Source organism: Microbacterium sp. IO18 (assembly GCF_049099505.1).
GTDB lineage: Bacteria > Actinomycetota > Actinomycetes > Actinomycetales > Microbacteriaceae > Microbacterium > Microbacterium aurugineum.
This window is the reverse complement of record NZ_JBMJAF010000001.1, coordinates 2,267,971-2,323,542: the sequence shown is the minus strand read 5'-3', so window position 1 is coordinate 2,323,542 and position 55,572 is coordinate 2,267,971. Positions and strand designations below refer to the sequence as shown.

General features: G+C 66.5%; 56 protein-coding genes and 3 tRNA genes (1 of these 59 only partly in view). 30 read left to right on the top strand and 29 right to left on the bottom strand.

Annotated features, from left to right (window positions below; translation table 11 throughout):
• The 4 genes from ACLF6J_RS11075 to trxA form a co-directional block, all read left to right on the top strand.
• Window positions 1-1,334 carry the 3' portion of a DUF6049 family protein gene (locus tag ACLF6J_RS11075; protein WP_134352576.1) on the top strand. Its footprint begins 799 nt before the window's first position, so the window shows 1,334 of its 2,133 coding nt (coding positions 800-2,133); its start codon lies beyond the left edge, outside the window; the stop codon is at window positions 1,332-1,334.
• Window positions 1,327-2,943, top strand: coding sequence for a murein biosynthesis integral membrane protein MurJ (murJ, locus tag ACLF6J_RS11070; protein ID WP_134352577.1), 1,617 nt, complete (start codon window positions 1,327-1,329; stop codon window positions 2,941-2,943). The genes ACLF6J_RS11075 and murJ overlap by 8 nt, the downstream gene beginning before the upstream one ends.
• A 92-nt stretch (window positions 2,944-3,035) precedes the next feature.
• Window positions 3,036-4,016: a thioredoxin-disulfide reductase gene (gene trxB, locus ACLF6J_RS11065; protein ID WP_134352578.1), complete on the top strand. Its 981-nt coding sequence runs from the start codon at window positions 3,036-3,038 to the stop codon at window positions 4,014-4,016.
• A gap of 64 nt (window positions 4,017-4,080) precedes the next feature.
• Window positions 4,081-4,404 (top strand): thioredoxin, encoded by a 324-nt coding sequence (gene trxA, locus ACLF6J_RS11060; RefSeq protein WP_047522319.1) that lies wholly within the window; start codon window positions 4,081-4,083, stop codon window positions 4,402-4,404.
• A 73-nt stretch (window positions 4,405-4,477) separates the two neighbouring features.
• Here trxA and ACLF6J_RS11055 read toward each other — a convergent pair whose 3' ends face one another.
• The gene (locus ACLF6J_RS11055) at window positions 4,478-5,344 is read right to left on the bottom strand and encodes a MurR/RpiR family transcriptional regulator (RefSeq protein WP_047522321.1); all 867 of its coding nucleotides are present in this window, start codon (window positions 5,342-5,344) and stop codon (window positions 4,478-4,480) included.
• Window positions 5,345-5,574: 230 nt separating this feature from the next.
• Between ACLF6J_RS11055 and ACLF6J_RS11050 the strand changes: the two genes are divergently transcribed.
• The 4 genes from ACLF6J_RS11050 to ACLF6J_RS11035 are packed head-to-tail and all read left to right on the top strand — an operon-like array spanning window position 5,575 to window position 9,820.
• Entirely contained in the window at window positions 5,575-6,861 is a 1,287-nt protein-coding gene (locus ACLF6J_RS11050; RefSeq protein WP_131491659.1) for an ABC transporter substrate-binding protein, read from the top strand.
• Between the two features lie 58 nt (window positions 6,862-6,919).
• Window positions 6,920-7,879 carry a carbohydrate ABC transporter permease gene (locus tag ACLF6J_RS11045; protein WP_134352579.1) on the top strand — a complete coding sequence of 320 codons (960 nt, stop codon included), beginning with the start codon at window positions 6,920-6,922 and terminating at the stop codon, window positions 7,877-7,879.
• Complete coding sequence (locus tag ACLF6J_RS11040; protein ID WP_047522327.1) at window positions 7,879-8,796, top strand: carbohydrate ABC transporter permease; 918 nt, start codon at window positions 7,879-7,881, stop codon at window positions 8,794-8,796. Before ACLF6J_RS11045 ends, ACLF6J_RS11040 begins: the two co-directional genes overlap by 1 nt.
• A 7-nt stretch (window positions 8,797-8,803) precedes the next feature.
• A complete protein-coding gene (locus tag ACLF6J_RS11035; protein ID WP_421076879.1) occupies window positions 8,804-9,820 on the top strand; it encodes a serine hydrolase domain-containing protein in 1,017 nt (338 codons plus the stop codon).
• On the opposite strand, the gene ACLF6J_RS11030 is transcribed toward ACLF6J_RS11035, so the two are convergent.
• The 11 genes from ACLF6J_RS11030 to rpmH all read right to left on the bottom strand — a co-directional run bounded on the left by ACLF6J_RS11030 (window position 9,808) and on the right by rpmH (window position 19,265).
• Window positions 9,808-10,995, bottom strand: coding sequence for an exo-beta-N-acetylmuramidase NamZ family protein (locus tag ACLF6J_RS11030; RefSeq protein WP_134352581.1), 1,188 nt, complete (start codon window positions 10,993-10,995; stop codon window positions 9,808-9,810). The two genes, ACLF6J_RS11035 and ACLF6J_RS11030, sit on opposite strands and share 13 nt — an antisense overlap.
• Window positions 10,996-11,107: 112 nt before the next feature.
• Window positions 11,108-11,443 (bottom strand): tryptophan synthase subunit alpha, encoded by a 336-nt coding sequence (locus ACLF6J_RS11025; RefSeq protein WP_131491656.1) that lies wholly within the window; start codon window positions 11,441-11,443, stop codon window positions 11,108-11,110.
• Between the two features lie 9 nt (window positions 11,444-11,452).
• Window positions 11,453-12,901: a sugar porter family MFS transporter gene (locus tag ACLF6J_RS11020; protein ID WP_081996971.1), complete on the bottom strand. Its 1,449-nt coding sequence runs from the start codon at window positions 12,899-12,901 to the stop codon at window positions 11,453-11,455.
• Between the two features lie 62 nt (window positions 12,902-12,963).
• A complete protein-coding gene (locus tag ACLF6J_RS11015) occupies window positions 12,964-13,935 on the bottom strand; it encodes a ParB/RepB/Spo0J family partition protein (protein ID WP_131491655.1) in 972 nt (323 codons plus the stop codon).
• The gene (locus ACLF6J_RS11010) at window positions 13,935-14,861 is read right to left on the bottom strand and encodes a ParA family protein (protein WP_134352582.1); all 927 of its coding nucleotides are present in this window, start codon (window positions 14,859-14,861) and stop codon (window positions 13,935-13,937) included. The genes ACLF6J_RS11015 and ACLF6J_RS11010 overlap by 1 nt, the downstream gene beginning before the upstream one ends.
• 1,343 nt (window positions 14,862-16,204) lie before the next feature.
• On the bottom strand, window positions 16,205-16,828 hold the full coding sequence (gene rsmG / locus ACLF6J_RS11005; RefSeq protein WP_134352583.1) for a 16S rRNA (guanine(527)-N(7))-methyltransferase RsmG: 624 nt from the start codon (window positions 16,826-16,828) through the stop codon (window positions 16,205-16,207).
• A gap of 33 nt (window positions 16,829-16,861) precedes the next feature.
• The gene (locus ACLF6J_RS11000) at window positions 16,862-17,353 is read right to left on the bottom strand and encodes a protein jag (protein ID WP_131491652.1); all 492 of its coding nucleotides are present in this window, start codon (window positions 17,351-17,353) and stop codon (window positions 16,862-16,864) included.
• The gene (gene yidC / locus ACLF6J_RS10995; protein ID WP_047519766.1) at window positions 17,350-18,420 is read right to left on the bottom strand and encodes a membrane protein insertase YidC; all 1,071 of its coding nucleotides are present in this window, start codon (window positions 18,418-18,420) and stop codon (window positions 17,350-17,352) included. Before yidC ends, ACLF6J_RS11000 begins: the two co-directional genes overlap by 4 nt.
• A 3-nt stretch (window positions 18,421-18,423) precedes the next feature.
• A complete protein-coding gene (yidD, locus tag ACLF6J_RS10990) occupies window positions 18,424-18,774 on the bottom strand; it encodes a membrane protein insertion efficiency factor YidD (RefSeq protein ID WP_081996891.1) in 351 nt (116 codons plus the stop codon).
• Window positions 18,771-19,121, bottom strand: a complete 351-nt coding sequence (gene rnpA / locus ACLF6J_RS10985) for a ribonuclease P protein component (RefSeq protein ID WP_131491651.1) — start codon at window positions 19,119-19,121, stop codon at window positions 18,771-18,773. The genes yidD and rnpA overlap by 4 nt, the downstream gene beginning before the upstream one ends.
• A gap of 6 nt (window positions 19,122-19,127) precedes the next feature.
• The gene (gene rpmH / locus ACLF6J_RS10980) at window positions 19,128-19,265 is read right to left on the bottom strand and encodes a 50S ribosomal protein L34 (protein WP_013584598.1); all 138 of its coding nucleotides are present in this window, start codon (window positions 19,263-19,265) and stop codon (window positions 19,128-19,130) included.
• A 316-nt stretch (window positions 19,266-19,581) separates the two neighbouring features.
• Here rpmH and dnaA point away from each other — a divergent pair, with 316 nt between their 5' ends.
• The 7 genes from dnaA to ACLF6J_RS10945 all read left to right on the top strand — a co-directional run bounded on the left by dnaA (window position 19,582) and on the right by ACLF6J_RS10945 (window position 29,533).
• Window positions 19,582-20,973 (top strand): chromosomal replication initiator protein DnaA, encoded by a 1,392-nt coding sequence (gene dnaA, locus ACLF6J_RS10975; RefSeq protein ID WP_131491650.1) that lies wholly within the window; start codon window positions 19,582-19,584, stop codon window positions 20,971-20,973.
• Between the two features lie 496 nt (window positions 20,974-21,469).
• The gene (gene dnaN / locus ACLF6J_RS10970; RefSeq protein WP_047519758.1) at window positions 21,470-22,612 is read left to right on the top strand and encodes a DNA polymerase III subunit beta; all 1,143 of its coding nucleotides are present in this window, start codon (window positions 21,470-21,472) and stop codon (window positions 22,610-22,612) included.
• A gap of 52 nt (window positions 22,613-22,664) precedes the next feature.
• Window positions 22,665-23,849, top strand: coding sequence for a DNA replication/repair protein RecF (gene recF, locus ACLF6J_RS10965; protein WP_047519756.1), 1,185 nt, complete (start codon window positions 22,665-22,667; stop codon window positions 23,847-23,849).
• Entirely contained in the window at window positions 23,842-24,345 is a 504-nt protein-coding gene (locus ACLF6J_RS10960) for a DUF721 domain-containing protein (protein WP_131491648.1), read from the top strand. The genes recF and ACLF6J_RS10960 overlap by 8 nt, the downstream gene beginning before the upstream one ends.
• Before the next feature lie 118 nt (window positions 24,346-24,463).
• Window positions 24,464-26,533, top strand: a complete 2,070-nt coding sequence (gyrB, locus tag ACLF6J_RS10955) for a DNA topoisomerase (ATP-hydrolyzing) subunit B (protein WP_052193261.1) — start codon at window positions 24,464-24,466, stop codon at window positions 26,531-26,533.
• 43 nt (window positions 26,534-26,576) lie between these two features.
• Window positions 26,577-29,132: a DNA gyrase subunit A gene (gene gyrA / locus ACLF6J_RS10950; protein ID WP_131491647.1), complete on the top strand. Its 2,556-nt coding sequence runs from the start codon at window positions 26,577-26,579 to the stop codon at window positions 29,130-29,132.
• Window positions 29,129-29,533: a DUF3566 domain-containing protein gene (locus ACLF6J_RS10945; protein ID WP_047519752.1), complete on the top strand. Its 405-nt coding sequence runs from the start codon at window positions 29,129-29,131 to the stop codon at window positions 29,531-29,533. The genes gyrA and ACLF6J_RS10945 overlap by 4 nt, the downstream gene beginning before the upstream one ends.
• 68 nt (window positions 29,534-29,601) lie before the next feature.
• Here the strand turns inward: ACLF6J_RS10945 and ACLF6J_RS10940 are convergent, their stop codons facing one another.
• A complete protein-coding gene (locus tag ACLF6J_RS10940; RefSeq protein ID WP_134352584.1) occupies window positions 29,602-30,312 on the bottom strand; it encodes a VIT1/CCC1 transporter family protein in 711 nt (236 codons plus the stop codon).
• Between the two features lie 127 nt (window positions 30,313-30,439).
• Between ACLF6J_RS10940 and ACLF6J_RS10935 the strand changes: the two genes are divergently transcribed.
• The 5 genes from ACLF6J_RS10935 to ACLF6J_RS10915 all read left to right on the top strand — a co-directional run bounded on the left by ACLF6J_RS10935 (window position 30,440) and on the right by ACLF6J_RS10915 (window position 33,580).
• A complete protein-coding gene (locus tag ACLF6J_RS10935) occupies window positions 30,440-31,708 on the top strand; it encodes a sensor histidine kinase (protein ID WP_134352585.1) in 1,269 nt (422 codons plus the stop codon).
• Window positions 31,696-32,385 carry a LuxR C-terminal-related transcriptional regulator gene (locus ACLF6J_RS10930; protein WP_134352586.1) on the top strand — a complete coding sequence of 230 codons (690 nt, stop codon included), beginning with the start codon at window positions 31,696-31,698 and terminating at the stop codon, window positions 32,383-32,385. Before ACLF6J_RS10935 ends, ACLF6J_RS10930 begins: the two co-directional genes overlap by 13 nt.
• Entirely contained in the window at window positions 32,382-33,323 is a 942-nt protein-coding gene (locus ACLF6J_RS10925) for a DUF4097 family beta strand repeat-containing protein (RefSeq protein WP_134352587.1), read from the top strand. The genes ACLF6J_RS10930 and ACLF6J_RS10925 overlap by 4 nt, the downstream gene beginning before the upstream one ends.
• 85 nt (window positions 33,324-33,408) lie before the next feature.
• Window positions 33,409-33,482, top strand: a tRNA-Ile gene (locus ACLF6J_RS10920).
• A 25-nt stretch (window positions 33,483-33,507) separates the two neighbouring features.
• Window positions 33,508-33,580, top strand: a tRNA-Ala gene (locus ACLF6J_RS10915).
• 50 nt (window positions 33,581-33,630) lie between these two features.
• Here the strand turns inward: ACLF6J_RS10915 and ACLF6J_RS10910 are convergent.
• Genes ACLF6J_RS10910 through ACLF6J_RS10890 form a run of 5 tightly spaced genes read right to left on the bottom strand, consistent with a single transcriptional unit; the run spans window position 33,631 to window position 36,517 of the window.
• Window positions 33,631-33,984, bottom strand: coding sequence for a VOC family protein (locus ACLF6J_RS10910; RefSeq protein ID WP_047519744.1), 354 nt, complete (start codon window positions 33,982-33,984; stop codon window positions 33,631-33,633).
• A gap of 18 nt (window positions 33,985-34,002) precedes the next feature.
• Window positions 34,003-34,449, bottom strand: a complete 447-nt coding sequence (locus ACLF6J_RS10905; RefSeq protein ID WP_134352588.1) for a GNAT family N-acetyltransferase — start codon at window positions 34,447-34,449, stop codon at window positions 34,003-34,005.
• Window positions 34,450-34,465: 16 nt separating this feature from the next.
• Window positions 34,466-34,858: an HNH endonuclease gene (locus tag ACLF6J_RS10900; protein ID WP_134352589.1), complete on the bottom strand. Its 393-nt coding sequence runs from the start codon at window positions 34,856-34,858 to the stop codon at window positions 34,466-34,468.
• 48 nt (window positions 34,859-34,906) lie between these two features.
• Window positions 34,907-36,031 (bottom strand): M24 family metallopeptidase, encoded by a 1,125-nt coding sequence (locus ACLF6J_RS10895; RefSeq protein ID WP_134352590.1) that lies wholly within the window; start codon window positions 36,029-36,031, stop codon window positions 34,907-34,909.
• A gap of 39 nt (window positions 36,032-36,070) precedes the next feature.
• Window positions 36,071-36,517: an iron chaperone gene (locus tag ACLF6J_RS10890; protein WP_047519736.1), complete on the bottom strand. Its 447-nt coding sequence runs from the start codon at window positions 36,515-36,517 to the stop codon at window positions 36,071-36,073.
• A 119-nt stretch (window positions 36,518-36,636) separates the two neighbouring features.
• Here ACLF6J_RS10890 and ACLF6J_RS10885 point away from each other — a divergent pair, with 119 nt between their 5' ends.
• Window positions 36,637-38,232, top strand: coding sequence for an amidohydrolase (locus ACLF6J_RS10885; protein ID WP_134352591.1), 1,596 nt, complete (start codon window positions 36,637-36,639; stop codon window positions 38,230-38,232).
• Window positions 38,233-38,276: 44 nt separating this feature from the next.
• Complete coding sequence (locus tag ACLF6J_RS10880; protein ID WP_047519735.1) at window positions 38,277-38,699, top strand: NUDIX hydrolase; 423 nt, start codon at window positions 38,277-38,279, stop codon at window positions 38,697-38,699.
• 27 nt (window positions 38,700-38,726) lie between these two features.
• On the opposite strand, the gene ACLF6J_RS10875 is transcribed toward ACLF6J_RS10880, so the two are convergent.
• Window positions 38,727-39,182 carry an aminoacyl-tRNA deacylase gene (locus tag ACLF6J_RS10875; RefSeq protein WP_194239360.1) on the bottom strand — a complete coding sequence of 152 codons (456 nt, stop codon included), beginning with the start codon at window positions 39,180-39,182 and terminating at the stop codon, window positions 38,727-38,729.
• Window positions 39,183-39,238: 56 nt separating this feature from the next.
• Window positions 39,239-39,745 (bottom strand): hypothetical protein, encoded by a 507-nt coding sequence (locus ACLF6J_RS10870; protein ID WP_047519770.1) that lies wholly within the window; start codon window positions 39,743-39,745, stop codon window positions 39,239-39,241.
• Window positions 39,746-39,889: 144 nt separating this feature from the next.
• Between ACLF6J_RS10870 and ACLF6J_RS10865 the strand changes: the two genes are divergently transcribed.
• Window positions 39,890-40,447 (top strand): peptidylprolyl isomerase, encoded by a 558-nt coding sequence (locus ACLF6J_RS10865; protein ID WP_047519733.1) that lies wholly within the window; start codon window positions 39,890-39,892, stop codon window positions 40,445-40,447.
• A gap of 21 nt (window positions 40,448-40,468) precedes the next feature.
• Window positions 40,469-41,362 (top strand): rhomboid family intramembrane serine protease, encoded by an 894-nt coding sequence (locus ACLF6J_RS10860; protein WP_131491636.1) that lies wholly within the window; start codon window positions 40,469-40,471, stop codon window positions 41,360-41,362.
• A 922-nt stretch (window positions 41,363-42,284) separates the two neighbouring features.
• Here ACLF6J_RS10860 and ACLF6J_RS10855 read toward each other — a convergent pair.
• Window positions 42,285-42,524: a cell division protein CrgA gene (locus ACLF6J_RS10855; protein ID WP_047522075.1), complete on the bottom strand. Its 240-nt coding sequence runs from the start codon at window positions 42,522-42,524 to the stop codon at window positions 42,285-42,287.
• Window positions 42,525-42,615: 91 nt separating this feature from the next.
• Here ACLF6J_RS10855 and ACLF6J_RS10850 point away from each other — a divergent pair, with 91 nt between their 5' ends.
• Genes ACLF6J_RS10850 through ACLF6J_RS10840 form a run of 3 tightly spaced genes read left to right on the top strand, consistent with a single transcriptional unit; the run spans window position 42,616 to window position 44,223 of the window.
• Window positions 42,616-43,410, top strand: a complete 795-nt coding sequence (locus ACLF6J_RS10850) for a class E sortase (protein WP_134352592.1) — start codon at window positions 42,616-42,618, stop codon at window positions 43,408-43,410.
• 28 nt (window positions 43,411-43,438) lie between these two features.
• Complete coding sequence (locus tag ACLF6J_RS10845; protein WP_166804676.1) at window positions 43,439-43,594, top strand: hypothetical protein; 156 nt, start codon at window positions 43,439-43,441, stop codon at window positions 43,592-43,594.
• Entirely contained in the window at window positions 43,591-44,223 is a 633-nt protein-coding gene (locus tag ACLF6J_RS10840) for an anthranilate synthase component II (RefSeq protein ID WP_134352593.1), read from the top strand. The genes ACLF6J_RS10845 and ACLF6J_RS10840 overlap by 4 nt, the downstream gene beginning before the upstream one ends.
• A 29-nt stretch (window positions 44,224-44,252) precedes the next feature.
• Here ACLF6J_RS10840 and pknB read toward each other — a convergent pair whose 3' ends face one another.
• From pknB to ACLF6J_RS10805, 7 genes are read right to left on the bottom strand one after another with little or no spacing between them, the layout of a single operon-like run.
• Window positions 44,253-45,944 (bottom strand): Stk1 family PASTA domain-containing Ser/Thr kinase, encoded by a 1,692-nt coding sequence (gene pknB, locus ACLF6J_RS10835; RefSeq protein ID WP_134352594.1) that lies wholly within the window; start codon window positions 45,942-45,944, stop codon window positions 44,253-44,255.
• 44 nt (window positions 45,945-45,988) lie between these two features.
• The gene (locus tag ACLF6J_RS10830) at window positions 45,989-47,725 is read right to left on the bottom strand and encodes a protein kinase domain-containing protein (RefSeq protein ID WP_134352595.1); all 1,737 of its coding nucleotides are present in this window, start codon (window positions 47,723-47,725) and stop codon (window positions 45,989-45,991) included.
• On the bottom strand, window positions 47,722-49,176 hold the full coding sequence (locus ACLF6J_RS10825) for a penicillin-binding transpeptidase domain-containing protein (protein WP_134352596.1): 1,455 nt from the start codon (window positions 49,174-49,176) through the stop codon (window positions 47,722-47,724). Before ACLF6J_RS10825 ends, ACLF6J_RS10830 begins: the two co-directional genes overlap by 4 nt.
• Window positions 49,173-50,558, bottom strand: coding sequence for an FtsW/RodA/SpoVE family cell cycle protein (locus ACLF6J_RS10820; RefSeq protein WP_047522058.1), 1,386 nt, complete (start codon window positions 50,556-50,558; stop codon window positions 49,173-49,175). Before ACLF6J_RS10820 ends, ACLF6J_RS10825 begins: the two co-directional genes overlap by 4 nt.
• On the bottom strand, window positions 50,555-51,859 hold the full coding sequence (locus ACLF6J_RS10815; protein ID WP_134352597.1) for a PP2C family protein-serine/threonine phosphatase: 1,305 nt from the start codon (window positions 51,857-51,859) through the stop codon (window positions 50,555-50,557). The genes ACLF6J_RS10820 and ACLF6J_RS10815 overlap by 4 nt, the downstream gene beginning before the upstream one ends.
• Window positions 51,860-51,866: 7 nt before the next feature.
• Complete coding sequence (locus tag ACLF6J_RS10810; RefSeq protein ID WP_134352598.1) at window positions 51,867-52,382, bottom strand: FHA domain-containing protein FhaB/FipA; 516 nt, start codon at window positions 52,380-52,382, stop codon at window positions 51,867-51,869.
• Window positions 52,379-53,104, bottom strand: coding sequence for an FhaA domain-containing protein (locus ACLF6J_RS10805; RefSeq protein ID WP_131491629.1), 726 nt, complete (start codon window positions 53,102-53,104; stop codon window positions 52,379-52,381). The genes ACLF6J_RS10810 and ACLF6J_RS10805 overlap by 4 nt, the downstream gene beginning before the upstream one ends.
• Window positions 53,105-53,249: 145 nt before the next feature.
• Between ACLF6J_RS10805 and ACLF6J_RS10800 the strand changes: the two genes are divergently transcribed.
• A tRNA-Leu gene (locus ACLF6J_RS10800) sits at window positions 53,250-53,332 on the top strand.
• A gap of 173 nt (window positions 53,333-53,505) precedes the next feature.
• On the opposite strand, the gene ACLF6J_RS10795 is transcribed toward ACLF6J_RS10800, so the two are convergent.
• On the bottom strand, window positions 53,506-54,036 hold the full coding sequence (locus ACLF6J_RS10795; protein ID WP_134352599.1) for a DUF2087 domain-containing protein: 531 nt from the start codon (window positions 54,034-54,036) through the stop codon (window positions 53,506-53,508).
• A gap of 425 nt (window positions 54,037-54,461) precedes the next feature.
• On the opposite strand from ACLF6J_RS10795, the gene ACLF6J_RS10790 reads away from it, so the two are divergent.
• Both ACLF6J_RS10790 and ACLF6J_RS10785 read left to right on the top strand, forming a co-directional pair.
• Window positions 54,462-55,010: a hypothetical protein gene (locus ACLF6J_RS10790; protein ID WP_134352600.1), complete on the top strand. Its 549-nt coding sequence runs from the start codon at window positions 54,462-54,464 to the stop codon at window positions 55,008-55,010.
• Between the two features lie 37 nt (window positions 55,011-55,047).
• The gene (locus ACLF6J_RS10785) at window positions 55,048-55,539 is read left to right on the top strand and encodes a hypothetical protein (RefSeq protein WP_134352601.1); all 492 of its coding nucleotides are present in this window, start codon (window positions 55,048-55,050) and stop codon (window positions 55,537-55,539) included.
• Window positions 55,540-55,572: the final 33 nt, after the last annotated feature.

The window sequence follows — 55,572 nt, the reverse complement described above, 5'->3', positions numbered from 1 at the left end:
TTCCGAACGCGCGGTTCGCCGTGCAGTTCGGGGATGCGGATGCCACGGCGCAGGCACAGGCGGGGTTGCCCGAGCTGCTCCAGCCGACGACGTTCGCCCCCTTCTTGAACGCCGCGGACTTCCCGCAGACGCCGGAGACGGTCGCCCCCACGGACGGCACGGGCGCAACACCCGGCCCGACTCCCGGTCCCACGGACTCCACCGCGCTCCCGACGGATGAGGAGCTCACCGCGGTCGAGGGTGCGCTGCCGCGAATCCTCTGGCCGCACGATGCGCTGACCGAGACCGACCTGGCCGCGTTCACCGGGTACCTCGGAGAGGGGACGACCACGATCGTTCCCTCGTCGGCGGTCGGTGGACAGAGCGCTGCCCACGCGACCGCGTCGGGCCATGATCTCCTCGTCACCGATGCCACCACCTCCGAGGTGCTGTCAGAAGTGGCCGCCGAGGGTGACAGTGTCGACCGCCAGCGTCTGCTCGCCGAAGCGACGGCCCGGCTCCAGTTCGCTCAAGCTCGTTCCGCCGGCGCTCCCCTGCTCATCGGCTTGGACCGCGATGAGAATCGCCGCGCGGACGCTCTCCGCGACGCGATCTCCGCTGCGGACTCCCTCGGATTCGAGTTCTCCGCGCTCCGGGCGACGACACCCGTCGCGGCGACTCTGACCGCAGAACCCGACACCGCTCGCTCGGCCGCCGTAACGACGCTCCTGGCCGACGAGAGCAAGCTCACCGCCTTCTCGTCCATCCTCGAGGACCCGCAGGTGCTGCTGAGTCCGGAGCGCATCAGGATCCTCCGCACACTCGCCGTCGGGACCTCGGCGAACTCGTTCACGGAGGACCTCGCCGATCATCAGGCACAGACGCGCGCGACGCTGAACGCCGTGAACATCCCGCCGTCCAGCACCATCCAGCTGCTCGCGGCCAACGCCGACCTCCCGATCGCGGTCCGTAACGACCTGCCGTGGCCGGTGACCGTGCAGCTCTTCGTCTCGCCCACTGACCCCCGTCTCGACGTCAAACCCATGACCGAGACGGTCGTGCAGCCCAACTCGACGACGCGGGTGAAGGTTCCGGTGTCGGCACGGGTGGGCAGCGGCGAGGTCGATCTGCGCCTCAGTCTCTACAGCCCCACGGGTGTGCAGATCCAAGGGGATCAGACCGTCCGGGTCGCGGTCCGTGCCGAGTGGGAGACGATCGGCCTCGTGATCTTCGGAGGTCTCGCGGTCCTCCTGATCGCCCTCGGCGTGATCCGCACCATCCGCCGCAAGCGCCGTGAGACAGCGGAGGAAGACGAGGAAGCCGTGGCCTCGGAGCCCGAGGAGAAGCGTGACTAGTCTCGGACGCGCGAGCGCCATCATCGGAGCCGGCACCATGGTCTCCCGCGTCACGGGGCTGCTGCGCAGCATCGTGCTGGTCGGTGTGATCGGCTCGGTGGCCTCCGAAGCAGCGGACGCCTTCACCTACGCGAACCAACTGCCCAACAGCGTGTTCTCCCTGATCTCGGTCGGGGTGCTCACCGCCGTCATCGTGCCGCAGATCGTCAAGGCGACAGCCGATGCCGACGGCGGCAATGCGTTCATCTCGAAGCTCTTCACCCTGGGCACCGTGGTCCTGGTGGTGGTGACGGCCATCGCGACAGCTGCCGCTCCGTGGCTCGTGCATCTCGTGGCCGGCAAGGCCAACGAGGCCACGCTCGCCCTCGCCACCGCGCTCGCGTACTGGTGTCTCCCGCAGATCCTCCTCTACGGCCTGTACGCGATGCTGGGCGAAGCTCTCAACGCGCGCAAGATCTTCGGTCCGTTCACCTGGGCCCCCGTGATCAACAACATCGTCTCAATCGCCGGGTTCATCGCCCTCGGTGCGCTGTTCGCTCCCGTGTCCACGAAGGCCACCGACTGGACGCCCTCGATGATCACCCTGCTCGGCGGCACGGCCACCCTCGGCATCGCGCTCCAGGCCGTCGTGCTGCTGGTGTTCTGGAGACGCACGGGACTCGCCTTGAAGCCCGACTTCCACTGGCGAGGCGTGGGTCTCGGCAATGTCGGACGACTCGCCGGGTGGACGTTCCTGATGGCCTTCGCCAGCCTTTCCGCCGGGGTCCTGCAGGGATACATCGTCAGCGAAGTCGCGGGACTCGGCGCATCTGCGACGGTGACCGCGAACGCCTGGTTGATCTTCATGCTCCCGTACTCGGTGATCGTGCTCTCGATCGGCACGCCCTACTTCACGCAGATCAGCGGGCACGCCGCGGCCGGCCGCCACGACGAGGTCCGCTCGGACATCGCGAGGAGCATCCGCACCTTGCTCTTCTTCATCGTCGCGGCGACGGCGGCGGTCGCTGCCGCGGCGATACCCGCGTCACGTGTCTTCACCGAATCGGCGGCGGACGCACAAGCCGCTGCTCTGGTGCTGATCGCGTACCTCCTCGGTCTCATCCCGCTCACGATCCTGTTCATCGTGCAGCGCACCTTCTATGCGTATGACGACACGCGCACTCCGTTCTGGTTCACGATCATCCAGTGCGCCCTCATCGTGGGAACCGCTCTCATCGCCCTCGGCTTGCGGGAAGCGGACATCATCCCGCTGACTTCCCTCGCCGCCGCTGTCGCACTCGGGCAGTCACTCGCAAGCACCCTGCAGATGATCATCGCCACCTGGCTGCTGCATCGAAAGATCGGTGGCCTGCACGTGCGCTCGTGGATGCTCGCCATCCTCCGTTTCGCGATCGCGGGCGTGCCCGCCGGTCTTGCCGGGTGGGGGACCTTCCTGCTGCTGGGAGGAGTGGACGGCTGGGCCACGTCGGGCGTCATTCCGGGCATCTTCGGCACCGCGATCATCGGCCTCGCCGTGGTCGTGGTCTACGTCGCCATCCTCGCCGCCATGCGGGCCCCGGAACTCAAGGCTGCCGGTGGTCTGGTGCGCAGGTTCCTTCCCGGACGCTGAGCCTCCCGCACTGGGCGGGGGAATGCCTCGCGGTTACCATGGGTTGAAGCACTCGAAGGTCATTCGACTGCAGTTTCTAAGACGGAGAGCACATGCGTCAGGTCATCATCATCGGCTCCGGCCCCGCCGGATTCACGGCTGCCATCTACGCGGCCCGAGCGAACCTCAAGCCGCTGCTCATCGCGAGCTCGGTCGAAGTCGGCGGCGAGCTGATGAACACCACCGAAGTCGAGAACTATCCCGGGTTCCCCGAGGGCATCCAGGGCCCGGAGCTGATGGCGAAGTTCCAGGAGCAGGCGGAGAAGTTCGGCACCGAGGTCGTCTACGACGACGTCACCGAACTGCAGCTCGACGGACCCGTCAAGAAGGTCACCCTCGGCAGCGGTGTCGAGCACGAGGCTCAGTCCGTGATCTATGCGACGGGCTCGGCGTACCGCAAGCTCGGCATCGAGGGAGAAGAGCGCCTGTCCGGTTACGGCGTCTCCTGGTGCGCCACGTGCGACGGGTTCTTCTTCCGCGAGAAGACGATCGCGGTCGTCGGCGGCGGCGACTCGGCGATGGAGGAGGCGACCTTCCTCACGCGTTTCGCGGAGAAGGTCTACGTCATCCACCGCAAGGACACGCTGCGTGCCTCGAAGATCATGCAGGAGCGCGCGTTCGCGAACGAGAAGATCGAGTTCGTGTGGAACAGCGAGGTCGCCGAAGTCCTCGGTGGCGACTCCGTCAGCGGCGTGCAGCTGCGCTCGACGGTCGACGGCACCCTGCGCGACCTGCCGATCGATGGTCTGTTCATCGCGATCGGTAACGACCCGCGCACCCACCTCGTGCACGACAAGCTCGAGTTGACGCCCGAGGGCACGATCTGGGTCGACGGCCGCTCGTCGAAGACCTCCGTGCCCGGTGTGTTCGCCGCGGGTGACGTCATCGACCCCACGTACCGTCAGGCCATCACCGCTGCCGGCACGGGCACGGTCGCCGCCCTCGACGCGGAGCACTTCCTCGCGGACCTCGAGGACGCATCCGTCGAGGTCCCGGCTGCGGAGGCCGCCGAGATCCTCACCGCCTCGGCATAGTCCGGGAACACTTTCCCCTCGTCGGCTGTTGTAGCAGACGAACCTCGAATCAAGGAGATCTCTGATGAGTGCAAAGGCTACGAGCCAGGCGACCTGGGAGCAGGACGTTCTGCAGGCCGACGGTCCCGTGCTGGTGGACTTCTGGGCCGAGTGGTGTGGACCGTGTCGTATGGTCGCGCCGGTCCTGGACGCGATCCAGGCGGACAACCCCGACAAGATCACCATCCTCAAGCTCAACGTCGACGAGAACCCCCAGCTGGCCATGAAGTACCAGATCACGTCGATCCCGGCGATGAAGGTCTTCCAGGGCGGAGAGGTCAAGACGACCATCATCGGCGCCAAGCCGAAGCCCGCGCTCGAGAAGGACCTCGCCGCGTTCATCGGCTGACGTTCTGAGCCGAAAGGGCCGCACCTCCCGGGGAGGTGCGGCCCTTTCTCGTTTTCTGCGCGCTCAGGCCGTGTCAGTCGATGCGGTGCTCGGTCACGGCATCGAAGGTGAGCCGCAGGTTGTCAGCGATGCGGTCGTACTCGGCCTGCACGATCCGCGTGAACAAGAAGTCGAGCACCGTGAGCTGGGCGATGCGACTCGCCATCGCGCCGGAGCGGAACGTCGATTCCGAGACCGCTGTCAGCAACACCAGCGAGGAGGCCTGGGCGAGGGGCGAGCGGGGGTTGTTCGTGATGGCGATCGTGAGCGCACCGGCACGCGCCGCTGTCTCCACAGACTGCACAATCTCGAGCGTGCGCCCCGAGTGGGAGATGGCGATCGCGACGTCGCGATCGTCCAGGAGAGCCGCGCCCGTGAGCGCCAGGTGGAGATCGGTGCGCGCTTGCGCCCAGAATCCCCCTCGATGCAGCTTCTGTTCGAGATCCATCGCGGCGAGCCCGCTGGAGGCCGCGCCGTAGATGTCGATCCGCCGTGCCTCGCGGATCGCGGAGACGCAGCGCTCCAGTTCCTCGACGTCGATCTGTCGGGCCGTCTGCTCGATCGCCGCAGCCTCGGAGAACGCGACTTTGCGCACCGTCGTCGTCGCATCGTCGTCGCGGTCGACATCCGCTCCCGAGACGCGAAAGCGCTCGCGATCCGAAGCGCTGCGGGTCAGTTCCCCGGCGAGCGCGAGCCGCAACTCCGGGTAGCCGACGAATCCGATGCGCTGCGCGAATCGCGCGATGCTCGCCGGAGACGTGCCGCACGCGACGGCGAGCTGGGTGATGGAGGCATCGACGACCGACTGAGGGTGGGCAAGGACGTGATCGCTGATGCGGGCCTCCGTCGCTGTCAGGCCCGATCGTCGCTGGTGGATGGCTGTCACGACGCTGTTCGGCATCCCCTCATGATGTCAGGACTGTTTCGTGTTGAAAACATTTTTTCGACGATGCTTGCGCTTGTGAAAATTATTGTCCAGAGTGGCTAGTGCGCGTCGGGCTTGTGCACGATCCGCCGAACGACAGAGGTGTCCACCGCGCCCCCGCCACACGGGCACATCCAGGTCTCCTCTGTTCCCAGCAGGGGGAGTCGCCATCGCGAGCGGCTCTCACACCATTCGAGAGGAACCTCATGCGACACAAATCGACGCGCTATGCGCTCACCGCCGCCGTTCTCGCCTCGGGCCTCGCCGTGGCCGGCTGTGCTCCGGCATCCTCCGGCGCGGACGGCGGGGGCGAAGATGTCACGCTCAAGATCTGGTCCTGGCAGGCATCGTCCTCTCCCAAGTGGGAGGCCGTGTTCGACGTCTACGAGAAGTCGCACCCTGGAGTGACGGTGGAGTTCGAAGGCTTCCAGCCCACCGAGTACAACCAGATCCTGGCCACCGGTCTCGAAGGCCGCGACGGTCCCGACATCGCCATGCTCCGCGCCTACGGCGGTGTGCAGCCCGCGATCCAGTCCGAGCAGATCGTGCCCATCGACGACATCGTCGACGGGCTGGATCAGTTCGATCCGACGGTCCTGCGCGCCGCCCAGGGCAAGGACGACGGAAAGACCTACGGCGTCCCCTTCGCGTACCAGACGATGCAGATGTTCTACAACAAGACACTGTTCGACGAGAAGGGTCTCGAGGAGCCGACCGACTGGGACGAGTTCATCGACCTTCAGGAGACGCTCCTCGACGAGGGCATCACCCCTATGGCTCTCGGAGCCCGGGAGGACTGGGTGCTGCCGATGTTCCACGACATCGTCGGCTCTGCCCGCTACGGCGGAGCGGACTTCGAGGAGAAGGTGCTCAGCGGAGAGGCCGACTTCACCGACCCCGCCTACGTGTCTTCGCTGCAGATCGTCAAGGACATGCAGAAGTACCTCGACAAGAATGTCAACGCGATCGCGGTCGCCGATGCGGTGCTGCAGTTCACCTCGGGTCAGGCGGCGCAGTGGCCCGGTGGTTCCTTCGACCTGCCGACCTTCCAGAACTCGGCGCCCGACACCGAGTGGGGCGTCTACGAAGTCCCGCCGGCACCGGACAGCGCGCTCGATCACGCCGTGACGCCCGGCTACGCGGACGGAAGCTTCGGGATCAACGCCTCCAGCGACAACCAGGAGGCGGCGACCGAGTTGCTCAACTGGATGACCACCGAGGAGTTCGGTCAGCTCGTCGCCGACGAGGTCGACCAGTTCTCGGCGCTTCCGGGGGTCACCTACTCCGACCCGCTCATGCAGGAGATGAATGAGCAGTACACGGCCAACCCGGCCCCGTACCTGCTCCTCGTCGACTTCCGCTACGGCGACCCCACCGGAACGGCGGTGCTCGGACCGGACATCCAGGCGATGTTCCTCGGAGAGAAGACGCCCGAGCAGCTCGGTAGTGACCTGCAGTCCGGCGTCTCCACCTGGTTCACGCCCGCTTCCTGATCCCCATGTGGTGGGGGTGCCACTCCGGCACCCCCACCACAGAGCGAAGGACACTCCCATGGCTCTGACCCTCTCCCTCCGGCGCCGGAAGACTACGCGCCGCCCCCGCACGGGCATCGCACTGACCACTCCCACCGCGGCGCTGTTCGTACTCCCTGCCGCCGTGTTGTTCGCGGTGCTGATCCTGTATCCGATGCTCGCCGCCCTCAGCTACTCCTTCTTCGACTGGCAGGGAACCCGGCAGGGCGGCTTCGCGGGAGTCGGCAACTACATCACGCTCCTCACGACGGAGCCCTACGCTTCTGAGCTGTGGAACGCGTTCGGCCACAATCTGCTGCTGTTCGGCGGTGCCCTCGTGTTCCAGAACTCCCTTGGCCTCGGCATCGCGACGCTGCTGCACCGGCGCAAACGCACCAAGCGGTTCTTCCAGACGATCTTCGCTCTGCCCTACCTGGTCAGCCCCATGGTCATCGGCTACCTGTGGTCGCTCATGCTGTCGCCACTGTTCGGGCCGGTGAACGCCATCCTCCGGGGCGTGGGACTCGAAAGCCTCGCCCTGCCGTGGCTCGGTGATCCCCAGCTGGCGATCTGGGTCATCGTGCTCGTGAGCGCCTGGCAGTGGATCGGTTTCCCGATCCTGCTCTACGGTGCAGCGCTGGGCGGCATTCCGGAGGAGATCGAAGAGGCGGCGTCTCTCGACGGCGCCACCGCCGGCACGCGCTTCCGCTACATCACCCTGCCGATGCTGACTCCGACGATCGGCATCATCACCGTGCTCACCTTCATCGGGAGCATGGAAGCGATGGCGATCCCGTTCGCCCTGGCCGGATCGAATGGCGCGCCGGCGGGATCCACCGATGTGATGATGCTGCTCTTCTACCGCACGGCCTTCGAGTCGGGGAATCCGAACTCGATCGGTGTCTCCTCCGCGCTCGCCACCGTCCTGTTCATCTTCATCATGGTCATCTCGGTCGTGATCACCTCGACCATGCGTCGCGCCGAACGAAAGCTGTTCTGATGAGCACTGTCCTCGATACCCGCCCCGAGCCCACCACCGAGGCGATCGTCTCCGGCCGTCCCACAGCTCCACGCCGTCGGTCGCAACGCACCTCCGACACCCCTTTCATCGGGAGACTGTTCGCGAACGTCTTCCTGTGGGGCTACGCGCTGATCGCCATCGGTCCGCTGCTGCTGATGGTCAACAACTCGCTGCGCACACAGCAGCAGATCGCGACCGAGCCGCTCGGACTCCCGGTTCCTCCGACGTTCACGAGTTTCCAGAGCGCGTGGATCACGGCGTCCTTCGACACCTACTTCGTCAACTCGATCACCGTCACCGTGGGCTCTGTCATCGTGACCACCGTCGTCTCCGTGCTCGCGGCCTACGCGTTCGCGCGAGCCCGCGCGAAGTTCTTCCGAGGCATCGAGGCGGTGTTCCTGTCGGGGCTGATGCTTCCGGTGCACCTCGCGATCCTGCCGCTGTTCTACCTCCTCGATTCACTCAGGATGACCAGCAACGTCTTCAGCCTGATCCTGGTCTACGGAGCTCTCGGCATCCCGTTCACGACGTTCGTCCTCACGGTGTTCTTCCGCGCGCTGCCGATCGAGCTCGAGGAAGCGGCTCGTATCGACGGTGCGGGTCCGTTCCGGACCTTTGTGCAGATTCTGCTTCCGCTCGTCCGGCCCGCTCTCGCCACGGTCATCGTCTTCCGCTTCGTGCCGGTGTGGAACGACTTCTTCTACCCGCTGATCCTTCTGCGCGACCGCGACTCGTACACCCTGCCCGTGGGGCTCACACGATTCTTCGGCGAGTACTCGACGGACTGGCCGCAGCTCTTCGCCGGCCTGACGATCGCGACGATCCCGCTGGTGGTGCTGTTCTTGCTGGCCACGAAGCAGATCATCAGCGGTCTCACTTCGGGCATGAGCAAGTGATGCCTCGATGGTGAACGGTGCCCCGGGTTCCGCCTGGGCCGCGCTGCGGAGCATGGCGGGCGTCGATACGCTCGAGCTTCTCGGCACGCTGTCCGCCGACGATCCGACGCCCGTCAGCGAGGAGAGCCTGTTCGACCTCGCCTCGCTCACCAAGGTGTTCACCGCTGTCGCCGCATTGCGTCTGGTCGATGCCGGGCTCATCGCGCTCGACGAGCCGTGCGCCGCTGTGCTGTCGATCGGTTCCGGTCCGGGCTCCGGAGCGATCACCCTCCGACAGCTGCTCCTGCACACCTCCGGACTACCTGCGGAAGGCCGGATGTGGCGCTCGGGACTGCGCGGCGCAGCGCTCCAGCGTGCGGTCGTGGCAGCAGATCTCGTGAGCGCACCTGGTACCGAGCACCGATACTCGGACGTGGGATTCATCGCCGTCGGCACGCTTCTCGAACGTGTATCGGGCCGCCCGCTCGCACAGCTCATCGCCGAAGTCGCGGCGCTGCTCGGCGCCGACACTCTCACGTGGAGTCCGGATCCTCGCCATAGTGTCGCCACCGAGATCCAGCCGCACCGTGGTCTCGTCCGCGCCGAGGTGCACGATGAGCTCGCTTCAGCGCTTGGTCGGCCCGCGGGGCACGCCGGGCTGTTCGGCACCGTGCACGATGTCGCCGCGCTGGCGCGCATGATCCGTGACGACGGCGGCGGCCCGCGCCGACGTGTGCTCTCCGCCGCGTCCGCCCGGATGCTCACGGTTCCCGCGGTCCGGGCCGACGGGTTCGAGCAGGCGCTGGGATTGCGTGTGCGCCAGCGGTCGTGGATGGGTGGCGGCGAAGCGGTCGGTCATACCGGATTCACCGGGACGGCATTCGCCGTGAATCCGCACACGGGGGACTTCGGCGTGCTGCTCCTCAACCGTGTGCATCCCACGCGGGAGGACGCCGACGTCACCGGCGTACGGAGGGAGTTCTTCGCCTTCCTGTCCCGCGACAAGGCTTCGGATCCTCTGGATGGCGACCCTCAGCGCGGATAGAGCAGCACGTCGTCACCGTAGAACTCGTCGACGCGTTGGGGCGCGCTGTGGAGACGGTCGAACGAGCGCTCCCCGTTGATCGCCTCGCGAAGCGAGGACGAGCCCCAGAGTCGGTCTAGCGCATAGCCGACGTCTCCGGGGTCCAGTCGTTCGCCGGCATTCAGGCTGCGCACGTGTTCTGGAGCGGCGGCCCGGGCGCACTGGAGAATCGCGAGTGCAGTCCCCACAGGGTCATAGGTGCGGTAGTCGGAGATGTGCAGCTGAATGCCGCGCGCGGTTTCACCTGCGTGCTTGTGGAACGTGGGCTGGAACGCGATCTCGCGGATCTGCACGCCGGGGAGGTCCCGTTCTCGAAGCGCTGCTGCGAAATCGGTGGGGAGGAAGGGCGCCCCGATCGTCTCGAACGGGCGCGTTGTACCCCGTCCCTCGCTCAGGGTCGTCCCCTCCACCAGTCCCGTGCCGGCGAAGGCATAGACGGAATCGAGAGTGGGGATGTTCGGCGAAGGCGGTACCCAGGCCAATCCCGTCTCCGTCCAGTCAGCGGCGGGGTTCCAGTTCTCCAGAGTGATCACGCGCAGGTCTATGCTCAATCCCTCCTCCGCGAGGTCTCGGACCGCGAACAGACGTGCGAGCTCGCCTGCTGTCAGGCCGTGTCGCTGGTGGATGTCACTGCGCCCGACGAAGCTCGTGAACCGGGCTTCGCTCACACCGGGGCCGCTGAGCACCGCACCGCCGAGAGGGTTGGGGCGGTCGAGGACGGTGAAGGGGAGCCCGAGGCGCGCCGCACTGCGCATGGCGTCGAACATGGTCCAGATGTAGGTGTAGAAGCGCACCCCGATGTCTTGCATATCGAAGACGAGCGCATCCACGCCGGAAGCGAGGATCATCTCGTCGAGACGGTCTCCCTCGGCCAGATAGGTGTCGCTGAAGGGAAGCCCTGAGCGTGGGTCGCGCTCGATGGATGTGCTCTCCCCCGCTTGGACGGAGCCGTCCAGGCCGTGTTCAGGACCGAACAGATGCTGGAGGGGGACACCAGCACTCTGGAGGGCGTCGATGTTGCGGGAGAGGTCAGGCATCGTTCCCGTGAAGTTCGTGAGGAGGCCGATGCGCGACCCGGCGAGGAGTTGCGGCTGGCTGCTCGCCCGCTCGGCTCCGATACGCGTGCGTTGTGCCATGAGGAACTCCCCCGTGTCGACGAGCGGTTATCTTTTTACCAGTCTGGCACAGGCGATGAATATTATGTGCAGAATCTGAGAAGGCAAGGCCCGCCCGTGACCACCCGCGCGCTCAGGAAGCGTCGGCGACGGTGGGGTCCCAGCGACGGTGGCGCTGGGTCTCGTCCAGCAGACCCCACACGGCAGAGGTCAGTTCGGGGTACTCCAGGGCGATCTGTCGCAGCACCCGATAGTGCCGGGCGGCATTGGGTCGCACGCCGTCGTTCGCGTTGATGTTGTCGGCCCGGAGGAGGTACACGACGAGCTCGTCGATGCTCGGCAGGTCTTCCATGAACTCCCAGGGGTCTTCGCCACCGAGAAGACGTTCCTGGATGAGCACCGCGAGTTCGTCAGCCGCTTCGGCGCGCAGCACTTCCAGGCTGGCGCGGCGCTGTACGGACTCGGACATACGTCAAGCCTACGTCTCCCGTACGGCCTTCCGGCGCCGTACGGTCAGTTCATCGCTCATCTCCTCGAGCTCCTTGCCCTTCGTCTCCGGCACCTTGAAGAACACGAAGAAGAACGAGAGGAGGGCGAAGAACGCATAGAACCCGTAGGCGAACGTGAGGCCGATCTCCGCAAAGGCGGGGAACGTCGTCGAGATGAAGAAGTTGGCCACCCACTGGGCCGCGGCGGCGACGGCGAGAGCTCCCGCGCGGATCGAATTGGGGAAGATCTCGCCGAGGAGGACCCACACCAACGGACCCCAGCTCGCCCCGAAGAAGACCACGAAGCCGTTCGCGCAGATCAAGGCGATGGTCGCCCAGGGGTCAGGGAGGGTCGCCGTCCCCTGCGCATCGAGTGTCCCGAACGAGAACGCGAGCGCCATGAGTCCCAGCGTCACCGTCATACCGACCGAGCCGACGAGCAGCATGATGCGCCGGCCGACCCTGTCGACGAGCAAGATGGCGACGATGGTCACCACGATGTTCGTCACCGAGGTGATCACCGACGTGAGCAATGCGCTGGATTCGTCGAAGCCGACCGACTGCCACAGGGTGGTCGAGTAGTAGAAGATCACGTTGATGCCCACGAACTGCTGGAACACCGAGAGCAGGATACCCACCCAGACGATCGGCTTGAGGCCGAGTCGGCTTCCGCGTAGGTCGCGCAGCGACTCCGAGCGTTCGGTGTCGATGGTGCCGGTGATCTCCGTGATCTTCGCATCGACGTCGATCGTCCCCGTGACTGTCTCCAGCACCTCTGCGGCACGCTTCAACTCGCCCTTGCGCACCAGGTAGCGCGGTGATTCCGGCAGACGCAGCGACATGATGCCGTAGACCAGCGCGGGGATGGCCTCGACGATGAACATCCAGCGCCACGCGGTGAGTCCCCACAGCGGCTGATCCGCGGCCCCGGCGAGGCCCGCGAGCAGAGCATCGGAGAGCAGCGCGGCGAAGATACCGGTCACGATCGCGAGTTGCTGCAGCGAACCCAGACGCCCACGTATCGCGGCCGGCGATACCTCAGCGATGTAGGCCGGGGCGATGACGGACGCCGCACCCACCCCGAGTCCGCCGATCACACGCCAGACGATCAGGTCGACGACACTGAACGCGAGCCCGGAACCGATCGCGGAGACGAAGAACAGCGTCGCAGCGCCCACCATCACCGGGATGCGTCCGTACTTGTTGGACACCGGTCCGGCGAACCATGCACCGACCGCACAGCCGATCAACGCCGACGACACCGCGAAGCCCTTGAGAGCCGTTCCGAGATCGAATCCCGAGACGTCACCCGCGAGCGCGTCGACGGCGCCGTTGATCACCGCGGTATCGAAACCGAACAGGAATCCGCCCAACGCCGCGGCGATACTGACCGCGATCACACGGCGTTGGACGCTTGCGGGACCCTCTGCTGCGGACATGACATTCCCCCCTCGTCGTCGAGATGACGCGAGTCTAAGGGACCGAAACGGCCCCGGGGATGTCATCGCGCCGAGCCGTAGCCGCTTTCGCCGAGCTCCTCGAGGATCCGATTGAGGTCCTGGATGGAAGCGAAATCAATCGTGACCTGGCCTTTACGAGCGCCGAGGGCGATCTTGACCCGTGTGTTCAGTCGGTCGCCGAGTTTGCCGGCCACCTCGTCGAGATACGCGCGGCGCGCCCCCGGGGTCGCCTTCGCCGACTTGCCGGCGGCCGGCTGCGCCTTCGCCGCCTCCTCCGTCGCGCGCACCGAAAGGTCTTCGTTCACGACCTTGTCGGCGAGGCGCTGCATCGACTCCGGAGTCTCGAGGCTGAGGATCGCGCGGGCATGTCCAGCCGTGAGCACTCCGGCTGCGACCCGCTGCTGCACGGGGACGGGCAGCTTGAGCAGACGGATGGTGTTGCTGATCTGCGGACGCGAGCGACCGATCCGTGTGGCGAGCTCTTCCTGGGTGATGCCGAAGTCATCGAGCAGTTGCTGGTACGCCGACGCTTCTTCCAGCGGATTCAGCTCGGAGCGGTGCAGGTTCTCCAGGAGGGCGTCGCGCAGAAGGTCTTCATCGGCGGTGTCGCGGACGATCGCGGGGATGACGTCGAGACCGGCCTCACGTGCGGCACGGGTACGCCGCTCCCCCATGATGAGCTCGTAATCGCCTGTCGCGTTCTTGCGGACGACCACGGGCTGCAGCACACCGAACTCGCGGACGCTGTGCACGAGTTCCGCCAGGTCATCGGCATCGAAATGCGTACGCGGCTGTCGGGGGTTCGCGACGATCGAGTTCGGATCCACCTGGATCAGGTGAATCCCGGGCACCTCTTCGAGCTCAGGAGTCTCGGAATCCGGACCGATCGTCGCCTCCGTCTCCGCCGGTCGCAGACTGGATCCGGGGAAGAAGACGTCGACGGGACGCTCCGCCTGATCTGCGGTGGGGATCAGCGCCCCGATTCCCCGACCGAGCCCTGTGCGCTTCGCCATCATTTCTCCTTGCTCTGCGTCGCGATGCGCGACGCGATCTCGACGGCCGCTTCGCGGTACGCGATCGCGCCGGCGGACTGCCCATCGTAGGCGATCACCGTCTGGCCGAAACTCGGGGCTTCCGATACTCGGACGGACCGAGGGATCACCGTCTCCAGCACCTGATCCGGGAAGTGTGTACGCACCTCTTCCGCGACCTGCTGCGCCAAGCGCGTGCGTCCGTCGAACATGGTCAGCAGGATCGTCGAGAGGTGAAGAGCCGGGTTCAGGTGCTTCTGGATCATCTGGATGCTCCCGAGGAGCTGGCTCAGACCCTCCAGCGCGTAGTACTCGCATTGGATCGGGATGAAGACCTCGGAGGCGGCCGTGAACGCATTGATGGTGAGCAGTCCGAGGGAAGGAGGGCAGTCGATGATGACGAAATCCATCGCGTTCTCGACGAGGTAGTCCTCCAGTGCTCGACGGAGGCGGTGCTCCCTCGCCACCTGGGCGACCAACTCGATCTCCGCGCCCGCCAGGTGGATGGTGCTGGGGGCGCAGAAGAGGTTGGGGTCTTCCGGGCTCGGCTGCACGATCTCCGCGAGAGGGAACTCGTCGATCAGGACGTCATAGACACTGGGGGTGTCGGCGCTATGGGGGACTCCCAGGGCAGTGGAGGCGTTTCCCTGCGGGTCGAGGTCGATGACCAGCACCTTCGCCCCCAGGCCAGCAAGCGCCGAGGCGATGTTCACTGCCGACGTGGTCTTGCCGACGCCGCCCTTCTGGTTGGAGACGGTCAGAACTCGGGTATCCCCCGCGAACTCCACCTTCGCTGCCTCAAGCGCGCGCCTCCGCGCAGAGAGGTCGGCGAGTTCCCGCGCGAGCGGTGTGTCCATCCCGAACGATTCGTTCGCCGATGTCTTCTCGGACTGTTTCACGTGAAACATCCACTCCTTTCGGGGCCGCGTTCCACTCTAATCGCACGGGGCGACGTTGGATGACGACCAAGCTCTCCCGCGCTCGTCACGGTTCTTCGGAGAAGGTCGCGACGTTCGTTTCACGTGAAACACCGCGCGTCGACATATCTATACGAGTGGCCCTCCCCAAGGGCAATCTCCTCGATGATCCTCAGCTTCCCCCGCTTTTCGCGCACTGACCGTCACCCGCCCAGTTCCCGTCCACGTCGGATCGAACTCCGCCTTCTCACCCCCCGCTCGGTCGGGCGCGCCGACAGCATCAGCATTCGGACAATCGCGATCAGTGGGTGTTTCACGTGAAACGTTGTTCTGAACCGGGGGTAGAGGGCCACCGACAGGCGAGCACCCCGACGCCTGCGAGGAATGAGAGGTCAGCGTGCACGCGACCACGAGCGCACCGATGCGCCCCAGGGATGGCGCACGACGAACACAGATGCCCCGGATGGCCTTCCCGAGCTGCACGCAAGCGCAGTCCCAACGATGGAGCGGGCGGGATACGCCTACATGCCACCAGCGGCAGAGGAAACGCACTCAGCTCGTCAGGCGCAGGTTCACGTGAAACATCCTTCCGCCCAGCCGGGGATACCGCACATGGGGACGCCGGAAGCCCACAAGAAGGCGAGGGGGTCGTCATGCAGCAGAGAGCAATACGTGAAGCCCCGCATGAACTTCCCGAGGAACCACGCAAACGGGATCAGGCGTCCCCGACCACACGGAGGCGGCTGTCGAAGCGAAGTGTGCCGGCACGATCTCCTACCGTGCGACGACACCGAGAGTATGGAGCCGATCTTCCAGGAGCCGCTTCACGTAAAAAATCAACGTCCGGCACCGCTCTGTGAGCTGAGCACCGACGACTCCTCGCAAGAATCGCCGCGGTCTTCCGTGGCCTGGAGCAGACCACGCCCGTACGCAGACGTCACGTTCCGTTCCCATCCCCTCCCCCATGCGGGCGCCGACACCACAGCACCCCGGTTCGAGGGACGGGCGTCTCCGTTTCACGTGAAACATCGTTGGAAAGCAAACACTCCGACGGTGTCGCCTCAGCGCTCGAAACGCAACGACACCGGAGCATCCACGACGATGCACTGCGTGAAACGCCTCGCGGGGTCCACACCGACAGCTGAACGCGGCACTCACACCGTCCACTCCTCCGCGATGCCGCGTCGACGCCGATCCCTCAAGCGCCGATCGGTGCTCTATCCGAGAGGGCCTCCACCGACACCAGAAGCCCCAAGGCTTCGTGGCGGCAAACTCCACCGCAGACAAAGGCGGGGTGTTTCACGTGAAACACGCCGCCTTGATGTCAGGAGGAACTACCGAACGCGGGCACGAACCACGCGGGTCGTCTCGGTGAGAACACCCTCCCCCAGCACTTCCACTCGCACGTCCGACAGACGGAACTTCTTGATCTGCTTCTGCGCAGCTTCGATCTCGTTCGCGGCGTTCATCCCCTTGAGCAATGCAAGCTCTCCGCCGTCCCGCACGAGCGGGGCAGTGAGAGGGATGAGCGTACGCAAAGCGCTGACCGCCCTCGCCGTGACGACATCGAAACCCTCGGCGGGATGAACATCCTCGGCACGCGCACGCTGCACCACGACATTGGCCAGTCCCAGCGCCTCCACCTGCTCGGTGAGCCACGTGACCCGACGCTCCATCGGTTCGATGAGAGTCCACTTCACATCAGGACGCGCGATCGCGAGCACAATGCCCGGGAGGCCGGCCCCGGATCCGATGTCAGCGACCGAACCGTGGAAGAGCGGAGCAGCGATCACACTGTTGAGGATGTGCCGCGTCCACAGGCGCGGAAGCTCGAGCGGTCCGATCAGACCCCTCTCCTCACCCTCACGTGCGAGCGAAGCCGTGAACGCTCGAGCGAGATCGATGCGGTCACCGAAGAGTTCCGCGGCGACCGCAGGCTCGCTTTCGATCTCAGTCATCGGCAGTTCCCGAACGATGTTTCACGTGAAACATCAACGGCGACGAAGGACCGTGTGGCGGTCAGCGCCCTCACCGTACGACTCCGACACCAGGCCACGCTCGGCCGCGATATCGTGCACCAGCTTGCGCTCATAGCTCGACATCGACGGCAGCGAAGCCTGCGAGGAGCCTTCATCGAGCTTCGCGGCCGCTGCATCGACCAGTGTCTCGAGCTGCCGACGGCGCGTGTCACGCGAGCCGGCGATGTCGAGGATCAAGCGGGAGAACGACCCGGTCTTGCTCTGCACCGCGAGGCGGGTGAGCTCCTGAAGCGCCTGCACCGTGTCCGGGGCAGAGAGAAGAGCGAGGCCATCGCCCTCCGCCTCCACCGAGACATACGCGCGCCCCTGACGCACGTCGAGGTTCAGGTCACCGTCGATATCCGCGATGTCGAGGAGTTCCTCGAGGTAGTCCGCGGCGACGTCGCCTTCATTCTCGAGCTGAGCCACGGTGGGCTCGGAGCTCTCGGTCATGGTTTCACTCATGAACCGTTCCCCTTCTTCTTCGCACGCTTCTTGCCCACGGGCTGCTGACGCTTGGGCGCCTGAGCCTTCGCCTTCTCCGCCTCCTCGAGCAGACGCTGCTGCTCGGCCTCGTACGCAGCCATCGGGACGACCTTGCCGGAGGAGTCGATCGCCTTGCCCTTGCGAGCGAGTCGCTCCTCACGGGCCTTGGCGGCTTCCGAGCCGGGAGTCGGCATCTCTCGGATGACGAGGAACTGCTGTCCCATGGTCCAGAGGTTGGAGATGAACCAGTACACGACGACGCCGAGCGGGAAGAAGACACCGGAGAAGATGAATCCCAGCGGCAGCACGTAGAGCATGATCTTCTGCATCTGGTACGCCTGGCCGGTCTTGGCCTCCGGCGACAGGTTCTTCGAGATGATCTGCAGCTGCGTGAAGAACTGCGAGGCGATCATGAGCACGACGAGCGTGACCAGGATGATGATCGCCGTGGTGTTGTTGGCGTCGACCGCGTCACCGAGGGTCTCGTGCAGGGACGCGACCCCGAAGAGCTTGGCGTCGTAGAACTCCTTGGTGAGCTCAGGGTTGAGCAATCCCACACCGCCGAGGCTCTGCTCCGCATGCTTCTTGACATCGCTCAGCACGCTGTACAGCGAGAAGAAGATCGGCATCTGCACAAGAAGGGGAAGGCAGCTCGACATCGGCGTCGTGCCGTGCTTCTTGTAGAGCGCCATCGTCTCGCGGCTCATGGCCTCGCGAGAGAGCTGATCCTTCTTGCCCTTGTACTTCTCCTGAACTTTCCGCAGTTCAGGAGCGATTTCCATCATCTTTCGCTGGCTCTTGATCTGCTTCACGAAGAGCGGGATCAGCGCAGCGCGGACGACGACGACGAGGCCGACGATGGACAGTACCCAGGTCAGACCCGATGCGGAAGGAAGACCGACGGTGGTCAGAAGCCAATGCCAGGCGACGAGGATCAGCTCGACGACCCACTTCAGCGGCCAGAGGATGGTGCCGAGCAGGTCGAATCCCCCCGCCGCAGGTTCGGGGCTGGGAGTCGCGCTGGCGAGCAGAAGGTCAAGACCCACCGATCAGTCCTTTCGGGAAGGGACGACGAAACCGTGTGTGGTCAAGTCGTAACGGAAGTGGTCGTGCGGCCGGACGTCATCGACGCCGCCGCTGGTCCAGGGATTGCAGCGGAGGATGCGCCACGCCGAGAGCGCCGCTCCCTTCACTGCACCATGCTGCTGCACCGCACCTACAGCGTAAGCCGAACAGCTGGGGTAGTACGCACAGACATCTCCATACATCGGGGAGATCACCTTGCGGTACGCCGTGAGGAATCCCAGAACGAGGTTCCGGGGGATCACCGGGATGGTCCGCACCAGGTCGCGCGCATGCCATCGCGCCGTTCCCACAGAAGACGCCGGTAGCGCGGTCATGCCGACACCGTGGCGGGCGCGAGTCTGCTCAAGCAGCGATCGACGTCGGCGCGGAGATCCGCGAAAGTCGCGCTGGAGGACGCAGGAAGGGCACGGATGACGACATCCGTGCCCTCAGGGACGCGCGGGAGCGCCTCCGCGCACACGGCTTTGAGTCGCCGACGCACGGTATTGCGCACCACAGCGGTGCCCACCTGCTTGCTGATGATGAATCCGAACCTCGCGGCCCTGTTCTCGCCCGTCGCCAGCACCGAGGTGATGACGCGCGCCCCACCACAACGGGATCCGCGTCGAACGACCAGACGGTAGTCGCTCCCGCGGGTCAGTCGATACGGGCGGGCGAGCACAGCGGACTACGCAGAGAGCTCGGTGCGGCCCTTCGCGCGGCGTGCAGCGAGGATGCCGCGGCCGGCACGCGTACGCATGCGGGCACGGAAGCCGTGCTTCTTGGCGCGACGACGGTTGTTGGGCTGGAAAGTGCGCTTGCTCATGGAATCACTCCGGGAATGCTGCCACCGGATTCACTTCGACCGGAGACATGGGGAACTGCCAAAAATGGCATAAGTCAACCGACTTAGGGTACGTCCTACCGGCGCGCAGAGCAAATCTGCGCGCTTCCGCGAGGGCGGCCCGGCGGGCACCGCACAGCCATTATCCACAACCGTGGCGCGCCCGGCAGGCACAACACGCGCGCGTGTTTTCAAGGGCAGGTTGCCGTTCACAGCCGGGATGACTACCGTGGCATCCTAAGTTATCCACAGGGGGCACGGCACGTCGACCCCGCCTCGATTCCTCGTCCGGAGCGTCATGACATCACCTGCCCAGCCCGACGTCCCGATCTGGACCACGGTGCAGGAGCTGCTGGCCGACGACGATCGCGTCACCCCCCAGCTGCAGGGCTTCCTCAGCCTCGCCGTCCCGGCCGGCGTCATGTCCGCGACGCTGTACCTGGAAGTCCCCAACGATCTGACCGCAGCGCAGATCAACAAGCGTCTCCGACTCCCGATCATGGAGGCCCTTTCGCACATCGGCGAAGAGGTCACGTCCTACCGCGTCGTCGTGAACCACGAACTGGCGGAGCAGCAGACGGCCCCCATCGCCGTCGGAGACTTCGGACGCACCGAGCAGAGCCGCGTCGAGTCCCCGATGGAACAGCCCACACAGCTGCGTCACGAATCCCGACTGAACCCGAAGTACACCTTCGACAACTTCGTCATCGGCCAGTCCAACCGATTCGCACACGCTGCGGCGGTCGCCGTGGCCGAGGCGCCGGCCAAGGCGTACAACCCGTTGTTCATCTACGGCGACTCCGGACTCGGCAAGACACACCTCCTCCACGCGATCGGTGACTACGCGCAGTCGCTCTACGCCGGAGTCAAGGTCCGCTATGTCTCGAGCGAGGAGTTCACGAACGACTTCATCAACTCGATCGCGAACAACCGCGGTGCCGCGTTCCAGGCCAGGTACCGCGACGTCGACATCCTCCTCATCGACGACATCCAGTTCCTGCAGGGTCGCGCCGAGACCCAGGAAGCGTTCTTCCACACGTTCAACACGCTGCACGATCACAACAAGCAGGTCGTCATCACCAGTGATGTCGCGCCGAAGCACTTGACGGGCTTCGAGGATCGGATGCGGAGCCGCTTCGAGTGGGGCCTCATCACCGATGTGCAGGCACCGGACCTCGAAACCCGCATCGCGATCCTCCGCAAGAAGGCGCAGAGCGAGGCCCTCCACATCCCCGACGAGGTGCTCGAGTACATCGCGACCGTCGTCTCCTCGAACATCCGCGAGCTCGAGGGTGCACTCATCCGCGTCTCCGCGTTCGCGAGCCTGAACCGCTCTGCCCTCGACATCTCCCTCGCGCAGACCGTGCTCCGCGACATCATCGACACGGCGGAGGACAACATCATCTCGCCGACCGACATCATCACGGCCACGGCGCAGTACTTCAAGCTCACCGTGGACGATCTCTACGGTTCGAGCCGATCGCAGCAGATCGCCACGTCACGACAGATCGCCATGTATCTGTGCAGGGAGCGCACGAGCCTGTCCCTGCCGAAGATCGGTCAGCTGTTCGGCAACCGCGACCACACCACGGTCATGTACGCCTACAAGAAGATCAGTGAGCTCATGAAGGAGCGTCGCTCCATCTACAACCAGGTCACCGAGATCACGACGCAGCTCGGCCGACGCTGACACGCCGCACCTCCGAAAAAGTGGAGGACCGCACCCGAATGGATGCGGTCCTCCACTTTTTTGTCTGCCCGACAGGGATTCTGATCTCTCGATAGATGCCTCTATGCACATGTGGATAACTTGTGGATGATCGTGGATTCCATCGGGACGAATGTGAGCTGAACACCCAAACCTGTGGATAACTCGGACAACACCTCCGTTGTCCCCAGGACCGGGATCCCGCGGATTCCTCAGGGTTTCCACAACTGACAAGCGTGTAGTTCCCTACTCGCTCCTGATATCCACCGACTTATCCACAGTATCCACAGCTGTTAACACCGTTAAGGAGTTAAGTCATTCAAGGCGCGATCCGATCACCAGACGGTGGGGAGAACCGGCGAACGGATGACAGGAAACCTCGGCGTAGGGATACGCAGGACTGTGGGGCTAGCATGGGAAGCCCTGCACCGGCAGGGCCGACGACGACGCGTCACAGTTCGACGACAAGGGAGCACCCGTGAGGTTTCAGGTCAACCGCGATGTCTTCAGCGAGGCTGTCTCGTTCGTCGTCAAGCTTCTGCCGCAGCGCAATCCGCAGCCGATCCTCGCCGGAGTCCTGATCGAAGCAGACGGATCCAGCCTCACGCTCTCCGCCTTCGACTACGAGGCCTCCGCTCGGACGACCATCGAAGCCACGGTCGAGACCCCCGGCACGATCCTCGTCCACGGACGTCTTCTCTCCGACATCGCCAGCCGCCTCCCGAACGCTCCGATCGAGATCGCCGTCGAGGAAGACGGCGGGATCGCCGTCACCTGCGGTTCGGCCCGATTCACACTCGCCGCCATGCCGGTCGAGGAATATCCGTCCATCCCCGAGGTGAACGGATCCTCCGGCGTCGTTCCGGCTGAGGAATTCGGCACGGCGATCGCACAGGTCGGTTTCGCCGCGTCACGCGACGACGTCACTCCCGTCCTCACCGGTGTGCAGCTCGAAGTCTCCGGACACACTCTGAGCCTGGTCGCCACGGACCGCTATCGGGTATCGCTCCGCGATGTGCCGTGGGACGGCGAGTCCGTCGAGGCGACAGCGCTGGTGCCGGCACGCACCCTGCTCGAGGTCGGGAAGACCTTCGGTCACGCCGGCAACATCCAGGTGGCCTTCTCCGGCGCGGGCGATCGCGAGATCATCGCCTTCACCGCCGGCAACAAGACCGTGACCTCGCTGCTCATCAAGGGCAACTTCCCCCCGGTCCGACGCCTTTTCCCCGAGCAGACCGACCACTACGCGGTCGTCAACACGGCCGACCTCGTCGAAGCCGTCCGCCGTGTCTCGCTCGTCCTCGATCGTGCGGCGCCGCTGCGATTCACGTTCTCGAGCGACAGCGTGACCATGGATGCCTCCGGTGGAGACCACGCGCGCGCATCCGAGTCGGTCGATGCGATCCTGTCCGGCGGCGACGAGGTCACGCTCGGCCTCAACCCCCAGTACCTGATCGAGGCTCTCGGAGCGGTCAAGAGCGAGTTCGTCCGCGTGACGTTCACGTCGAGCGACAACGCCAACAAGCTCAGCCCCGTGCTGATCACGAGCCAGACCTCGGTCGACCAGGCGGGCCTCGACTCCTTCAAGTACCTGCTGCAGCCGAACCTCCTCCTTCGCTGATCCCGCGCCTCATCCCGCATCCGTTGTCAGACCTCGAAGGTAGGCTGACTCCGTGATTGTGGAGCACCTGAGCCTGGTCGATTTCCGCAACTACGCGACCGCGGAACTCGCTCTCCACCGGGGTCCGAACGTGCTCGTCGGACGCAACGGACAGGGAAAGACGAACCTGGCGGAAGCGGTCGTGTTCCTGGCCACCCTCGGTTCACATCGCGTGTCGTCCGATGCACCCATGGTGCGCGACGGGCAGGAGTTCGCGGTCATCCGGGCGCGGCTCTCGCACGGCGAGCGTCGAGTGCTGGCAGAAGTCCAGGTGAACAGGCAGGGGTCGAACAAGGCACGCATCAACGGCTCTCCGTCCAAGCCGAACGAGCTGCCCCGTTACGCGCACGTCGTTCTCTTCGCGCCGGAGGACCTGCAGATCGTCCGGGGCGACCCGTCCGCCCGCCGCCGGTTCAGCGACCAGCTCCTCATCCAGCGCACTCCACGGATGGCGGGCGTGCTCGCCGACTACGACCGTGTGCTCAAGCAGCGCAATGCCCTGCTGAAGTCGGCGCGTGCCCGCGGCATCCGGGGCGAAGGTCTGAGCACCCTCGATGTGTGGGACGACAAGCTGGTCTCGCTGGGGTCCGAGATCATCACGGCTCGACAGCGGTTGGCCGTCGATCTCCAACAACCCGTCGCCGATGCATATGAAGCGATCGCCGGTGCAGATCATCGTCCGCAGCTGGAATGGGCGCTCTCGGTCGGTGGCGGCGACCCCGAAGAGGATGAGGGCGGACCCGAAGAGGTCTCCCCCGCCGACAGGCTCAGCGATCCGAACCGCATCGCGGACCTCTTCCGGGCCTCTCTCGCGGCGAAGCGTTCCAATGAACTCGACCGCGGCCTCACGCTCACCGGACCGCATCGGGACGATCTCGTGCTCCGTGTCCGCGACCTTCCGGTGAAGGGGTACGCCTCGCACGGGGAGTCCTGGTCGGTCGCGCTCGCGCTCCGGCTGGCGTCGGCGGAGCTGTTGCGCAGCGAATCCCCCGCTGGCGATCCGGTCCTGATCCTCGACGACGTGTTCGCCGAGCTCGATGCGGACCGGCGTCGTCGACTCGCAGCCCTCACCGCAGGGTACGAACAGGTCGTGGTGACCGCGGCGGTGGAGGAAGATATCCCTGAGGTGCTGCACGCGCATGTGGTGCGCATCAGCGCCGGGACGATCAGTGATGAACGGGAGGCAGCCGATGACTGACGCCGCACCGACTCCCGCTGCCGATGTCCCCGAGACGGTCGGCACCTACCTGCGTCTGCGCGGTCTGCAGCCGAGCTCGAAGAGCTGGAAGCGCAAGCGTCGCATCACGACCGATGACGACAACGCGCCGTTCACACCCGGGCGGGATCCCGGGACCCTCGGCGCGGTCCTGGACAAGCTGAGCCGCGACTCGGGGTGGCAGATCACTCTGGCCAGGGAAGACCTCGTCCGTCAGTGGGCGGATCTCGCGGGCGCCGACACGGCGAAGCACTCCGAACCCGTCTCCCTGGAGCGAGGATTGCTCACCGTGAAGTGCGACTCGACGGCGTGGGCGAAGAACCTGCAGTTCATGCGCGCGACGATTCTCACCGAGATCGGTCGCCGCTATCCGGAGGCCGGCGTGGAGAACCTGCGCTTCATCGGACCGGACGTCCCCTCGTGGAAATGGGGTCCCAGAGCCGTTCCAGGGCGGGGCCCGCGCGATACCTACGGGTAGGACACCACGCAAGGGGTCAGAAACGCTCAGAGGGCCACACACGGCCGCAGAGCGGTGTTTCCCCACGAAACTCCGCTAGAATGGCAGTTCGTGATATCGATGTGGAGAATGCCCTCTGATGACGCCTGAATCCCCCGCTGACGAGACGGAATCGAACATCGGGGGAACCCCCGAGGACCAGGGCACCATTGCACCCAAGGCGAAGCAGCCCGGGGAGTACGGCGCCGACTCGATCCAGATCCTCGAAGGCCTCGAAGCCGTCCGCAAGCGTCCCGGTATGTACATCGGTTCCACGGGACCGCGCGGTCTGCACCACCTCGTCTACGAGATCGTCGACAACTCGGTCGATGAGGCCCTCGCCGGATACGCCGACACGATCTTCGTGACGATGCTCGCCGACGGTGGCGTGCGTGTGGTCGACAACGGTCGAGGCATCCCGGTGGACCCGCACTCTTCCGACCCGAACAAGTCGACGGTCGAGGTCGTGCTCACGATCCTGCACGCCGGCGGAAAGTTCGGAGGGGGCGCCTACGCCGTCTCCGGTGGTCTGCACGGTGTCGGATCCTCGGTCGTGAACGCGCTCTCGACTCGATTCGACGTCGAGGTCAAGCAGAAGGGCTTCGTCTGGCGGCACAGCTTCGCCGACGGCGGCATCCCGCAGCAGAAGCTCGAGAAGGGCGAGGCGACCGAGGAGACCGGAACCAGCATCACGTTCTGGCCGGACGCCTCGATCTTCACCGAGACGATCGAGTTCGACTACGACACGCTGCGCACACGATTCCAGCAGATGGCGTTCCTCAACAAGGGACTGCGCATCGAGCTGCGTGACGAGCGGGAGTCGTCTGCGTACGAGGTCGAGGAAGACGGCGCGACCGTCACCAAGCAGCCCGGCGACGTGTTCTACTACGAGCGCGGACTGGTCGACTACGTCGAGTACCTCAACAAGGTGCGTCACGCCGAAGTCGTGAACGACGAGATCATCGCGTTCGAATCGGAGGACACCGAGCGCAAGATCTCCCTCGAGGTCGCGATGCAGTGGACGACGTCCTACACCGAGAACGTCTTCACCTATGCGAACACGATCAACACCCACGAAGGCGGGACGCACGAGGAGGGCTTCCGGGCAGCTCTGACCACACTGGTCAACAAGTACGCCCGGGCGAACAACCTCCTCAAGGAGAAGGACGACAACCTCTCCGGTGACGACGTGCGTGAGGGACTGACCGCGGTCATCTCGATCAAGCTCGGCGAGCCGCAGTTCGAAGGTCAGACCAAGACCAAGCTCGGCAACACCGAGGCGAAGGCGTTCGTGCAGAAGGTCGTCGGCGATCAGCTCGGCGACTGGCTCGAGCGCAACCCGAACCAGGCGAAGAACGTCGTCCGCAAGGCGATCGATGCCGCGACCGCCCGGCTCGCCGCTCGCAAGGCCCGCGAGACCGCTCGCCGCAAGAGCGTGTTCGAGTCGGCGGCCATGCCGGACAAGCTCAAGGACTGCACCAGCAAGGATCCCTCCATCAGCGAGATCTTCCTCGTCGAGGGTGACTCGGCCGGTGGTTCCGCGGTGCAGGGTCGCGACCCGCACACGCAGGCGATCCTGGCGCTCCGGGGGAAGATCCTCAACGTCGAGCGTGCACGTCTCGACAAGGCGCTGGGCAACAAGGAAGTCCAGGCGATGATCCAGGCCTTCGGCACGGGGATCGGCGAAGAGTTCGACATCGAGAAGGCTCGCTATCACAAGATCGTCCTGATGGCGGATGCCGATGTCGACGGCCAGCACATCACGACTCTGCTGCTCACCCTGCTGTTCCGCTACATGCGCGGACTCATCGAGGCCGGCTTCGTGTACCTCGCGATGCCGCCGCTGTACCGCCTGAAGTGGTCGAACTCCGCACACGAGTATGTGTTCAGCGACGCCGAGCGCGACGCCCTGCTCGCACACGGCCTCGAGAACGGCAAGCGGATCCCGAAGGATGCCGGCATCCAGCGCTACAAGGGTCTCGGTGAGATGAACCCCAAGGAGCTGTGGGAGACGACGATGGACCACACCACGCGCACCCTGCAGCAGATCACCATCGAGGACGCGGCCGCGGCCGACGAGATCTTCAGTGTGCTGATGGGCGAGGACGTCGAGTCCCGACGCAGCTTCATCCAGCGCAACGCCAAGGACGTCCGCTTCCTCGACATCTGATGCCCGCGGGCTCAGACCAGATGTGTGACAGAGAGATTGATTCATGACTGACGAAGAACGCACCGAACCGGAACACGATCACGGCAAGATCGACCAGGTCGACCTGCAGTCGGAGATGCAGCGCAGCTACCTCGACTACGCCATGGCCGTCATCGTGGGGCGCGCCCTCCCCGATGTGCGCGACGGACTCAAGCCGGTGCACCGCCGTGTGATCTACGGCATGTACGACGGAGGGTTCCGCCCGGACAAGTCGTTCTCCAAGTGCGCGCGTGTGGTCGGCGAGGTCATGGGCCAGTACCACCCGCACGGCGACTCGGCGATCTACGACGCCCTCGTGCGACTGGTTCAGCCGTGGTCCCTCCGCTACCCGCTCGCTCTCGGGCAGGGCAACTTCGGTTCCCCCGGGAACATGGGCGCCGCGGCTCCGCGATACACCGAGACGAAGATGGCTCCGCTCGCGCTCGAGATGGTGCGCGACATCGAAGAGGAGACCGTCGACTTCACCGACAACTACGACGGTCAGACGCAGGAGCCGACGGTTCTCCCCGCCCGGTTCCCGAACCTGCTCGTCAACGGTTCCGTCGGTATCGCGGTCGGAATGGCCACCAACATCCCGCCGCACAACCTGCGCGAGGTGGCGGATGCGGCGCTGTGGGCGCTGGACAACCCCGGCATCCCCCGCGAGGAGCTGCTCGACGGTCTGATCCAGCGCGTTCCCGGCCCCGACTTCCCGACCGGCGCGCAGATCCTCGGGACGAAGGGCATCCACGAGGCGTATCGGACCGGTCGCGGCTCGATCACGATGCGCGCGGTCGTCAACGTCGAGGAGATCCAGGGTCGTACCTGCCTCGTCATCACCGAGCTGCCCTATCAGGTCAACCCCGACAACGTCGCGGTCAAGATCGGCGACCTGGCCCGTGACGGCAAGATCACCGGCATCGCCGACATCCGTGACGAGTCCTCGGACCGCACGGGTCAGCGTCTGGTCGTCGTGCTCAAGCGCGACGCCGTCGCGAAGGTCGTGCTCAACAACCTGTACAAGCACACGCAGTTGCAGGAGAACTTCGGCGCGAACATGCTCGCGATCGTGGACGGTGTCCCGCGCACGCTCGCGATCGACGGGTTCATCACGCACTGGATCTCCCACCAGATCGATGTGATCGTGCGACGCACCGAGTTCCGGCTGCGCGAGGCCGAGAAGCGGATGCACATCCTGCGCGGATATCTGAAGGCGCTCGACGCGCTCGACGAGGTCATCGCGCTCATCCGACGGTCGCAGACCACGGCGGATGCGAACGAGGGTCTCCAGAAGCTCCTCGACATCGACGAGATCCAGGCCGATGCGATCCTGCAGATGCAGCTGCGTCGCCTCGCAGCTCTCGAGCGTCAGCGGATCATCGATCAAGCGAACGAGCTCGAGGCCCAGATCGCGGACTACAAGGCGATCCTCGCCGACGAGGGTCGTCAGCGTGTGATCATCCGCGAAGAGCTGACCGGCATCGTCGACCGCTTCGGTGACGAGCGTCGCACGCACATCCTGCACGGCTTCGACGGCGATGTGTCGATGGAAGACCTCATCGCCGAAGAAGAGATGGTGGTGACCGTCACGCGCGAGGGCTACATCAAGCGCACGCGCAGTGACAACTACCGCTCCCAGCACCGTGGCGGCAAGGGCGTCAAGGGTGCACAGTTGCGGGCGAACGACATCGTCGAGCACTTCTTCGTGACGACCACGCACCACTGGCTGCTGTTCTTCACCGACAAGGGCCGGGTCTACCGCGCGAAGACCTACGAGGTGCCGGAGGCCGGACGCGACGCCAAGGGCATGCACGTCGCGAACCTCCTCGCACTGCAGCCCGATGAGAGCATCGCCCAGGTGCTCGACATCCGTGACTACGGGGTGGCGGACTACCTCGTGCTCGCCACACGGGAGGGCCTCGTCAAGAAGACCCGGCTCGACACGTACGACACCAACCGCCAGGGCGGCGTCATCGCGATCCGTCTGAACGAGGAGGACGAGCTGGTCAGCGCGCTCCTCGTGAACGCGGAGGACGACATCCTCCTCATCAGCCGGCACGGGATGTCGGTGCGCTTCGAGGCCACCGATGAGGCGCTGCGTCCGATGGGTCGCGCGACGGCCGGTGTTCGGGGCATGAAGTTCAAGATCGACGACGACTCCCTGCTCTCGGCGTCCGTCGCCGCCCCGGGGAAGTTCGTCTTCGTCGTCACCGACGGCGGCTACGCGAAGCGCACCGCGATCGAGGAATACCGGGTCCAGGGACGCGGCGGGACAGGCATCAAGGTCGCCAAGTTGAACGACGATCGGGGCACTCTCGCGGGTGGTCTGATCGTCGCAGAGGACGACGAGGTCTTGGTGGTTCTGTCCAGCGGCAAGGTGGTACGCTCTGCCGTGGCCGAGGTCCCCGCCAAGGGTCGCGACACCATGGGAGTGGTGTTCGCCCGGACGACGGAGGCCGATCGCATCCTCGCCATCGCCCGTAACGGTGAGCGTGGCCTCGCCGAAGAAGAGGCCGAAGCGGAGGATGCCGAGATCCAGGCACCTGAGACGACAGAAACCCCCGAGGATACAGACGCATGAGTACAGTGGCCGACAAGCTGGCGAAGAAGTCGACACGCAAGACAGGCGGCAAGCAGGTCCGGCTTCGTCTGGTCTACGTCGACTTCTGGTCGGCGGTGAAGCTGTCGTTCCTCGGAGCCGTGGCCCTCGCGGTCGTCACGATGGTGTCGTTCTTCCTCATCTTCCTGGTGCTCCAGGCGACGAACGTCATGACGACGGCCGAGAGCTTCCTGGTCGGCATCACCGACAACGCTTTCGTGCTGTCCGAGGTCGTCGGACTGCCGCAGGTCATGGCCTTCGCGGCGGTCGTCGCCATCCTGAATCTCATCGTCTTCACGGTGCTCGGCGCCGTGGTCGCCGGCATCTACAACCTCGCCGTGAAGGTGACGGGCGGATTGCTCGTCGGGTTCATGTCGAACTGATCCCTCACACGGACACACGAAGGGCGGATGCTGCGGCATCCGCCCTTCGTCGTTCCCTCGAGCGGTTGCTACACGACGCCGGTGGTGCCGAGCAGCGTGCCGATGAGCCATGTGGCGGCGAGGGCGAGTGCTCCGCCGAGCACCAGCCGGATCGATGCGCGCACCGGCGCGGATCCTCCGATCCTGGCTGAGACGGTTCCGGTCACGGCCAGAGCAAGGAGGACCGCGACGAAGGTCACCGGCACCCGCCATTCCGGGGGCGGGAGGAGGATGGCCAGCAAGGGCAGGAGTGCACCGAGAGTGAAGGCGATCGCCGAGGACATCGCCGCATGCCACGGATTCACGAGGTCGTCCTGGTCGATGCCGAGCTCGACCTCCAGGTGAGCGGCGAGGGCGTCGTGCGCGGTCAGCTCTACCGCCACCTGACGTGCCGTCTCGTCGGAGAGCCCGCGGTCGCGGTAGAGCTGGGTGAGCTCGTCGAGCTCCACCGCAGGCATCGTGCGCAGCTCTTCGCGCTCCTTCGTGATCAGCGCGCGCTCACTGTCGCGCTGGCTGCTCACCGATACGTACTCCCCGAGGGCCATGGAGATCGCTCCGCCGACGAGGCCGGCGATGCCCGCGGTGAGGAGCGCGGCGTTGTCGGTCGTGGCACCGGCCACTCCGACGACCAGGGAGGCGACGGAGACGATGCCGTCGTTGGCGCCCAGCACCCCCGCGCGCAGCCAGTTCAGTCGCTGGCCGAGACCGGCGCCGTGCGGTTCTGCTTCGTGCATCGTCATGCCTCCAGTGAAGCAGGAAGGAGGCTCGGGACACAGGAGATCCGGAAGCACGCGTTACGGAAAACCCGAAACAGAGTGTCCGGGTGACTCGGTGCCGCGCGCAACGGCCCCGCCGTACCTTGGAAGCATGACCACTCAGACTGCGACCCCGGCTTCCGCAACCGCGGTGAAGCCGCCGTTGCGCATCTTCCTCACGATCCTGCATCTGGCAGGCGTCGGCGTCCTCGGCGGCGTCATCTTCGGCATGCTCGGCGGCCTTCTCGGCACCGGCATCGGCCTCCTCTTCGCCGCCGGCATCGGCGTCGTCCTCTTGGTCGGACTCGTCTACGCCCTTTACGGACTCGGCTGGTTCGAAGTCGCTCGTGTCGGCGCGCTCTACCGCACGCCGATCCCGCCGCTGCGTTTACAGCCGCGTGATCGTCCCGGATTCGGCGGGTGGTTGCGGTCCCTCGGACGGCAGGCCATCGACGGCCGGATGTGGCGGGCAGTGGCGAACTTCGCCATCTCCGCCGTGCTCGGCTTCGTCGTCCTCCGACTCTTCTGGGGTCTGGTGTGGTCGATCATCATCTCGTTCGCCCCGCTCACGGCCGCGGACTCCGTCATCGGACCGTTCGGTGGCGGGGGGATCCCCGTGGCCTGGGCTCCGCTGATCGGCGTCCTCGGCCTCGCCGCCTGCGTCGTCGGGATGATCGGGCTGGCACTGCTGCATCGAACCCTCTCCCTCGCGATCGTGATCCGCAGCAAGGAGACCGAGCTCACCGAGCGCGTCCGCACGTCGACCGCCCAGCGTGAGGGTGCGGTGCGCGCCGCCGATGTGGAGCGCACCCGGATCGAGCGCGATCTGCACGACGGGGTACAGCCGCGGCTGGTCTCGGTCGGGATGACGCTCGGACTCGCGCAGCAGAAGATCGACAACGATCCGGAGGCCGCCAAGGAGCTGATCAACGAGGCTCACACCTCGACCAAGGCGGCGATCACCGAACTCCGCCAACTCGCTCGCGGCATTCACGCCTCGGTGCTCGATGATCGTGGTCTCGACGCCGCCCTTTCCGCTCTTGCCGGGAGGTCGCACATTCCCGTGCACCTCGATGTCCGGATGGACGGCCGGTGCAGCCGTGAGGCCGAGGCCGCCGTGTACTTCTCGATCGCGGAGTCCCTGACCAACGCGGCCAAGCACTCGCGGGCCAGTGAAGCCCGGGTGACCGTGCGCGTGCGTGAGGGCAACACCCTCTGGGCCCGCGTGGAGGACAACGGTATCGGAGGCGCTCAGGTGCAGCCCGGTGGGGGTCTGGACGGCATCGCCAACCGCATCCTCGCCGCGGGAGGGACCTTCCGCCTCGACAGCCCGCAGGGCGGACCGACCAGCCTGGAGGTGAACGTACCGTGCGCATCCTGATCTGCGAGGACTCGGTCCTGCTGAGAGAAGGCCTCGTTCGCCTGCTGGAGGACGCAGGGCACGAGGTGGTCGCTGCTCTCGCTGACACGGTGGAGCTCGAGCAGACGGTGGCCGGTAGTGCACCGGATCTCTGCATCCTCGACGTGCGGTTGCCTCCGACCTTCACCGACGAGGGCATCCGCGCCGCGCTCGGTCTGCGGGCCTCGCGCCCGTCGCTCGCGATCCTCGTGCTCTCGCAGTACGTCGAGGAGCGATACGCCTCGGATCTGATCGCGGCGCAGGGCGGTCCGCTCGGATACCTGCTCAAGGACAGGGTCGCCGATGTCGAGGAGTTCCTCGGTTCGGTGCAGCGCATCTCGGAGGGCGCGACCGTTCTCGACCCCGAGGTCGTCGCTCAGCTCCTCACGCGCCGCAATCGCGACGACAAGATGATGCGACTCACCGAGCGGGAACGCACCGTGCTCGCGCTGATCGCCGAGGGGAAGTCGAACCAGGCGATCGCCGGTCTGCTGTTCCTCTCGGAGGCCAGCGTCGAGAAGCACATCACTTCCATCTTCCAGAAACTGGGCTTCGACCCGGACGAGTCCGGCAATCGCCGCGTGCTCGCCGCGCTCGCCCACATCGAGAACACGGGCGGCCCGACGCCGCCGACCGGCCAGACAGGAGTGGCACGATGACCACCGACAACAACGGCTTCCCGGGCGAGCACACCCCGCTCACCCCGCCGCCCGCTTCCCCGCCCGCCTCTCCGCCGCAGCCATCGGCGGCGCAGGGGGCACCGACACCGCCGCCGCCCAGCCCCACGGGAGGGCGTTCGTCCGGAGCCACGGCCGTCCTGGTCGTGACAGCGGTGGTGGGCGGGATCGCCCTTCTCGGAACCGGCGGCACAGCGGTCGCCGCTGCGGCGGGTTCCGTCATCTCGGCGAGCCGGCCGGATTCCGTGCAGACCGCGAACGCGCGGGGCATCGAGGGTGTCGACCTGGATGCGGATGCCAGCAGCATGCGCGTCGAGTTCGGCGACGTGGATCAGGCAGAGCTGGCGATCACCAACGGGCGAGGACCCGCGTGGACGTTCGAGCGTGACGGCGACGAACTGATCGTCCGGAGCCCGGACAGCGTGTTCGGGTGGTGGTTCGGCAGCTGGTTCGGGGACGAGCAGATCGCCGTGCTCACGCTGCCGGAGAGCCTGCGGGACGCGGAGCTCGACGCCGACCTCACACTGGATGCCGGCAGCCTCGACGTGGACGGCGACTTCGGGGTGCTCGACGCCACCGTGAGCGCCGGCGCGCTCGACGTCACCGGCTCCGCCACGGAACTCGACGTGGAGATGAGCGCCGGTCGCGCCGACATCCTCCTCGATGGCGTGACCGTGGCCGATCTGGGTGTGTCCGCGGGTGACCTCACGGTCGAGCTGACCGGTACACCGCCGTCGCAGACCACGATCGATGTCAGTGCCGGATCGCTCGATCTGACCCTGCCCGATGTCGAGTACGCCGTGAGCCAGGACATCAGCGCCGGCACCCTCAACTCGAAGGTGCAGGAGGCATCGAGCGCGCGGCGGACCATCGAGGTATCGCTCTCCGCGGGCACGGCGACGATCCGCCCGGGCCGCTGAACACGGTCGAGGGCGAGGACACTCCCGGGTCGTCGCCCTCGATTCGGAAATTCCGTCTTTCTCCGGTAAAGTCTTGGAGGTTGACGGGGCTATAGCTCAGGCGGTTAGAGCGCTTCACTGATAATGAAGAGGTCCCAGGTTCAAGTCCTGGTAGCCCCACTCCTCAACTCAAGAAATCCCTCACGGGGCCTTAGCTCAGTTGGTAGAGCGCCTGCTTTGCAAGCAGGATGTCAGGAGTTCGAATCTCCTAGGCTCCACCGGAAGATGAAGCCCTCGGTGCGTACCGGGGGCTTCTCTCTTTTCGCGGTCACTCGCGATCGGTGTGCATCCCGACGTTGATGACGCGACCATCGGAGTCGCGGTAGAAGAAGCGCGTGACACCCCAGGGCTCGTCGGTGAGTGGATGCACGATCTCCAGGCCCAACGCTTCCGCGCGGGCGAAGGCCGCCGTGACGTCGTCGACGAAGACGGAGACATCGGGATTCACCGGCGCCGAGGCGTCGCGGGTGATCAGGCTGAGCTGGTGCCCCTCCTCGTCGCCGAGCGTCACGATCCAGCCGTGGTCCATCAGCACCCGCAGCCCGAGAACCGCCGAATGCTCGGCGACCGCGGAACGGAGATCGGTCACGGTGAGATCAGGGACCACTCTCTCGACGCGCATGCCCCCATCATCCCCGCGTCAGGCGAGATCGATCTGGTAGTGGATCATCCCCGACCGGGAGGCGACGCGGTCATAGAGGCCTCGCGCTGTGGTGTTCGACTCGGCGGTGAGCCAGTAGACCTTCGCGGATCCGTGCTCCTCGGCCCACGCTCGCACGTGCGCGATCAGTGCCCGCCCGACACCGCCGCCGCGGACGTCGGGTGCCACGAACAGGTCTTCGAGGTAGCAGTAGTCCGTGGTCGTCCACGTCGCGGCATGCGTCAACCAGTGCACGATGCCCACGGCCGTGCCCGTCTCGTCGCGGGCGATGGCCCCTTGGATACCGCCATCAGGGTCGACCAGTCGCTCGAAGGTGGAAGCGGTGATCGTCGCGTCGAGGTCGGTCTCGTAGAACGCAAGGTACCCCCGCCAGAGAGCGAGCCACTCGGGCTGGTCCGCGGCGGTGAGGGGCGCGATCGTCGTCATGAGTCGAGACTAGTGACTAGGGGAGCGCGGTGCCGTCCGGGGAGGGCCGCAAGGCGCGCAGGATGGTGGCATGACGGACGAGGAACGTCCGCTCATCGAGCTTCTTCCGTCGCAGCCACCCGGTCACCTCGTCATTGTGCTTACTGGCATTGCAGGAGGCGCACGCCGGGACCACGTTCTCGAGGGTGTAGCGACCGCCGCGCGACACGGGCTGGATGCAGTCACGCTGTAGAGCTGCGCCGTCACCGCCGCAGTAGGCGCATCCGCCCCAGGCCTCCATGAGGTCGTACCACTGCTCGTCGGTGAGGTCGTTGTCGACGCGGGCGAGCCGATTCTGGCGGCGTTTCGCGTACCGTGCTCGGGTCGCCGGAGATGCGGTGGCGAAAGAGACCTTGCGGCGGCGACGCATGCGCCGATCGTATCGCGGGAAGTGCTCGCGCTCGGTCAGCGCGCGAGGTCAGCGGAGGCCGACCGCGGTGAGACCGTGCGGCGCGACGTTGAGCCGCTCCCCACCGTCCGCCGTGACGACGACGATGTCCTCGATGCGGGCGCCCCACTCGCCGGCGAAGTAGATGCCGGGCTCGATGCTGAACGCCATGCCTTCGCGCAGGACCAGGTCGTTGCCCGGAGCGATGTACGGCTCCTCGTGCACCGAGACGCCGATGCCGTGGCCGGTGCGATGCAGGAACGCCTCCCCCAGACCCGCGTCGGTGAGCACGCTCCGGGCGGCGGCATCCACCTCGGCCGCGGTGGCACCGGGACGCACGGCTTCGACCGCTGCCTGCTGCGCCCGCACGAGCACCGCGATCCGTTCGGCGGCTGCGGGGGCGGGAGTCCCCACCACGTAGGTCCGCGTGCTGTCCGAGTTGTATCCGCTCGGGACCGCACCGCCGATGTCGACCACGACGATGTCGCCCTCCTCGATCACCCGATCCGACACCTCGTGGTGCGGGTCGGCGCCGTTCGGACCAGACCCGACGATCACGAACTCGACCGTGCGGTGGCCCTCCGCGACGATGGCCTCGGCGATGTCGGCTGCCACTTCGCGCTCGGTGCGTCCTGCCCGAAGCCACTCGTGCACCCGTCGATGCACCGCGTCGATGGCTTCTCCGGCCCGGCGCAGTTCGGTGATCTCCTCGGCGTCCTTGATCATCCGCCCTTCGCGCAGCACCGGAGTCGCGAGCTCGAGGCGCACCCCGAGACGATCCCCGATCGGGAGGACGTGCAGCGCGGGGAGGGCATCGGAGACACCCACACGGGCGGCGTCGCCCACCGCCGAAGTCACCAGCGCATACGGGTCTTCTCCATCGACCCAGTCGGCGACCGCGAGACCCAGCTCGCCGACAGCCGTGCTGCGCACCTTCGCGAGTTCCATGCGCGGCACCACGACCGTCGGCGTCGCGCCGGGGGCGATCACGAGGGCCGTCAGCCGTTCGATCGTGTCGCCTTCCACTCCCACCAGATACTGCAGATCCGGCCCGGGACCGACCACGATGGCGTCGAGCCCCGCGTCGGCGGCGAGGGAAGCGGCGCGGCTGAGCCGGGCGGAGTAGACGGAGGCGGGGAACGGGAGTGTGCTCACGACATCCACGCTACTGCGCGGTCGCCGCCGGGTCGACGGTCAGCTGATCGCGACGCGGATGCGTTCCGCGAGGAACTCCAGATCGGCGTCGGTGAGCGCGGTCACGGCGTACGCGGTCGGCCAGACCGTGCCGTCGTCGAGGTTCGAGATCGGTTCGAAGCCGAAGGTGCCGTAGCGCACCTTGAACTTGCTCGCGGGCTGGAAGAAGCAGAGCACCTTCCCGTCACGACCCCACGCCGGCATCCCGTAGTACGTGCGCGGCACCAGCTCCGGGGCGACCTCCGACACGAGGGCATGCAGCTTCTTCGCCAGAGCCTGGTCCTCGGCGGTGAGCTTCTCGATGGCCTCCGTGATGTCGGCCTCCCCTGCTGCCCGCAGCTCTTCCGGTGACTTCTTCGCCCGGGAACGTCGGGTGCGGGCCTCCTTCGCGGCGGCCTGCATCGCCTCGCGTTCTTCGGCGCTGAAGTTCTTCTCTTTCTCGGCCATCTTCGGTCCTCTCGGTGTGCTGCCGGTATGGACTTCACACTACGGAGGAGAGACGCGGGCGTGCTTCTCGATTCCTGATCGATCCCCGCCGTGGCGCCGACGCCTGACAGACTGACGCCATGACGACAGTCTTCACCGGCCGCATACGTCCCTTCGCGCCGAGCACCGACATCCAGGTCGAAGCCATGGCCGTCGACGACGCCACCATCGTGGCCATCGGCTCGGCGGAAGAGATTCGCCGCGACCACCCCGACGCCGACGTGGTCGCGCTGGACGGTTGGGTCATGCCCGGGCTGATCGAGCCGCACGGGCACCCCGGATTCGCGGCGATCCTGCTGTCCGACCTGGTCGTCGACCTCCGGCCCGTGGTCGTTCCCCAGGCCGAGGGCGTGCTGGCAGCTCTGCGCACGGCGGTCGCGGAGGCCGATGGGGAAGCCGTCTTCGCGAACGGCTGGGACTCGCTGCTGCAGCGCGGACTCCCCGATCCCGACATCCACTTCCTCGACGAGCTGGCCGGCGGCGTTCCTCTCGTCGTGATCCACAACTCGGGCCACTCCGTCTACTTCAACACCGCTGCGGCGCTCGCCGCAGGCCTCGACCGGACCACCCCCGACCCCGCCGGTGCCTCGTTCGGACGGGACGCCGACGGGGAGCTCACCGGTGTCGCACTCGAGGCCGCCGCGGTCGAGATGGTCGTCGCTCCGATGCTCGCGAAGGCACAGGAGCAGCTCCCCCGCATCCTTCCTGCACACCTGCTCGATTTGGCTTCGCGGGGCATCACCACCGTGGCCGACCTGTCGTGGAATCCCGGACTCGGTCCGCTCATCGACGCCCTGCGTGCGAAGGGTGAGATGCCGGTGCGCCTCCGGTGGTACGAGATGTCCCGTCCGGGCGGGATCCCCTCCGCACGAGGCGGCGACGACCCGTTCTTCCGGCAGACGGGCGTGAAGACGTGGTCGGACGGCTCTCCCTGGGTCGGCAACATCGCCACCTCCTTCCCGTACCTCGACACCCCGGCGACCCGTGCGCTCGGACTCGAGCCGCACCACATCGGCCGGGCGAACTACACCTCGGACGAGCTGTCGGCCATCGCCGAGCCCTATGCCGGTGCGGGGTGGCAGCTGGCGTGTCATGCGCACGGCGACCTGGCGATCGACGCGACCCTCGATGTCTTCGCGCAGATCATCGCGCGGCACGGGCTCACCGATCACCGGTTCCGGCTGGAGCACTGCGGCGCGATGACGCCGGCGCAGTTCGAGCGCGCCGCATCGCTGGGGGTCACGGTGAGTCTGTTCGTCGACCACATCACGTACTGGGGCGAAGTGCTCGTCGATGATCTCTTCGGTCCGGAGCACGGGGGTGCCTGGGCGGATGCCGGCGCCGCGTTCGCAGCCGGACATCGCGTGACGTTCCACAACGACGGGTGGGTCACCCCGAACGAGCCTTTCCGCAACATGGCGGTCGCCGAGACCCGCACCACCCGCAACGGGTATCGGATGCCCGGCGGCACACCGGTCACCAGGGATCAGGCGCTCCTCGCGCACACGGCGAACGCCGCCTGGCAGCTCTTCAGCGAGCGGGAGGTGGGCGTCCTCGCCCCCGGACTCCTCGCGGACTTCATCGTCGTGGATCGCGACCCGGTCACGGTGTCCGCTGAAGACCTCGCCGCGACGCAGGTGACGTCCACCTACTTGGCGGGTGTGCGGGTCGTCTGACACGCGGTCATCGACCGCCCTCGTCGGCGGATAGTGTGTGACGCATGGACCTGCGTGTCGCGGCGTATGCGGTCGTCACCGATGACGACGGCCGCCTGCTCCTGGCGCGCTGGACCGAAGGACGGCGGGTGGCGTGGACCATGCCCGGTGGCGGGCTCGAGCCCGGGGAGTCGCCGGAAGACGCGGTGCGGCGCGAACTCCGTGAGGAGACGGGCTACAGCATCAAAGTCGGCGAACTCCTGGGGATCCACTCCCGTGTGATCCCGGCCGGCCGGCGTGTGCACAAGGCCGCCGAGCCGCTGCACACCCTGCGCATCGTCTATCGCGGCGCGGTCACCGGCGGCAAGCTCCGCTTCGAGACCGATGGTTCGACCGACATGGCGGAGTGGTTCCCGCTGACCTCCGTCGCCGAGCTGCAGCGCGTCAAGCTGGTCGACATCGCGATGCGCATGGCCGGCCTCCTCTGAGCTGAGGCCGAGCGTCAGCGTGCGGCGTCAGCGCTCCTCGGGCACGGAGATGTCGGCGACGGTCGCCCCATATGCGGCGATGAGGTCGTCGGCTTCGACGAACAGGCTGAATCCGTGCGTCCCCGCACCCATCGCGATGCGCTGTCCGACGATGGACTCGTCGGCGTAGACGGGCCAGTCGGTGGTGCTGCCGATCGGCACGATGGTGCCTCGTTCGTAGCCGGTCGCCGCGAGGGCGAGTTCTGGTTCCGGGAGCCGTAGCTTGTTGACCCCGACCAGCGCACGCAGCTTCGGCCACGAGATCGAACGTCCGCCCGGCACGAGGGCGAACAGGAAGGTGTCGTCCGAGCGCTTCACCACGAGGGTCTTCACGATGCCGGACGCGGGGATGCCGAGCAGCTCCGCCGCCTCGAAGAGGCTGCCGGCGGCCGGACGCTCGCGGATCTCGATGTCGAGACCGCGGGCCTGCGCGGCCTCACGCACCCGCGCATGCGGACCGCCTCCGCCACCGGAGGCGACGGAGGCGGGAGCCGAAGTGTTCACGCGTCGGGGGCTGCGAGCGGGTCGTCCGCGACCCAGAGCTCGTCATCGGCACGCAGCGTCTGCCAGGCGGCGTAGAGGACACCGATGGCGGCAGCGGCACCGAGGACGATCGCGATGACCGATCCGAGGCCGGGGCCCGACTTCTGCTTCTTGCCGAAGGCGCCGCGCGGAGCGGGAGGCGTGACGCCGTAGCGCTTGGCGTTCGCGACGTCCCAGGCGGTCAGTGCGGATCCGACGACTCCACCCACGATCGGGACGACCTTGTCGTCGACGACGTGCCGACCCATCTTGACGCCACGGTCGACGACCGGTGCGACACGACGGTTGTACGTGTCCTGGATGACAGGCACGACCTGCTCGCGATTGATGCTGCCGAGCTGACGGCCGGCTTCGCGTGCGACCTCGGCGGCGTGGCCGACGAGCACCTGCTGGTTCTCCCAGAGCTGGTTCGCGTCTTTCTGAAGACGACGCAGTTCCTTCTTCCGCTTGCGGCTGAGGCTCACGATGCTCTCCTGTCCATTGGAGTACGGGTTCCCCATCTTGCCACGAGAGCCTGGATGCCGGGCGGGAATCACCGGACCCTTGCGCCATCATCGGATCCGCGGTACACCGGGCGAACTCACCGGAAGCTCTGCGAGAATGAGGACATGGCTCACGCTTCCCACGTCGCAACCCTGCACACCAACCACGGTGACATCGTCATCAACCTCTTCGGCGACCACGCCCCCAAGACGGTCAAGAACTTCGTCGGGCTCGCCGACGGCACTCAGGAGTGGACCGATCCCGCCACCGGCAAGCCCGGCGAGGGTCCTCTCTACAAGGACGTCATCTTCCACCGCATCATCCCGAACTTCATGATCCAGGGCGGCGACCCGCTCGGACAGGGCGTCGGAGGCCCCGGCTACAACTTCGACGACGAGATCAACATGGAGCTCAACTTCAACGAGCCCTACATCCTCGCGATGGCCAACGCCGGCCTCCGCCGCAACGCCATCACCGGCAAACCTGAGGGCACCAACGGCTCGCAGTTCTTCATCACCACCGACCCGACGCCGTGGCTGCAGGGCAAGCACACCATCTTCGGCGAGGTCGCCGATGACGCCTCCAAGGCTGTCGTCGACGCGATCGGCGCCGTGCAGACGGGCCCCGGCGACCGCCCGGTCGAGCCGGTCGTGCTGCAGTCGATCGACATCGTCGCGGCCTGACGACAGCTGCGGCCGATCCGGATGACCACGCCTGAGTTCACGAGCAATCGCGACAACTTCTGCTATCGCCATCCGGATCGGCAGAGCTTCGTGCTCTGCCAGCGGTGCATGCGCACCATCTGTCCCGAGTGCCAGACCCAGGCACCCGTCGGCGTCATCTGCCCGGAGTGCATGAATGCCGAGCGGAAGAACAGGACGCCCGCGCAGAAGAAGGCCGAACGTCGTTGGCGCGGTGGTCGGGGCGGTGCCCTGGCCGTGACCCGCGGCGGGCGACCCGTCGTCACCTACGCGCTGCTCGCCATCACGTCTTTCATCGGGCTGGTGCAGCTGATCCCCGGGTTCAAAGACCCGCTCATCCAGGCTCTGGGGTTCTTCGCCCCCTTCCTGTACCCGAATCTCTTCGCCGTGCCCTTCGAGCCCTGGCGTCTTCTCACCGTGCTGCTCGTGCACGGGAGCTTCATCCACCTGGCCCTCAACATGCTCGCGCTGTGGATGCTGGGGCAGAGCCTCGAGCCCATGCTCGGCCGCACCCGCTACCTCGCCCTGTATCTGATCAGCGGCCTCGGGGGATCGGTGATGGTCGCCATCCTCGCGCCCGGTTCGTGGACGGTCGGCGCATCCGGGGCGATCTTCGGGCTCCTGGCGTCGCTGCTGATCATCGGTCGCCACATCGGCGCCAACGTGACGGGAATCCTCGTCATCCTCGGAATTAACTTCGCGTTCGGTCTCTTCGTCGGGGGAATCTCCTGGCAGGCGCACCTCGGCGGTGCCGTCGTCGGAGCGCTGGTCGCTCTGATCTACGTCAAGACGAAGCGTCGAGAGCAGCGGACCCTGCAGATCATCCTGCTGTCCGCGCTGGTCGTGCTGTTGATCGTGGTCGTGGCTTTCGTGCCGCCGCTGATCCTTTTGTCCTGATCCGAAGTTGTTAACAGGGTTGTTAACCCCTGTGAATAACACCGGTGTAATTCTCCCCAGGCTGTGGAGGGGGCTGTGGATAACTTTCGCTCTCGGTGACTCTTGTGGGGTCGGGGTGGGGTTGTTCCCTTCGCTCGCAGAACGGGTGCCCTCCCGCTTCGCGGGTCCCTCCCGATGCTCGCTCCGGGAACAACCCCGCCCCTCGCGGCACAGGTCGCCTTTCGCTCGCAGAGCGGGTGCCCTCCCGCTTCGCGGGTCCCTCCCGATGCTCGCTCCGGGAACAACCCCGCCCCTCGCGGCACAGGTCGCCTTTCGCTCGCAGAACGGGTGCCCTCCCGCTTCGCGGGTCCCTCCCGATGCTCGCTCCGGGAACAACCCCGCCCCTCGCGGCACAGGTCGCCTTTCGCTCGCAGAGCGGGTGCCCTCCCGCTTCGCGGGTCCCTCCCGATGCTCGCTCCGGGAACAACCCCGCCCCTCGCGGCACAGGTCGCCTTTCGCTCGCAGAACGGGTGCCCTCCCGCTTCGCGGGTCCCTCCCGATGCTCGCTCCGGGAACAACCCCGCCCCTCGCGGCACAGGTCGCCTTTCGCTCGCAGAGCGGGTGCCCTCCCGCTTCGCGGGTCCCTCCCGATGCTCGCTCCGGGAACAACCCCGCCCCTCGCGGCACAGGTCGCCTTTCGCTCGCAGAGCGGGTGCCCTCCCGCTTCGCGGGTCCCTCCCGATGCTCGCTCCGGGAACAACCCCGCCCCTCGCGGCACAGGTCGCCTTTCGCTCGCAGAGCGGGTGCCCTCCCGCTTCGCGGGTCCCTCCCGATGCTCGCTCCGGGAACAACCCCGCCCCTCGCGGCACAGGTCGCCTTTCGCTCCGGAAATGACGAAGGCCCCCTCGCGATGCGAGGGGGCCTTCGTCGAAAGTCGGGGGCGTCAGCGCCAGCGCGTGGTCATCAGGAAGCCGATCAGCGCGATACCGAGACCGATCGCCAGGTTCCAGTTGTCCAGTCCCGGGATCGGGAACTGCATACCCGAGATGTAGAAGACCAGGATCCAGGCGAGACCGAGCAGCATGAAGCCGATCATCACCGGCTTGAACCAGACGGCGTTGGGAGCGGCTTCGCCCTCGGCGCGCTCGACGGCGGGTTCTTCGGTCTTGCGGTCACGTGCCATGCCGTCATTGTACCCGGGACACCCATGAGCTGCCGAGCCCACATCGCTCGATCACCGGCATGCGTTCAGCGATCCCGGATATGATCGCGCCATGACTGCTTCCGTCGTGCCTGGGGGGCGACGCCCGCGTCGCGCGAGACCACGGTCTCGCGCGACGTTCGCGAGTGTGCTCGGCGAGCTGCTGCTGACCGCAGGAGTCATCGTCCTGCTGTTCGTCGCCTGGCAGATGTGGATCGGCGACATCATCATCAGTGCGCAGAAGAACGAAGAGGGCGCGGCGATCTCGAAAGAGCTCGCGCAGGCCGAAGCCCCTGCGCTGCCCCCGGTCGTCGAGGCGGAGGACGGCACCACGACCTACGTTCCGCCGGTGCCGGCGGCGCCCGCCGACGCGGAGTGGTTCGGGCAGATGCACATCCCGCGATTCGGCGCCGACTACAACTTCGGAATCTACGGGGGCACGTCCCGTGCACGCACCCTCGACCAGAAGGGGATCGGCGTCTACACCGACTCCAAGATGCCGGGCGAGGTCGGCAACTTCTCGATGGCCGGGCACCGGACGACGTGGGGCAAGCCCTTCAATCAGCTCGACAAGCTGCAGCTGAACGATGCGATCGTCGTCGAGACGCCCGACGGCTGGTACACCTACCGCTTCCGGACGCTGGAGTACGTCAAGCCGACGCAGACCGACGTGCTCGCCGACGTGCCGCAGATGCCCGAGCAGCAGACCGGAGAGCAGTACATCACGCTCACCGCCTGTTCCCCGCTGTACTCGCTCGCCGAGCGCATCGTCGCCTACGGGGTGTTCGAGAGCTTCCAGCCTCGTGCCGAGGGGCCTCCCCAGGCTCTGACCGACCCGCCGCCTCCGCCGGCCGCACCGTCGGTGTGATCATGGACATCCACGAGGGAGAAGACTGATGTACGCCGCACTCTGGCGCCTGCTGCCCGGCCCGTCGTGGCTGCGCGTGCTCATCCTGCTCGTCGTCATCGCCGCCGTCCTGTACGGCCTGTTCTGGTACGTCTTCCCGTGGGTGAGCCCGATCGTCGCCCCCGGTGAGGTCGACGTCGAATGACCCGAGTGCTCGTGGTCGACAACCACGACAGCTTCGTGCACACCCTCGTCGGCTATCTGCACGAACTGGGAGCGGAGACCCTGATGGTCGAGTCCGATTCCCTGGACTCCGAGGCTCTCGAGTCGATGCTCCTCTCGCACGACGCCCTGCTGCTCTCGCCCGGACCCGGAGCGCCGGCCGATGCCGGGGCATCGATCGCCGCGGTCCGCATCGCCGCTCGGCTCGGAGTACCGACGCTCGGCGTGTGCCTGGGGCACCAGACGATCGGCGAAGCCCTCGGCACGACGGTCAGCGAGGCGCCGGAGCTCATGCACGGGATGGTCTCGGCCGTCAGGCACGACGGATCCGCCTTGTTCGCCGGCATCCCCTCACCGTTCTCCGCCGGCCGCTATCACTCGTTGACGCTCGCGGAGGCCGACCTTCCTCCGGACGTCACGGTCACCGCATGGACCGAGGACGGCACCGTGATGGGGCTCGCACACCGCGAGCTGCCGCTGTACGGCGTGCAGTTCCACCCCGAGAGCGTGCTGACAGAAGGCGGCTACCGGCTTCTGGCGAACTGGCTGGAGCTGTGCGGTGCGACGAGCGCCGTCGCCCGATCGGAGCGCCTGCACCCGCTCTCACGCTGAGGTCGGCGCGCCGACGCCTCGGAACCCGATCAGCTGCCGCTGCAGTACCGCAGTTCGACGGTGGAGCCGACCGGGACATCGCCCGGAGCCGACGACATCGAATTCACGGTCGTCGGGTCGGTGGCGGGACACTCCGCGTCTTCCACCGCCACCGGGTTGAGACCGAGGTCGGTGAGGTTCGTCGTGGCGGCGTCGACGGTCCAGCCGACGACATCGGTCAGCGTGACCTTCCCGCTCGCCACGACCAGGTTCACCACTGTTCCCGGAGAAACTTCGGTCTCGGCCTTCTCACTGGCGGAGATGACGGTGCCCTCGGCCAAGGCCTTGTCGTTGCGCTGGACCACGGTACCGAGTTCGAGGCCCGCCGCCGTCAACGCCTTCGTGGCGTCGTCCAATCCCATGCCCTCGATCTTCGGGACGGTGACCGTCTCGACGCCGGAGGACACGTGGAGGGTCACGGTGGTGCCCTCCTCCACCGAGACGCCGGCTTCGGGATCGGTGCGGATGACGTTGCCTTCGCTGATCTCGGGACTCGACTCGATCACGATCTTCGAGGTCAGGTCGAGTTTCGCCAGCTCATCCTGTGCGCGCTCCGCGGAGACGTTCTCGAGGTTCGGGATGATGCGCGAAGTGCTGGGCACCTCGGGCGGTCGCATGCTGATCGTGACGACCCAGAACAGTACGGACGCCAGCAGCACCGCGAGGAGGGCGACCCCCGCCCAGATCCACGCCACCGGAGGGCCGGACTGGGTACGGGTCATCGTGGTGTCGGAGCTGAGCTGGCGCAGGGATCGAGCCGTCTCCTGTGCCTGTCGCGGGCTCGGGCCGTACAGCTCGCTGGTGAGCGCTCCGAGCTGCTTGCGTGTCGGTGCGTCTCCGGCGACGGCGGCGTCCAGGGCGGCGCGGAAGTGCGCGGCATCCGGGTAGCGCTGGTACGGATCCTTCGCGAGGGCACGGAGGACGATCGGGTCGAGGGCGCCGGGGGCGTCTTCGTTCACCTCGGTCGGCGGGACCGGTGTCTCGCTGACGTGCTGGTAGGCGACCGCCACCGGCGACTCTCCGCGGAACGGCTGGCGTCCCGTGAGCAACTCGTACAGGACGACGCCGGTCGAGTAGAGGTCGGCACGCGCGTCGACGGGCTCGCCCTTGGCCTGCTCCGGCGAGAAGTAGGCGGCGGTCCCGATGATCTGGGTGGTCTCGGCCACGGTGGACGACGAGTCGGAGACGGCTCGGGCGATACCGAAGTCCATCACCTTGACCTGACCCTTGTCGGTCACCATCACGTTGCCCGGCTTGATGTCGCGGTGGACGACTCCTGCTCGGTGCGAATAGTCCAGAGCTTCGAGGATGCCGTCGACGTAGCGGACCGCGTCCTCCACCGGGACGGGGCCCGCGGAGATGATGTCCTTGAGGAGGGTGCCCTTGACGAGTTCCATCACGATGTACGGCGGCTCGTCGGAGGAGGAGTCGGTCGCGGACGGATCCCCGGCGTCGTACACGCGCACGATCGAGGGGTGGGACATCCGCGATGCCGCCTGCGCTTCCAGGCGGAACCGTGTGCGGAACGTGGTGTCGCGGGCCAGCTCGGCGTCGAGGATCTTGATCGCGACCTCGCGCCCGAGGGTGAGGTCATAGCCGCGGTAGACCTTGGCCATACCGCCATGCCCGATGAGCTCGTCGACGCGGTAACGTCCCGCGATGACTCGTGGCTCTGTGGACACGTACTACCCCCCTGGAAACGACTGCTACTGCGCTGAACTACAGATTACTCGGCGGAATCGCCGCCCTCATCACCGTCGCCCGGATCGGGTGCCGCGACGATCGGGACCGAGAGCGGGGGCGATGCGGCCGACGTGCGCTGGTCGCCGCCGGAGCACAACCCCTGGTACGTGACGATGAGCTGCTGGCCCACGGCGTCCGCGACCTTCACCTGGGTGTTGCGCTGCGTGGGCTGGAAGTTCGGCCCACCCGACACGAAGGTGCCGTTCTGCAGGGAGACCACGTAGCCCGAGAGCGTCGTGCCGCTGGGGCAGGTGAAGCCGGTGCCCCAGGCGATCGTCACGGTGCTGCCGGCGATCGGGTCACCGGTGATGGTGGGAGCGTCGGTCGGGGTCGGCAGGGCGGCGCGACTGGCGTAGATCGTGAGCGTGATCGGCTGCGTGGTCTCGACGTTCCCCCGGGGGGAGACGTCGTAGACCTTGCCGACCTCGGCGTCGGTGGGAGCCGCGTCGCCTTCCGGGCAGGTGATCTCGCTGTCGAAACCGGCGTCGGTGAGCGTGGACGTCGCGGTCGCGCAGTCCATGCCGACGAGGTTCAGTGCGGTCACGTTGACGCGCGTCACCTCGGGCGTCGGAGACTCCGACGGCGTGTTCGGCGGGGTGGAGCTCTGCGACGGCGATCCCGTGGGATCCGCCTCGCCCTGCTGATTCGCCAGCATCGCCCACACCGTGCCGCCGAGGACGATCACCAGCAGCGCGATCAGCGCGATCAGCGGCCAGGTCCAGGGGCTGCGCTTCTTCTTCTTCTCCTCCTCCGCGGCTTCCTCGGTGGGGAGCTGAGCGGTCGTGGGAAGGATGCGAGTGGTGCCGTCGTCGCCGGAAGCCGTCAGCATCCGGGTCGCGTCATCGTCACCGGCGATGCCACCGGTCGCGATGGCCGGGACGGCGATCGCGGCGGAGTTCAGGTCACCGCGACGCAGCGCCTGGGCAGCACGCGCCACCGTCGCGGAAGAGGACGGGCGGTCGCTGGGCTTCTTGGCGATCATCGCCATGACCAGGTTCTGCACCGGGATCGGAACGGTCGGCGGCAGCGGCGGAGGCTGCTCGTTGATCTGCGCCATGGCGATCGCCACCTGCGACTCACCCGTGAACGGACGCTTGCCCGCCAGGCACTCGTAGGCGACGATGCCCAGTGAATAGGTGTCGGTCGCCGGAGAGGCCGGGTGACCCGACGCCTGCTCGGGCGACAGGTACTGCACGGTGCCCATGACCTGGCCCGTCGCGGTGAGCGGGACCTGGTCGGCGATGCGCGCGATGCCGAAGTCGGTGATCTTGACGCGGCCGTCGGGCGTGATGAGCAGGTTTCCCGGCTTGATGTCACGGTGCACGAGGCCGGCCGCGTGGGCCGCCTGCAGAGCGGATGCCGTCTGGGCGACGATGTCGAGCGTCTTGTCGGCGCTCAGCGCGCCGTCGCGTTCGAGCACGGTCGAGAGCGCCTCGCCGGGCACGAGCTCCATGACGAGGTAGGCGCTGCCGTTCTCCTCGCCGTAGTCGAAGACGCTGGCGATGCCCTCGTGGTTGACGAGGGCGGCATGCCGGGCCTCAGCCCGGAAGCGCTCGAGGAACCCGGGGTCCCCCATGTACTCGTCCTTGAGGATCTTGATGGCGACGGTACGTCCGATGACGTGATCCGTCGCTTCCCATACCTCGCCCATGCCACCGATCGCGATACGCGACTGCAGCTCGTAACGACCACCGAACGACACACCCTGCGTCGGCCTCATCTGCCCAGCACCGCCTCTATGACCTTCTTCGCAATCGGAGCGGCGATGGTGTCGCCACTTCCTGATTGTCCCTGTCCGCCGCCGTCTTCGACGACGACCGCTACTGCGACCGCGGGGTCGTTCGCCGGTGCGAAACCGGTGAACCACAACGTGTGCGGCCTGTTTCCGTTCTCTGCGGTGCCCGTCTTACCGGCCACGTCGATCCCGTCTATTCTTGCACCCTGGGCCGCGCCCGTAGCGACGCTCGCGACCATCGCTGCGGTGACGTCGTTCGCCACGTCCGCTTCCATCGCCCGGCCGAACTCGCTGTTCTCGAAAGCCTTGATGACTGAGAGGTCGTTGCCGATGACGGCATCCACCATCCGCGGGTTCATCACGACACCATCGTTGGCGAGGCCGGCCGAGACCATCGCCATCTGGAGCGGTGTCGCAGTGACCTGGCCCTGGCCGAATCCGGTCAGTGCGGTCTGGGCGTCGTCGAGCGCCCGCGGGTAGCTCGACGACGTCGACTCCAGCGGTGTCTCGAAGGACTTGTTGAACCCGAGCTTCTCCGCCATCTCGCGGATCGTGTCGTCGCCGAGCTCGACCGCGAGTTCCGCCATCGGGATGTTGCAGCTGAGTCGGATCGCCTCTGCGATCGTGACCGTCGTCCCCGGACCGCACTTTCCGCCCCACGCGTTGGACACCCGGTTCGAGGATCCGGGGAGCGTGTAGGACACGGGGTTGGGGAGGGTCGAGGTCGGGGTCCAGTCCCCGCTGGCGTAGGCCGCCGCGGCGACGACGACCTTGAACGTCGAGCCGGGAGGGTTGAGGTCGCCCGCGATGGCCCGGTTCGACAACGGCTTCGACGGGTCCGCCTTGAGCTGCTCGTACGTGGCGTTCGCCGCGTCCGCATCATGGGTCGCCATCAGGTTGGTGTCGAACCCCGGGCTCGAGACCATCGCGAGGATCCGGCCGGTCTTCGGCTCGATCGCGACGACGGCACCCTGGAGATCGCCCAGTGCGTCGAAAGCGGCCTTCTGCGCCGCCGTGTTCAGCGACAGTTCCACGCTGTAGCCGCGCTGCGGCTGGCCCGAGAGGATGCGCTCGACCTCACCGAGGAATGCGTTCGCTCCGGTGCCGGAGAGGTCGGCGTTCATCGCCTGCTCGATGCCCGTGCGTGAATCGAGTGCCGCATTGAAGTAGCCGGTCACCGGCTCCCACATCGGCGCATCCGTGTAGACCCGCTGGAATTGGTACTGGTCGTCGCTGGGCACCGAGTTGGCGATGGTGGCGCCGTCGACGATGATCGCGCCCCGCTGGATCTCGTAGCTGTCGAGCCGGGTGCGCTTGTTGTGGCTGTTCTGGGCGAGGCTGTCGGCCTCGACGACCTGGATCCAACTCGTCGCGGCGAACAGCGCGACGAACATGAACAGCATCAGGATGCTGAGCCGGCGCAGTTCCTTGGTCATCCGATCACCACCCTCGGCTGGCGGCGGACACCGTCGGAGATGCGCAGCAACAGCGCGACGATGAGCCAGTTGGCCACGAGTGAGGATCCGCCCGCGGCGAGGAACGGCGTGGTGAGGCCGGTCAGCGGGATGAGCCGGGTGACGCCGCCGACCATGATGAACACCTGCAGCGCGATCGTGAACGACAACCCGGTGGCGAGCAGCTTGCCGAAGTCGTCCTGGCCGGCGAGGCCGATGCGCATGCCCCGACTGACGAACACCATGTACAGGCAGAGGATCGCGAACAGCCCGATCAGGCCGAGCTCTTCACCCAGGCTGGTGATGATGTAGTCGCTGTGGGCGAGCGGGGTGACCTCGGGGCGTCCCTGCCCCCATCCGGTGCCGATGAGTCCACCGCGCGCGAGCCCGAACAGGCCCTGCATCGGCTGGTAGCCGGCACCGTCCGGGTCGACACGGCCGGCATCGAAGAGGAACAGCCAGTTGGTGAAGCGGCCCTGGACGTAGCTGAGGATCTGCGTCGCGAGTGCGACGCCCGCGACCACCAGGCCGAGGCCGATGAGCACCCAGCTCGTCTTGCCGGTCGCGACGTAGAGCATCGCGACGAACATCCCGAAGATCAGGGTTCCGGTTCCGAGGTCACGCTGGAAGACGATGATGCCGAGCGAGATGAGCCAGACCACCAGGACCGGCCCGAGCTCGCGCATGCGGGGCCAGGTGATGCCGAGGACCCGCTTGCCGACCGAGGTCAGACTCTCGCGAGTGCGCACCAGGTACCCGGCGAAGAAGATCGCCAGGCAGATCTTGGCGAGCTCTCCGGGCTGGAAGGCGAAGATGCCGCCGAGCGAGACCCACACGGCCGCGTTGGCATCGGCGATCCGCAGCCCCGGGACGAACGGCAGCAGCAGGAGGAGGATTCCGGCCAGACCGAAGATGTACGTGTACCGGAACAGGATCCGGTAGTTGCGCAGCAGGATCACGACCGCGATCGCGCCGGCGAGTGAGATCGCCGTCCACGCGAGCTGCTTGGTGGAGTAGGCGTCCCAGCCGGTGTTCTTGAACGCGATGTCGATCCGGTAGATCATCGCGATGCCGAGGCCGGTGAGGAGCGTGGCGATCGGGACCACGAACGGGTCGGCGTCCGAGGCCACGAAGCGCAGCACGATGTGGAGCGCGAAGGCGAGGGCGGCGAGGCCGCCGCCGATCGCGAGGATCATCGGGTCGATCACACCCAGGGCGCCCAGTTGCACGAGCGTCAGGGCGCCGCCGCTGATCGCGCAGGCGAAGAGCAGCAGCCAGAACTCGCGATTGCGTTGCGTCTGGGGCATGCGGAGGCGCTTGAGGGCCTTGATGACGGTGGTGTCCGCCTGGACGTCGGTGCTCATCCCTCACCTCCGGCGGGCGTCTCGCTCGGTGTGGGCATCGGTGTGGGCAGAGGGGTCTGCGGGATGACGTTCGCTTCGGCGCCCGTGCGGAGGCGGTCGACGATCGCCATGGCGTCGGACAGGGAGCGGGCGGTGATGGTGCGCTCGACCGAAGCGCGCTGGTAGGGCGGGAGGTCGGCGAGGAGGATGTCCGTGTCTTCGATCGGTGTCGACAGGGTGATCGGGCCGATGTTCTGCTGCACGCCCTGGAAGATCACGACGCTGTCTTCGTCGGCGCCGATGAAGTAGCGCGTCTGCGTCCAGCTGTAGGCCGCGAACGCAGCGAAGGCGAGCATCGCGACGACCAGCAGCGCGGCCGCGATCCATCCGACACGTCGACGTTTCGCGCGCCGACGGTCTTCCTCGATGAGTTCCTCGAGGTATTCCGGGGCCGGTTCGAAGTGGCTGGGCTCGTTCGCGGCCTGACGGACCGGGTGCAGCCAGTTGCTGCGCGGAGGGCGAACCGGGGGCACATAGACGCCGTCGGGGTTCGACGCCGAGCCGACGATCGTGGGCGTGCCCGAGTGGATCGGATGCTGTCCCCCCACGTCGACCAGCACGATCGTGACGTTGTCGGGCGCGCCTCCGTCGAGGGCCTGCTTGAGGAGGTTGTCTGCGGTGCGACCGGGCGCGAGGCCGAGCTGCATCGCCTTGAGGATGTGGGGTTCGTCGACCACGCCGGAGAGTCCGTCGGAGCAGAGCAGCCAGCGGTCACCGGGCTGCGTGTGCATGACGAACATGTCGAGCTCGGGATCGGAGTCCATGTCGCTGAGCACCCGCATGAGGACCGAGCGACGCGGGTGGTAGCGCGCCTCCTCCGGGGTGATGCGGCCCGAGTCGACGAGGCGCTGCACGAACGTGTGGTCTGCGGTGATCTGCGTGAGTGCGTCGTCGCGGTACAGATAGATGCGGGAGTCGCCGATGTGGCCGATGACCGCGTACTCGTCGACCATGATGATCGCGCTGAGGGTGGTGCCGAGGCCGGCCAGCTCCGGGCGATCCTTCGCGGCGCGGATCAGGTCGCCCGCGGCGGTGGTCGCAGCGGCCTGCAGCGAGGCCTGGGCGTCCTCGGTCGACTCGTACGGCTGGTCGAGGGGCTCCAGGCGTTGGATCGCGATGCTCGAGGCGACGTCTCCGCCCGCGTGGCCGCCCATGCCGTCGGCGACGACGAACAGGTTCGCCCCGGAGTATCCGGAGTCCTGGTTGTTGGAGCGGACCTTCCCGGTGTGGGAGATCGCGACGCTCGAGCCTTCGAAGACCATGCCGGCGTCAGGCTCGCAGCTCGAAGGTCGTGGCGCCCACCTTGATGGGTGTGCCGAGCGAGAGGGCGACGGGCGATCCGCTCACGCGCTGGCCCGCGACGTAGGTGCCGTTGGTGGAGTCGAGGTCCTGGATCGCCCAGGCGTCGCCGCGGAGCATGAGCCGGGCGTGGTGGCTGGACGTGTAATCGTCGCGGATCACCAGGGCCGATTCGCTGGAACGACCGATCGTGAGCGAGTCGGCGCTCAGCGGAAGCTCGAGCCCCGCCTTCGGGCCAGAGGTGATCACGAGGCGCTTGGCCGTCGCGACCGTGGCGGGACCGGTCGAGGCCCGCGACGATGCCGGCTTCGACGCGGGCGCCGGTGTCGGTGCGGGGGCGGATGCTCCCGCGGTCGCCTCGGCCGGGAGCTTGCGCACGCGCACCCCGAACAGGTCGGCCCGGAGCGAGTACACGACCCCGAACACGAAGAACCACATCAGGACCAAGAACCCGATGCGGAGGAGAAGGAGGATCAGTTCACTCAACCGAGGGCTCCGAACGCTCGGGTGGCGTCGTCACCGCGAGGCGCAGGGCGCGACGGGGCGGCCACGGGGACGATGCGGAACACCAGGTCGGTGCGTCCGATCGTGATGGTGGTGTCGGTGGGGAGGGCGGCCTCGCGCAGCTTCTGGCCGTTGACCTTCGTGCCGTTGGTGGACCCGAGGTCGCGCATCATGGCGCGCTCGCCGTCCCACAGGATCTCGACGTGCTTACGGCTCGACCCGGCATCCGCGATGGTGATGTCGGCATCCGAGCCGCGACCGATGACCGTCCGGGCGCGGGTGATCGCGTGCCGACGACCATCGACGTCGATCACGGCCTGCCAGCTGACGCGTCCCTCGACCGAACCCGAGTTCACGCGCACGGTACCGGTGGCGATCTTCTCGTCGGCTTCGAGGTTGATCGCGAGCGGCCCGGCGAAGCTGTAGCCCTGCGAGGTGGCGTGCTTGGTCAGCAGCGCGAGCAGTTCATCGGTCAGGGCGCCGCCGAGCCCGCGCATCCGCTCCGCATCGTCCGCGCTCAGGCGCACGACGTAGCTGTTGGGCGCGATGATGCGATCGCGGCTCACGACAGCCGCCTTCGTATCGGCTTCGCGCCGCAGCGCAGAAGCGATCTCCACGGGCTGAATGCCGCTGCGGAAGGTCTTCGCGAACGCGCTGTTCACTGCGCGCTCGAGACCCTTCTCAAAGCTGTCAAGTAGTCCCACTGGGCTCCTCTGGCATGCCGACCGGTAGGGACATCGTAGCCAGGTGTCCTGGGGGAACGCCGCCGATCCGCCTTCCGGGGTGTGCAACAGGGGGTGAAATCGCGTGATATCCTCGGGAAGTTGAGTTCTTCGGAACGAGACACTCGCGCGAGTGGCGGAATGGTAGACGCGCTGGCTTCAGGTGCCAGTGTCCGTAAGGACGTGGGGGTTCAAGTCCCCCCTCGCGCACAGTGGGTGTATCTAGGAAACTAGACGGATCCGATTGCGAAACCGGCCCGGTTCCATTTAGGGAACAGGGCCGGTTTGTTTTGTGCCGGTTGAGCGGGCGTTTCGGCTCCTCTGGCGAGCTCGTTTCCGTCCTCGGTACAGTTAGTTGAATGAAGTCTCCCTCCATGCCCACCTCAAACGCTGCGGTGGTCGGACGAGCCAGACTCGACCCGCTCGGCCGTGGCTGCCCGCCAATAGCTTGAGCCATCAACGCTGCGATCCAGAACACCGTGCACGACGAGGTATCGCCGCAATGTCGGGATGTCGTCGGTGAGCGAGGCAAGCCGGTCGTTCAGCTCGGATTCCGAGATTCGCTCGCGAGTTGGGACCACCTGTACCCCGAGTTTCTCGAGGAACTCTGCTCGCTCGGCGGGGCGACGAGGAAACCACTTGATGCGCCCGTTCTCATCGAGCCACGGCGAGGCGCCGTCTGACGTTGCGCTCCGTAGCGCTGCTAGTGCCGCCCGGATCTCGACGACGTTCAGTCGGCTTGCAGCGGTCTCATCAGTAGTGATGAGACCGCTCTGTACGAGCGATCTCATGGCCTTCTCCTTGCGAGCGGGAGAGAGGCTTTGCTCTGGTCCATTGGCGAGCACGAGCGAGGCGAACAAGCGGGCAACTTCCTCGTTAGCCAGGCAGGCCAGCATTGCGCGAACGTCACTCATGATGCCCCAACCCTCTCAGACGCTTTCGTGCGAACTCGCATGGGGCCGACGTACGCGAGCGCGACGACGATCCCATAGAGGACGCAAGACGTGGCGATGGCCCACTCGATCCCCCACACGTCCCCGAGCACCATCGTTGCTGGCGCAGTGGCCCGGTGGCCACACGCTATGGCGCAGTAGTGCCGTCCACGGATGAATCTCGACCCGTTGAGTGCCTGCGGGAGGACATTAGGTACCTGGAACGATGGCTCTGAGTGGCAGGAGAACTTGTCCGTGCCTCACCAACTGGGAATGGTTGCGCCGAAAGTTGAGAAAGCAGCGGAAGGGGTGTTGGGGAAGTCCCACCAGTTCACTGTGGCGCTACCGCCGCTAGGCTTCTCGGATGCGCTGAGACGATTGGCGGACCAGTGACAGAGAGGACGCCGATGATGGACTCCTCCCCTGAACACCTCCGCGGAAGCGGGACCATGGTCTCGGAGGCCGCCCCCACCGCGGCGCTCCTCGGGTGCATCCTTGTCTCTGCGCACCTCGTGCTCGGCGGAACAGCGTCTCTCGCGCTTTCCGGGATCAACCCGTTGGCGGCGTGGCCATACATTGTCGGGTTCGCGCTCGCGGCGGCAGGTACCTTGCTCAGCGCGTCGCAGCCTCGCACGTCGAAAAGCCATGCCGTTATCACCGTTAGCGCGGGTGTGCTGGGCGTGTTGACGTTGCCCATCGCATGGTTGTACTTCGGTTTCGCAGGAATCGGGGTGGAGACGGACGCACAAGTGGCAGGGCTCCTGGCAGCGTTCATCGCCGCTGTGGTTCCGCTCGTGATGGTTTTCGTCGTCGGCCTCGTCTCGTGGCGGAACGCAGAATGGACGCGTCGGACCGTACTACGGCTGACGATGGTGCTCGTTCTCGTCGCGGTCGCGGTCAGCATCGGGTGCATCGTCTTGGCGCGAGTCTTGGTCCCTGGCTCCGGAGCAAGTTGATGGTGGCAGAGGGGAATGAGGGCCGTGTTTGATGAGCGTGAGTGAACCCCGGCCACATCCACAGCTCTCGAATGCGGAGCATGTTCTCACCGCGGGGGCGACCGTCGCCGTCTTTGCGGGCGTGATCAGCCTCGTCAGCTGGGCGGCGGCCGGGGCCCCGTTGACCGCCTACTCGTCGGCAGCGACTGCGGCTATGTCCGCGTTCGCTGCCGGAGCAGGCATACGAGCATTGGGTGGGCTGATCACGCGATTTTCGCGTCGCGTCGGGGTCATTCTGCTCGGTGACGTGGGGGCGATCCTCATCGGCGCAGCGGTCGTGCTGGCGGTGGGGGCCATCCACGATTCGTCGGGATCCGGGCTGCTCACGGTCGTCACGACACTCGGGTTCCTCCTGCCGGCCGTCGTCGTTCTGTCGCCGCTCGCGACGCTTCTGGCCCGGAACGCAGCTGCTCGCCGTGTTCTGTTCACGCTGGCGGCATTGCTCTTCCTCGTCGCCTTGACGGGGTACGGTGCTTCGTTCTGGCGCTAGAGGTCACCGCGGTCTGGCGTACACGTTCCAGAT

Bases quoted from the DNA above. Each gene is read 5' to 3' on its own strand.
- ACLF6J_RS10865 (WP_047519733.1), top strand. From the start codon at position 39,890: ATGGCTCACGCTTCCCACGTCGCAACCCTGCACACCAACCACGGTGAC.
- ACLF6J_RS10890 (WP_047519736.1), bottom strand. From the start codon at position 36,517: ATGGCCGAGAAAGAGAAGAACTTCAGCGCCGAAGAACGCGAGGCGATG.
- trxA (WP_047522319.1), top strand. From the start codon at position 4,081: ATGAGTGCAAAGGCTACGAGCCAGGCGACCTGGGAGCAGGACGTTCTG.
- ACLF6J_RS11020 (WP_081996971.1), bottom strand. From the start codon at position 12,901: ATGTCCGCAGCAGAGGGTCCCGCAAGCGTCCAACGCCGTGTGATCGCG.
- ACLF6J_RS10885 (WP_134352591.1), top strand. From the start codon at position 36,637: ATGACGACAGTCTTCACCGGCCGCATACGTCCCTTCGCGCCGAGCACC.
- ACLF6J_RS11050 (WP_131491659.1), top strand. From the start codon at position 5,575: ATGCGACACAAATCGACGCGCTATGCGCTCACCGCCGCCGTTCTCGCC.
- ACLF6J_RS10910 (WP_047519744.1), bottom strand. From the start codon at position 33,984: ATGCGCGTCGAGAGAGTGGTCCCTGATCTCACCGTGACCGATCTCCGT.
- ACLF6J_RS10820 (WP_047522058.1), bottom strand. From the start codon at position 50,558: ATGAGCACCGACGTCCAGGCGGACACCACCGTCATCAAGGCCCTCAAG.
- ACLF6J_RS10900 (WP_134352589.1), bottom strand. From the start codon at position 34,858: ATGCGTCGCCGCCGCAAGGTCTCTTTCGCCACCGCATCTCCGGCGACC.
- ACLF6J_RS10945 (WP_047519752.1), top strand. From the start codon at position 29,129: ATGAGTACAGTGGCCGACAAGCTGGCGAAGAAGTCGACACGCAAGACA.
- ACLF6J_RS10905 (WP_134352588.1), bottom strand. From the start codon at position 34,449: ATGACGACGATCGCGCCCCTCACCGCCGCGGACCAGCCCGAGTGGCTC.
- ACLF6J_RS10790 (WP_134352600.1), top strand. From the start codon at position 54,462: ATGATGGACTCCTCCCCTGAACACCTCCGCGGAAGCGGGACCATGGTC.
- dnaA (WP_131491650.1), top strand. From the start codon at position 19,582: ATGACATCACCTGCCCAGCCCGACGTCCCGATCTGGACCACGGTGCAG.
- ACLF6J_RS10795 (WP_134352599.1), bottom strand. From the start codon at position 54,036: ATGAGTGACGTTCGCGCAATGCTGGCCTGCCTGGCTAACGAGGAAGTT.
- yidD (WP_081996891.1), bottom strand. From the start codon at position 18,774: ATGACCGCGCTACCGGCGTCTTCTGTGGGAACGGCGCGATGGCATGCG.
- ACLF6J_RS11045 (WP_134352579.1), top strand. From the start codon at position 6,920: ATGGCTCTGACCCTCTCCCTCCGGCGCCGGAAGACTACGCGCCGCCCC.
- ACLF6J_RS11040 (WP_047522327.1), top strand. From the start codon at position 7,879: ATGAGCACTGTCCTCGATACCCGCCCCGAGCCCACCACCGAGGCGATC.
- ACLF6J_RS11055 (WP_047522321.1), bottom strand. From the start codon at position 5,344: ATGCCGAACAGCGTCGTGACAGCCATCCACCAGCGACGATCGGGCCTG.
- ACLF6J_RS11030 (WP_134352581.1), bottom strand. From the start codon at position 10,995: ATGGCACAACGCACGCGTATCGGAGCCGAGCGGGCGAGCAGCCAGCCG.
- ACLF6J_RS11035 (WP_421076879.1), top strand. From the start codon at position 8,804: ATGGTGAACGGTGCCCCGGGTTCCGCCTGGGCCGCGCTGCGGAGCATG.
- ACLF6J_RS11010 (WP_134352582.1), bottom strand. From the start codon at position 14,861: ATGTTTCACGTGAAACAGTCCGAGAAGACATCGGCGAACGAATCGTTC.
- ACLF6J_RS10815 (WP_134352597.1), bottom strand. From the start codon at position 51,859: ATGGTCTTCGAAGGCTCGAGCGTCGCGATCTCCCACACCGGGAAGGTC.
- ACLF6J_RS10960 (WP_131491648.1), top strand. From the start codon at position 23,842: ATGACTGACGCCGCACCGACTCCCGCTGCCGATGTCCCCGAGACGGTC.
- ACLF6J_RS10925 (WP_134352587.1), top strand. From the start codon at position 32,382: ATGACCACCGACAACAACGGCTTCCCGGGCGAGCACACCCCGCTCACC.
- gyrB (WP_052193261.1), top strand. From the start codon at position 24,464: ATGACGCCTGAATCCCCCGCTGACGAGACGGAATCGAACATCGGGGGA.
- ACLF6J_RS10880 (WP_047519735.1), top strand. From the start codon at position 38,277: ATGGACCTGCGTGTCGCGGCGTATGCGGTCGTCACCGATGACGACGGC.
- rpmH (WP_013584598.1), bottom strand. From the start codon at position 19,265: ATGAGCAAGCGCACTTTCCAGCCCAACAACCGTCGTCGCGCCAAGAAG.
- gyrA (WP_131491647.1), top strand. From the start codon at position 26,577: ATGACTGACGAAGAACGCACCGAACCGGAACACGATCACGGCAAGATC.
- ACLF6J_RS10940 (WP_134352584.1), bottom strand. From the start codon at position 30,312: ATGACGATGCACGAAGCAGAACCGCACGGCGCCGGTCTCGGCCAGCGA.
- trxB (WP_134352578.1), top strand. From the start codon at position 3,036: ATGCGTCAGGTCATCATCATCGGCTCCGGCCCCGCCGGATTCACGGCT.
- ACLF6J_RS10850 (WP_134352592.1), top strand. From the start codon at position 42,616: ATGACTGCTTCCGTCGTGCCTGGGGGGCGACGCCCGCGTCGCGCGAGA.
- rsmG (WP_134352583.1), bottom strand. From the start codon at position 16,828: ATGACTGAGATCGAAAGCGAGCCTGCGGTCGCCGCGGAACTCTTCGGT.
- ACLF6J_RS10845 (WP_166804676.1), top strand. From the start codon at position 43,439: ATGTACGCCGCACTCTGGCGCCTGCTGCCCGGCCCGTCGTGGCTGCGC.
- ACLF6J_RS10860 (WP_131491636.1), top strand. From the start codon at position 40,469: ATGACCACGCCTGAGTTCACGAGCAATCGCGACAACTTCTGCTATCGC.
- ACLF6J_RS10840 (WP_134352593.1), top strand. From the start codon at position 43,591: ATGACCCGAGTGCTCGTGGTCGACAACCACGACAGCTTCGTGCACACC.
- ACLF6J_RS11025 (WP_131491656.1), bottom strand. From the start codon at position 11,443: ATGTCCGAGTCCGTACAGCGCCGCGCCAGCCTGGAAGTGCTGCGCGCC.
- ACLF6J_RS10855 (WP_047522075.1), bottom strand. From the start codon at position 42,524: ATGGCACGTGACCGCAAGACCGAAGAACCCGCCGTCGAGCGCGCCGAG.
- ACLF6J_RS10935 (WP_134352585.1), top strand. From the start codon at position 30,440: ATGACCACTCAGACTGCGACCCCGGCTTCCGCAACCGCGGTGAAGCCG.
- ACLF6J_RS10825 (WP_134352596.1), bottom strand. From the start codon at position 49,176: ATGACCAAGGAACTGCGCCGGCTCAGCATCCTGATGCTGTTCATGTTC.
- ACLF6J_RS10830 (WP_134352595.1), bottom strand. From the start codon at position 47,725: ATGAGGCCGACGCAGGGTGTGTCGTTCGGTGGTCGTTACGAGCTGCAG.
- ACLF6J_RS11000 (WP_131491652.1), bottom strand. From the start codon at position 17,353: ATGAGTGAAACCATGACCGAGAGCTCCGAGCCCACCGTGGCTCAGCTC.
- ACLF6J_RS11015 (WP_131491655.1), bottom strand. From the start codon at position 13,935: ATGGCGAAGCGCACAGGGCTCGGTCGGGGAATCGGGGCGCTGATCCCC.